General features: G+C 68.1%; 38 protein-coding genes (1 of these 38 running past the window's edge). 20 read left to right on the plus strand and 18 right to left on the minus strand.

Going from position 1 to position 41,574, the window contains the following annotated elements; genetic code table 11:
• Both IPV10_RS02245 and IPV10_RS02250 read left to right on the plus strand, forming a co-directional pair.
• Positions 1–565, plus strand: partial view of an ABC transporter ATP-binding protein gene (locus tag IPV10_RS02245; protein WP_242684527.1) — the 3' portion only. 173 nt of this gene lie to the left of the window's left edge; only the last 565 of its 738 coding nucleotides appear in the window; its start codon lies beyond the left edge, outside the window; the stop codon is at positions 563–565.
• Entirely contained in the window at positions 562–2,496 is a 1,935-nt protein-coding gene (locus IPV10_RS02250) for a DUF6541 family protein (protein WP_207479947.1), read from the plus strand. Before IPV10_RS02245 ends, IPV10_RS02250 begins: the two co-directional genes overlap by 4 nt.
• 18 nt (positions 2,497–2,514) lie before the next feature.
• On the opposite strand, the gene IPV10_RS02255 is transcribed toward IPV10_RS02250, so the two are convergent.
• Positions 2,515–2,880, minus strand: coding sequence for a DUF2304 domain-containing protein (locus IPV10_RS02255; protein ID WP_307861035.1), 366 nt, complete (start codon positions 2,878–2,880; stop codon positions 2,515–2,517).
• Complete coding sequence (locus tag IPV10_RS02260; RefSeq protein ID WP_207479949.1) at positions 2,877–3,575, minus strand: glycosyltransferase family 2 protein; 699 nt, start codon at positions 3,573–3,575, stop codon at positions 2,877–2,879. Before IPV10_RS02260 ends, IPV10_RS02255 begins: the two co-directional genes overlap by 4 nt.
• A 195-nt stretch (positions 3,576–3,770) precedes the next feature.
• Here IPV10_RS02260 and IPV10_RS02265 point away from each other — a divergent pair, with 195 nt between their 5' ends.
• Genes IPV10_RS02265 through IPV10_RS02280 form a run of 4 tightly spaced genes read left to right on the plus strand, consistent with a single transcriptional unit; the run spans position 3,771 to position 8,221 of the window.
• Positions 3,771–4,325: an acyltransferase gene (locus IPV10_RS02265; RefSeq protein WP_207480033.1), complete on the plus strand. Its 555-nt coding sequence runs from the start codon at positions 3,771–3,773 to the stop codon at positions 4,323–4,325.
• Positions 4,322–5,419 (plus strand): DegT/DnrJ/EryC1/StrS aminotransferase family protein, encoded by a 1,098-nt coding sequence (locus IPV10_RS02270; RefSeq protein ID WP_207479951.1) that lies wholly within the window; start codon positions 4,322–4,324, stop codon positions 5,417–5,419. The genes IPV10_RS02265 and IPV10_RS02270 overlap by 4 nt, the downstream gene beginning before the upstream one ends.
• Positions 5,416–6,414: a Gfo/Idh/MocA family protein gene (locus tag IPV10_RS02275; protein ID WP_207480035.1), complete on the plus strand. Its 999-nt coding sequence runs from the start codon at positions 5,416–5,418 to the stop codon at positions 6,412–6,414. The genes IPV10_RS02270 and IPV10_RS02275 overlap by 4 nt, the downstream gene beginning before the upstream one ends.
• Before the next feature lie 28 nt (positions 6,415–6,442).
• Positions 6,443–8,221, plus strand: coding sequence for an ABC transporter ATP-binding protein (locus tag IPV10_RS02280; protein WP_207479953.1), 1,779 nt, complete (start codon positions 6,443–6,445; stop codon positions 8,219–8,221).
• Between the two features lie 24 nt (positions 8,222–8,245).
• On the opposite strand, the gene IPV10_RS02285 is transcribed toward IPV10_RS02280, so the two are convergent.
• A complete protein-coding gene (locus IPV10_RS02285; RefSeq protein WP_207479955.1) occupies positions 8,246–9,220 on the minus strand; it encodes a hypothetical protein in 975 nt (324 codons plus the stop codon).
• A 58-nt stretch (positions 9,221–9,278) separates the two neighbouring features.
• On the opposite strand from IPV10_RS02285, the gene IPV10_RS02290 reads away from it, so the two are divergent.
• Complete coding sequence (locus IPV10_RS02290) at positions 9,279–10,358, plus strand: glycosyltransferase family 4 protein (RefSeq protein WP_207479957.1); 1,080 nt, start codon at positions 9,279–9,281, stop codon at positions 10,356–10,358.
• The gene (locus tag IPV10_RS02295; protein ID WP_207479959.1) at positions 10,355–11,557 is read left to right on the plus strand and encodes a glycosyltransferase family A protein; all 1,203 of its coding nucleotides are present in this window, start codon (positions 10,355–10,357) and stop codon (positions 11,555–11,557) included. Before IPV10_RS02290 ends, IPV10_RS02295 begins: the two co-directional genes overlap by 4 nt.
• Here IPV10_RS02295 and IPV10_RS02300 read toward each other — a convergent pair whose 3' ends face one another.
• Complete coding sequence (locus IPV10_RS02300) at positions 11,558–12,730, minus strand: glycosyltransferase (RefSeq protein WP_207479961.1); 1,173 nt, start codon at positions 12,728–12,730, stop codon at positions 11,558–11,560.
• Positions 12,731–12,792: 62 nt separating this feature from the next.
• Between IPV10_RS02300 and IPV10_RS02305 the strand changes: the two genes are divergently transcribed.
• Positions 12,793–14,088, plus strand: a complete 1,296-nt coding sequence (locus tag IPV10_RS02305; RefSeq protein ID WP_207479963.1) for a nucleotide sugar dehydrogenase — start codon at positions 12,793–12,795, stop codon at positions 14,086–14,088.
• Positions 14,089–14,157: 69 nt separating this feature from the next.
• Here IPV10_RS02305 and IPV10_RS02310 read toward each other — a convergent pair whose 3' ends face one another.
• Genes IPV10_RS02310 through IPV10_RS02320 form a run of 3 tightly spaced genes read right to left on the minus strand, consistent with a single transcriptional unit; the run spans position 14,158 to position 16,737 of the window.
• Positions 14,158–15,321 carry a hypothetical protein gene (locus tag IPV10_RS02310; RefSeq protein WP_207479965.1) on the minus strand — a complete coding sequence of 388 codons (1,164 nt, stop codon included), beginning with the start codon at positions 15,319–15,321 and terminating at the stop codon, positions 14,158–14,160.
• On the minus strand, positions 15,318–16,316 hold the full coding sequence (locus IPV10_RS02315) for a glycosyltransferase family 2 protein (RefSeq protein ID WP_207479967.1): 999 nt from the start codon (positions 16,314–16,316) through the stop codon (positions 15,318–15,320). The genes IPV10_RS02310 and IPV10_RS02315 overlap by 4 nt, the downstream gene beginning before the upstream one ends.
• A complete protein-coding gene (locus tag IPV10_RS02320) occupies positions 16,309–16,737 on the minus strand; it encodes a GtrA family protein (protein ID WP_207479969.1) in 429 nt (142 codons plus the stop codon). The genes IPV10_RS02315 and IPV10_RS02320 overlap by 8 nt, the downstream gene beginning before the upstream one ends.
• 128 nt (positions 16,738–16,865) lie before the next feature.
• Here IPV10_RS02320 and glf point away from each other — a divergent pair, with 128 nt between their 5' ends.
• Genes glf through IPV10_RS02335 form a run of 3 tightly spaced genes read left to right on the plus strand, consistent with a single transcriptional unit; the run spans position 16,866 to position 19,541 of the window.
• The gene (gene glf, locus IPV10_RS02325) at positions 16,866–18,002 is read left to right on the plus strand and encodes a UDP-galactopyranose mutase (RefSeq protein ID WP_207479971.1); all 1,137 of its coding nucleotides are present in this window, start codon (positions 16,866–16,868) and stop codon (positions 18,000–18,002) included.
• A gap of 10 nt (positions 18,003–18,012) precedes the next feature.
• Positions 18,013–18,807, plus strand: coding sequence for an ABC transporter permease (locus tag IPV10_RS02330; protein ID WP_207479973.1), 795 nt, complete (start codon positions 18,013–18,015; stop codon positions 18,805–18,807).
• Positions 18,807–19,541 (plus strand): ABC transporter ATP-binding protein, encoded by a 735-nt coding sequence (locus tag IPV10_RS02335; RefSeq protein ID WP_207479975.1) that lies wholly within the window; start codon positions 18,807–18,809, stop codon positions 19,539–19,541. Before IPV10_RS02330 ends, IPV10_RS02335 begins: the two co-directional genes overlap by 1 nt.
• Before the next feature lie 52 nt (positions 19,542–19,593).
• Here the strand turns inward: IPV10_RS02335 and IPV10_RS02340 are convergent, their stop codons facing one another.
• From IPV10_RS02340 to IPV10_RS02350, 3 genes are read right to left on the minus strand one after another with little or no spacing between them, the layout of a single operon-like run.
• Positions 19,594–20,178 (minus strand): hypothetical protein, encoded by a 585-nt coding sequence (locus tag IPV10_RS02340; RefSeq protein ID WP_242684528.1) that lies wholly within the window; start codon positions 20,176–20,178, stop codon positions 19,594–19,596.
• A gap of 2 nt (positions 20,179–20,180) precedes the next feature.
• Positions 20,181–21,143 carry a glycosyltransferase gene (locus tag IPV10_RS02345; protein WP_207479977.1) on the minus strand — a complete coding sequence of 321 codons (963 nt, stop codon included), beginning with the start codon at positions 21,141–21,143 and terminating at the stop codon, positions 20,181–20,183.
• Positions 21,140–23,050: a glycosyltransferase gene (locus tag IPV10_RS02350; RefSeq protein ID WP_207479979.1), complete on the minus strand. Its 1,911-nt coding sequence runs from the start codon at positions 23,048–23,050 to the stop codon at positions 21,140–21,142. The genes IPV10_RS02345 and IPV10_RS02350 overlap by 4 nt, the downstream gene beginning before the upstream one ends.
• A gap of 150 nt (positions 23,051–23,200) precedes the next feature.
• Here IPV10_RS02350 and galE point away from each other — a divergent pair, with 150 nt between their 5' ends.
• Positions 23,201–24,190, plus strand: coding sequence for a UDP-glucose 4-epimerase GalE (gene galE, locus IPV10_RS02355; protein ID WP_242684529.1), 990 nt, complete (start codon positions 23,201–23,203; stop codon positions 24,188–24,190).
• Positions 24,191–24,194: 4 nt separating this feature from the next.
• Here the strand turns inward: galE and IPV10_RS02360 are convergent, their stop codons facing one another.
• A complete protein-coding gene (locus tag IPV10_RS02360; RefSeq protein WP_207479981.1) occupies positions 24,195–25,490 on the minus strand; it encodes an O-antigen ligase family protein in 1,296 nt (431 codons plus the stop codon).
• Positions 25,487–26,896 (minus strand): O-antigen ligase, encoded by a 1,410-nt coding sequence (locus IPV10_RS02365; RefSeq protein ID WP_207479983.1) that lies wholly within the window; start codon positions 26,894–26,896, stop codon positions 25,487–25,489. The genes IPV10_RS02360 and IPV10_RS02365 overlap by 4 nt, the downstream gene beginning before the upstream one ends.
• An 87-nt stretch (positions 26,897–26,983) precedes the next feature.
• Between IPV10_RS02365 and manA the strand changes: the two genes are divergently transcribed.
• The 4 genes from manA to IPV10_RS02385 all read left to right on the plus strand — a co-directional run bounded on the left by manA (position 26,984) and on the right by IPV10_RS02385 (position 33,107).
• The gene (gene manA / locus IPV10_RS02370) at positions 26,984–28,114 is read left to right on the plus strand and encodes a mannose-6-phosphate isomerase, class I (RefSeq protein WP_207479985.1); all 1,131 of its coding nucleotides are present in this window, start codon (positions 26,984–26,986) and stop codon (positions 28,112–28,114) included.
• A 177-nt stretch (positions 28,115–28,291) separates the two neighbouring features.
• A complete protein-coding gene (locus IPV10_RS17125) occupies positions 28,292–28,609 on the plus strand; it encodes a WhiB family transcriptional regulator (RefSeq protein WP_278249297.1) in 318 nt (105 codons plus the stop codon).
• 137 nt (positions 28,610–28,746) lie between these two features.
• Entirely contained in the window at positions 28,747–31,731 is a 2,985-nt protein-coding gene (locus IPV10_RS02380) for a glycosyltransferase (protein WP_207479987.1), read from the plus strand.
• Entirely contained in the window at positions 31,728–33,107 is a 1,380-nt protein-coding gene (locus IPV10_RS02385) for a DUF5719 family protein (protein ID WP_207479990.1), read from the plus strand. The genes IPV10_RS02380 and IPV10_RS02385 overlap by 4 nt, the downstream gene beginning before the upstream one ends.
• A gap of 18 nt (positions 33,108–33,125) precedes the next feature.
• On the opposite strand, the gene IPV10_RS02390 is transcribed toward IPV10_RS02385, so the two are convergent.
• Positions 33,126–33,551 (minus strand): hypothetical protein, encoded by a 426-nt coding sequence (locus IPV10_RS02390; RefSeq protein WP_242684530.1) that lies wholly within the window; start codon positions 33,549–33,551, stop codon positions 33,126–33,128.
• 89 nt (positions 33,552–33,640) lie between these two features.
• On the opposite strand from IPV10_RS02390, the gene IPV10_RS02395 reads away from it, so the two are divergent.
• Positions 33,641–33,847 carry a DUF3499 family protein gene (locus tag IPV10_RS02395; RefSeq protein WP_207479991.1) on the plus strand — a complete coding sequence of 69 codons (207 nt, stop codon included), beginning with the start codon at positions 33,641–33,643 and terminating at the stop codon, positions 33,845–33,847.
• A gap of 51 nt (positions 33,848–33,898) precedes the next feature.
• Complete coding sequence (gene ahcY, locus IPV10_RS02400; RefSeq protein ID WP_207479993.1) at positions 33,899–35,344, plus strand: adenosylhomocysteinase; 1,446 nt, start codon at positions 33,899–33,901, stop codon at positions 35,342–35,344.
• Positions 35,345–35,356: 12 nt separating this feature from the next.
• Here the strand turns inward: ahcY and IPV10_RS02405 are convergent, their stop codons facing one another.
• Positions 35,357–36,166: an RDD family protein gene (locus IPV10_RS02405; protein ID WP_207479995.1), complete on the minus strand. Its 810-nt coding sequence runs from the start codon at positions 36,164–36,166 to the stop codon at positions 35,357–35,359.
• A 16-nt stretch (positions 36,167–36,182) separates the two neighbouring features.
• Between IPV10_RS02405 and IPV10_RS02410 the strand changes: the two genes are divergently transcribed.
• Complete coding sequence (locus tag IPV10_RS02410; RefSeq protein WP_207480044.1) at positions 36,183–37,175, plus strand: stage II sporulation protein M; 993 nt, start codon at positions 36,183–36,185, stop codon at positions 37,173–37,175.
• Between the two features lie 148 nt (positions 37,176–37,323).
• Here IPV10_RS02410 and IPV10_RS02415 read toward each other — a convergent pair whose 3' ends face one another.
• The 4 genes from IPV10_RS02415 to IPV10_RS02430 form a co-directional block, all read right to left on the minus strand.
• Entirely contained in the window at positions 37,324–38,631 is a 1,308-nt protein-coding gene (locus IPV10_RS02415; RefSeq protein WP_207479997.1) for a DUF58 domain-containing protein, read from the minus strand.
• Positions 38,632–39,555, minus strand: coding sequence for a MoxR family ATPase (locus IPV10_RS02420; protein WP_242684577.1), 924 nt, complete (start codon positions 39,553–39,555; stop codon positions 38,632–38,634).
• Between the two features lie 93 nt (positions 39,556–39,648).
• A complete protein-coding gene (locus IPV10_RS02425) occupies positions 39,649–40,863 on the minus strand; it encodes a DUF4350 domain-containing protein (RefSeq protein ID WP_207480001.1) in 1,215 nt (404 codons plus the stop codon).
• Positions 40,860–41,574 (minus strand): DUF4129 domain-containing protein (locus IPV10_RS02430; protein WP_207480003.1); only part of this gene is annotated, 715 nt, incomplete at its 5' end. The genes IPV10_RS02430 and IPV10_RS02425, both read right to left, overlap by 4 nt.

Here is a 41,574-nt window from a genome sequence, read left to right on the forward strand (position 1 = left end):
TGAATCCGTGGCGATCCTCGGGCTCAACGGCTCAGGGAAGTCGACCCTCCTCAAGCTCATCTCGGGAGTGATGGAGCCCGATGACGGGCGCGTCCTGACCCGCGGCAGGGTCGCCGGTCTCATCGAGGTCGGTGCGGGCTTCCACCCTGAGCTCTCCGGACGGGAAAACGTCTTCCTGAACGCCGCGATCCTCGGCATGCAGCGCAGGGAAATCGAGGAGCGCTACGACGAGATCGTCGCCTTCAGTGAGATCGAGCCCTTCATCGACCAGGAGGTGAAGCATTACTCCTCTGGCATGTTCATGCGGCTCGCCTTCTCGGTCGCGATCCACGTCGAGCTCGACGTGCTCCTCGTCGATGAGATCCTCTCGGTCGGTGACGCTCCGTTCCGTGAGAAGTGCCGGCTCAAGTTCGAAGAGCTCATTGCGCACAAGAAAACCCTGGTCGTGGTCAGCCATGACATGGAAATGGTGCGCGGGCTCTGCACGCGAGGCGTGGTGATCAACAAGGGCGAGCTCGTCTACGACGGCGAGATCGAAGGCGCGATCGCGCTGGTCGACGAATGATCTCGGAGTGGATCGCACACTCCGGCTCACTCGTGATCGCCTTGCTGGTGGTCTTCGGCCCGGGCATGCTGATCGGCGCCGCGATCCGGCTGCGCGGGCTCGCGCTCTGGGCGTTCGCCCCGGTGTCCGGTGTCGCAGTGGCCGGTTCGCTCGCCTTGGTCTATCCACTACTCGGCATCCGCTGGAATGCGGCGACCTTCGGAGCTGGCGTCGCAGTCCTCGCCGTCCTCGCACTCGCGCTCGCGAGTTGGACTTTCCCTGCTGTCTCCCGCCGCACCTGGCGTGGCGCAGCGATGCTGGGGGTCGCGCTGGTCGGCGGTGGGCTTCTCATCGCGTTGCGTCTGGTCTTCTACATCGGCCTGCCCGACGCGATCTCGCAGACCAACGACGCGGTGTTCCACCTGAACGCGCTGCGGTATATCGAGGAGACAGGTTCGGCGTCATCGCTGACACTCACCGGCGTGCTCGGCTCCCGCACCTTCTACCCCGGCGGCTGGCACGCACTGGTCTCCGTGATCGCGAATGCCAACGGGGGTGATGTCCCCCTCGCCGTGAACATGACGTCAGTCGTCATCGCGGCTGTCGTGTGGCCGGCCGGTCTGGCCTGGTTCGCCCGTGCGATATCCGGCGACCCCGCCCTCGCAGCCGTGACCGCTGCCCTCTCCGGAGCGATGCTCCACTTCCCGATGCTCATGCTGGAGTGGGGCGTGCTCTACCCGAACGCGCTGGCGCTGGCATTGCTTCCGGCGTCCCTCGCCGTCGTATGGAACGGTACAGCGGGATCCGGAGAACCCGGCAGATGGAAGGGGATCATCCGGATCTCTGCGTTCGTCTTCCTGATACTCGCCGCACTCGGCATGGCGCAGCCTGTTGTGCTCCTCACTTGGATCCTGCTGATCGGCGTGCGGATCGTCCTCCTCGTCGTCGACGAATCGGCCCAGCCGCGAGGTCGCAGACTCATCGCCATCGTCATCGTAGTCGCCGCCGTGGCTGTCGCCTGGGTCGCGATGGCGAAGGTCGCCGGCGCTGCGCACTGGGAGCCGTACGGAAATTGGATGGAGGCGGTCAAGGAGCTCCTGCTGACCTCCCAGGTGGATCTTCCGCTGTCTCCCGCGATAACGGTCCTCGCCCTTCTCGGTGCGATCGTCGCCTGGCGGCGGGGCGGCTCTTTGCGGCAGATCACGATCGCCTGGGCGGCCCTGGCACTCCTCATGTTCGCGGCGACCTCCGTGGCGAACCCGCTGGTGCGCCGGTGGCTGCTCGGCCCCTGGTACGCCGACCCCTATCGCATCGCTGCGACGCTTCCGCTCGTGATGCTCCCGCTCGCCGCTCTGGGGCTCGTCTGGAGCGTGCGTCGGCTCGTCGCGATCTCGCGTCGCGGCGCCCGGCCCCGCGTCGAGGGCACTCTTGCGACGGCTGTCGCCCTGACTGCCGGGGCGGCGGCACTCGCTCTCTGGCCGGTACTGATGATGCCGTTGGCACCCGATCACGAGGTCGACGTCCAGTCGCGATATACGTCGAACCACGATTCCTATCTGTCCCCCGACGAGCGGCACCTTCTGCGCAGACTCGACGAGCTGGTGGAGCCGGGAGCGCTCATCATCGGCAACCCCTCGACCGGCACGGGCTTCGGATACGCACTGAGCGGGGCGAATGTGTATCCCAGGAACTGGTCGCACCCTCGTGGCGACGCATGGGAGATCCTCGGCGAGCATCTCAGGGACGTGTCGAGGCAACCGCTCGTGTGCGAGGCGCTGGAACAGCTCGGCAGCCCGGAGTACGTGCTGGACTTCGGGCGTGGCGAGATGACGGCGGGACGGTTCGTCCTGCTCGGGATGACAGACTTTGACGCTGCCGACGGGTTCGTGCTCGTTGCCGAGGAGGGCGACGCGAAGCTCTGGCGGATCACAGCTTGCGACGCTGGAAGTTGAGCGCAGGCGTGACCGCGATCAGGCGCGGTTGCTCGTCGAGTCGTCCTCGTGCTGCTCGGCCTCGAGCAATGCCAGCTTTCGAGCGAGCTGTGTCAGCTTCCGCTGCTGAGTGACGTTGCGGCGGTACTGGGTGTAAACGAAGGCCAGGAACATCACGACGAGGGCGTAGAGCAGCAGATCGGTGCCGCGTCCGACGCCGATGAGGTTCGCGAGCCACGTCAACCACTGCGGGAAGAGGATCGAGAGCACGGCCACCACGACGAAGACACCGTAGAGCAGGCGGCGGATCGCGAGGTGGCTGTCGGCTCCTGTTCGGCGCATGAAGACGGCGCCGATCGCGACGATCGCGACGATGAGGACGATCTGGATCCACACGGGGTTCACCGCACGATCAGATCGACGAGGATGTTGACCGAGTTGAGCACGGACTGGCCCTTCGCCTTCGAGTAATCGGTGTAGAGCAGCTCGACAGGATGCTCAACCCATGGCAGCCCTGTGTGACCGAGCTGAAGGACGATCTCCGTGGCGTGCGCCATCCGGTCCTGCTGAAGATGGATACGCGAGGCCGCGTCCCGGCGGATGACCCGGAGTCCGTTGTGAGCATCGGTGAGCTTGATGCTTGTCGTGAGGTTCGTGACCCAGACGGCGGTCTTGAGGATGACTCGCTTCATCCAGCCCGGCTTCGTCCTATCATCCAGGAACCGAGAGCCGAAGACGATCGCTGCTCCCTCGGCGCGCGCCTTGGCGACCATGGACCGCGCGTCCTCCACCCGGTGCTGTCCGTCGGCGTCGAAGGTGACGATGTATTCGCAACTCTCGTGCAGGAGCGCGAATTCGATTCCGGTCTGCAGTGCAGCGCCCTGACCGAGATTCACGGGATGGCGAACGAGCAGTGCTCCGGCGGCGTTGGCCGCCCTCGCGGAGTCGTCGGAAGAACCGTCGTCCACGCACACGACGTGCACGAAGGACCTATGGAGGCCGTCTACGACCGTGCCGACGACCGACGCCTCGTTGTACAGGGGTATGACCACCCAGGCTCGTGGATCCGGCCGCACGGGCGCTGGGGAAGTCGAGGACATGGCTCCTATTCTGTCAGGCGCGGGCGGCACTCCGCGGCAGTCGGCCGGTCGTGCGCCGTGGCGAGTTCCCAGGTCGCGCGTATGAGCGGCATAGAATGAGACTCCCGCTTTCTTCCGTCTCGCAAGGAGTACTCGTCTGTGAGCAACAACGCCAGCGTGCGGATCGTCGATTCCGCGGATGTCTCGCCCGATGCGATGATCGGCTCCGGCAGCTCGATCTGGCACCTGGCCCAGGTCCGCGAAGGCGCACGGCTCGGCGAGAACTGCATCATCGGACGAGGCGCGTACGTCGGCACGGGTGTGGAGATGGGGGACAACTGCAAGGTGCAGAACTATGCTCTCGTCTACGAACCGGCGAAACTGGCGGACGGCGTCTTCATCGGCCCAGCGGTCGTGCTGACCAACGACACCTATCCGCGAGCGATCAATGCTGACGGCACGATCAAGAGCGCCCACGACTGGGAGCCCGTCGGGGTGACCATCGAACGGGGCGCGGCGATCGGCGCGCGATCCACGTGCGTGGCACCCGTCACGATCGGTGCCTGGGCGACGGTCGCCGCCGGCGCCGTCGTCGTCAAGGACGTGCCCCCGTATGCGCTGGTCGCCGGAGTCCCCGCCCGCCGTATCGGCTGGGTCGGCGAGTCGGGCGTGCCGCTAGTCGCGGGTGAAAACGACAACATATGGGTGTGCCCGACGACGGGCGACCGTTACTTCGAGACCGCCGGAACACTGACCAAGGAGACCGTGTGAGCGAGTTCATTCCCCCCGCCAAGCCCATCATCGGCGACGAGGAGCGCGAAGCCGTCGATCGCGTGATGCGCAGCGGGATGATCGCACAGGGGCCGGAGGTCGCGTCGTTCGAGCAGGAGTTCTCAGCGCACTTCGTGCCCGGGCGGCCGTCCGTCGCGGTGAACTCCGGCACCGCCGGGCTCCACCTGGGCCTTCTCGCGGCCGGCGTGGGTGCGGGCGACGAGGTCATCGTTCCCTCCTTCACGTTCGCGGCGACCGGGAATTCGGTCGCACTGACCGGCGGCACCCCGGTGTTCGTCGACATCGAGCCGGAGACGTTCACCCTGGACCCGGAGGCAGTGGCCGCCGCGATCACACCGCGGACCAAGGGGATACTGCCGGTGCACCTGTACGGGCACCCGGCGCGGATGCGCGAGCTGGAAGCTCTCGCGGCCGAACGCGGCATCGCGCTGTACGAGGACGCGGCCCAGGCACACGGCGCCTCGCTGGACGGACGCCCGGTCGGCTCGTTCGGCGAGTTCGCGATGTTCAGCCTGTATCCGACGAAGAACATGACCAGCGGCGAGGGCGGCATGGTCACCACGGCGACCGACGAGATCGCTCGCCGCGTGAAGCTGCTGCGCAATCAGGGCATGGAACGTCAGTACGAGAATGAGGTCATCGGATTCAACGCGCGGATGACCGACATCCACGCCGCGATCGGCCGCGTCCAGCTGACCAAGGTCGACGCATGGACGACGACCCGCCAGCGGAACGCAGCTTTCCTGGACGCCAACCTGCAGGGCGTCGTCGTGCCACCGGTCGCCGAGGGCGCTGTGCACGTCTATCACCAGTACACGATCCGCGTGCCGGAGAACCGCGACGGCTTCGTCGGCGCGCTCAAGGATGAGCACAACGTCGGCGCGGGCGTCTACTACCCGATCCCGAACCATCGCCTGCCGTCGCTGACGCACTTCGCGCCCGGCCTGGACCTGCCCGAGACCGAGCGCGCCGCGCGCGAGGTCGTCTCGCTGCCTGTGCACCCCTCGCTGAGCCAGGATGACCTTGAGCGGATCGTCGCCGCAGTCAATACCGTCGCGAAGGCGGGTGCCTGATGACGCTGCGGGCAGGTCTGCTCGGTGTCGGCATGATGGGTCGCCATCATGCCCGCGTCCTGCGCGAGATCGACGGGGTGGATCTCGTCGCGATCGCCGACCCTGGCGGGGACCCGCACGGTGTCGCCGGAGACCTGGACGTCCTCCCCGACATCGACTCGCTCATCGAATCGGGCATCGACATCGCGGTCGTCGCTGTGCCGACCCGTTTCCATGAAGACGCCGCGCTGAAGTTGGCCGCGGCCGGCGTGCATACGCTCGTCGAGAAGCCGATCGCGCACAGCGTCGAAGCAGGACAGCGGATGGTCGATGCCTTTGCCGCAGCGGGCCTCGTCGGCGCGGTCGGCCACATCGAACGGTTCAATCCCGCGCTCCAGGAGCTGCGGCGGCGGATCGAGGCCGACGAACTGGGGGCCGTCTATCAGGTCGTCACCCGCAGGCAGGGACCGTTCCCTTCCCGCATCGCGGACGTCGGTGTCGCGAAGGACCTCGCGTCCCACGACGTGGACCTCACCGCCTGGGTGGTGCAGTCCGGCTACGAGACCGTGTTCGCGCAAACCGCGTTCAAGAGCGGCCGTGAGCACGAGGACATGATCACGATCACCGGACGCACCGCGTCCGGGGTGATCGTGAACAACATCGTGAACTGGCTGTCCCCGATGAAGGAGCGCCTCACGGTCGTCACGGGTGAGAAAGGCGCGTTCGTCGCCGACACCTCCACCGGCGACCTCACCTTCTATGCCAACGGCACGATCCCGCTCGAATGGGAATCGGTCTCCAGCTTCCGCGGCGTCTCGGAAGGCAACGTCACACGGTATGCATTCGCGAAGCGAGAGCCGCTTCGCGTCGAGCATGAGGCGTTCCGCGACGCCGTTCTCGGCAAGCGGACCGACCTCGTCACGATGGAACAGGGTCAGCGCACGCTCGTCGTCGTCGAAGCCGCCCTCGAATCGGCGCGCGAGGGCATCACCCAGCGGCTAGACGCCACGCTGTGAGTCGACGTTCGCAGGCGGGGACCACAGCATGAAGGCGCTGTGGGTCACGCTGAAGGAGCTCCTCGAGCTGCTGCCCGGTGATGCGCGGAGCTTTCTCATCCGCTACTCGCTGTCTTCTTCGGCGTTGGCGTTGCTCGACATCCTTGCGCTCGGGCTGCTTGCGCTGATGCTGGCACCGCTGGCGTCGAACCAGCAGGTGCGTCTGCCCCTGCTCGGTGAGATTGCTGCCGAGAACGTCGTATGGGTGCTGGTGACGGCGTGCGCGCTGATGGTGATCAAGTCGCTCATCGCGCTCGTTCAACAATGGTACGTGACTCGGCGAATGGCCCATTTCGAACTCGCGATCGGTGATCGGCTGTTCAGCGCCTACATCCGAGCACCCTGGCTCGAGCGTATGAAGCGGAACTCCGCCGAGCTCGTTCGCATGGCGGATGTCGGCATCGCGAACACCACGTCAGGCCTGCTGCTGCCGGTCGCCTCGCTGCCCTCTCAGGTCGTCACATTCTGCTCGGTGCTCTTCGTCCTGTTCGCGGCCCAGCCGCTGATCGCGGTCGCAACGGTGCTCTATCTCGGGGTGGTCGCGGGGCTGCTCTACGGCTGGGTGTCTCGCCGTGCGGTCAAGAACGGAAGGATGAACCGGGACTTCTCATTCCGCACCGCGACACTGATGACCGAGATGGTGCAGGCGCTTAAGGAGATCACGCTTCGAGACAAGGCGGGGGAGGTCGCTGCGCTCGTGAATCAGAACCGCTCCGTCGCTGTGAAGGCTCGAGCCACGATCGGGTTCCTCGGGGCGATCCCGAAGTTCGTGATCGATTCTGCCGTGATCATCGGATTCCTGATCATCGGCGCCGTCGGCTATGCAACGGGCGGTCTCCCCGGCGCGTTCTCGTCCATCGCGCTGTTCGGAATCGCGAGTTTCCGCATGGTGCCCTCGATGCTGCAGTTCCAGGGAGTGATGACCTCCACGGCCTCCACGCTGCCGCACGCACGCGCCGTCATTCGCGACATCAAGGCAGCCGAAGGCTACATCTCCGCAGCCGAGGTGATCGGAGACGGCGAGCTGAACGAGCATCCCGTGGAACTCGTGCTGGACAACGTCGCATTCACGTATCCCGGTGCTGAGACGCCGGCGCTCTCCGGCGTGAGTCTCAAGATTCCGCTCGGCACCCATGTCGCCTTCGTCGGTTCTTCCGGTGCCGGGAAGTCGACGATGGTCGATCTGATACTCGGATTGCTGACTCCGACTGCCGGGGAGATCCGCCTGGACGACACCGATCTCTCAGAGGTGCTCGGCGCATGGCGTCGCCGAGTCGGCTACGTCCCTCAGGACGTGGCATTGTTCGACGGAACGGTCGGCCAGAACGTGGCGCTGAGCTGGAGCGAGGAGTACTCGCGCGAGGACGCCTGGCGTGCGGTCAAGGGCGCACAGCTGGACACGGTCGTACGTGCCCGGCCGGGTGAACTCGACGCGCCGATCGGCGAGCGCGGCCTGGCGCTCTCCGGTGGCCAGCGGCAGCGACTCGGGATCGCACGAGCCCTGTACACGGACCCGGTGGTCCTGGTCATGGACGAGGCCACGTCGGCGCTCGACACCCAGACCGAGGAAGCTGTGACATCCGCCATCAGCCGGCTGCGCGGCTCGGTGACGGTGATCACCGTCGCGCATCGACTCTCGACGATCCGGGAGGCGGACATCGTGTGCTTCTTCGCGAACGGGCGGATCGCTGCACAGGGGACGTTCGACGAGGTCGTGGCGGCAGAGCCGGAGTTCGCCGTTCAGGCACGTCTGGCCGGACTGGCTTGACGCAACTCGCCTCCGGAGGTCGACTCAGCCGCTGATCCGCCGGTAGGTCTCCTCGAGCCGGCTGATCTGCCCGGGGGCGGTGTGTTGCCGGAGCGCCCACTCACGCGAGCCCAACTGATCCGCGGCTGCTTCCGGGTCGGCGAAGTCCGACAGGACCGCCGAGACCACGTCGTCGACATCGCCGTTGCGGATGGGGAGCGGTTCCCCGTCGGGCCCCGGGTAATGCCTGCCCACCGCGGCGAGCGGCGCACCGATCCCCATGGCCTCGAGTTCGGACACGGAGAGTATCCGGGTCGCCTGGCCGACGACCACGGACGCGTTCGCGAGGAACTGCAGGAAGTCCTCATGTGGAGCCTTCGGGATCAACTCCACGCCCAGACGAGCGGCCTCCTCTGCGCCCGGACCCCAGTCGAGGCCCCGGACGGGCACTCCGGCCGCGATCAGCTGCCGGGCCACCTCGAGCATTCCTTCCAGGCCCTTGACCTCTTCCCAACGGGACGAGAACGCGACGTAACCCCCGGGCGTCCACGCGGGGAGGGCGCTCGGATCGAAAACGACGGGCAGATACTCGGCGTCGGGACGCGCCGTGGTGGCGTCCTCGGCGTTGTCGGGGGTCGAATAGTAGACGTGCGCAGCCCCGTCGATGTAGCGCTGGAGGGTCGCGTGACGCGCTGCCTGATGCCAGAGCGTGCGGATGTCCGTTCCGTGCAGATGCAGGACGTACGGGCGATCGGGGATGTAGCGCGGTGCGATGCGGGCGACCGTCGTGGCGTAGTGCACGTGGATCACGTCCGAGCGCGCCGCCGCGAGCCCGATGCGGGCGAGCGTCCGATACGCGGCAGCGCGAGTCGGACGTGATCTGCCGGCACGCAACGGCGGCCAGGTGAGCTGGGGCGGAAGGATGCGCCAGGGCAGTCCCTGGGCTGTCGCGGCCTCGACGAGGTTGGCGCCGACGAAGGCGCAGTCGTTGAGATGCAGTACGCGTGGGGTGGTCGCCATTCCTCCATGTTAGGTCCGCGTCGATGGGCGGGCCGCGACACGGCGCTAAGCTGGATCGGTGCAGATCGCCGTGTTGACCACCTGGTTTCCCACGACGCGCAACCCCGGAGCCGGCTCTTTCATCGCCCGCGACGTCAAGGCCCTGGCTGAAGACCACGATGTGCACGTGATCCATCTCGTCCCTCCCGAGCTCGACGACGGTGCGCGCTCACGCAGGCACGGCGACGTGCGGGTCGCGGCCTTCCCCCTCGACGTGCGCACACCCCGCGGACTCCTGGCGGCGACGCGGCAGGTCCCTGATCTCCTCGGCGACGCCGGGATCGTGCACACCATGGCCGCCCCGGCACTGCTGCCGTTCCTCCTGCGGCGTCCTGATCGCGCGTGGGTCCATACCGAGCATTGGAGCGGGGTTCGCAACCTCAGCGCGTCTCCGAAGGCGCGTCTTGCGCTTCCGCTCAGTCGGCGCGCGTTCGCCGGGCCTGACCGCGTGATCGCGGTCAGCGAGTTCCTGGCCGATGCCGTCCGCCGAGTGAGGAGGGGGCCTGTCGACGTGATCGGCAACATCGTCGACCTGCCGGATGCGGATGCCCGAGCAGGGGAGACGCTGTTCCGCGGCGCGAAGGTGAAGGTGCTCGGCGTGGGCACCGTGAAGGAACCGAAGGGCTGGCGGCTCGCGGTCGACGCCGTGCAGCGACTCACGGACGACGGCCTCGACGCAGAACTGCTCTGGCTCGGCGACGGTCCGGAGTTCGCTGAGCTGGCCGCGTCTGCCGATGGTCGCGTGATCATCGCCCCCGGTCACGTCTCCGCCACTGCCGTAGGCGCGGCGATGTCCGAGGCCGATGTCTTCGTGCTGCCCACGCGCTCGGAGACGTTCTCGCTCGCCACGGTCGAGGCCCTGATGGCGGGACTGCCGGTCGTCGCCACCGGAACGGGAGCGCACTCCGGTTTCATCGCGCCGGGAACCGGCTTCGTCGTGCCGCGCGAGGGCGAGCAGATCGCGCGGGGTGTCCTTGGTGCTCTCCAGTTGGATCGGGCTGGGATCGCGTCGCACGGGCGAGCGCTGGCGGAGCGATTCGGCGAGGGGGAGTTCCGTCGCAGGTATACGCAGATCTATGAAGAGGTGAATCGCGGATGAAGGCACGCCGGGAAGACGAGGAGCCCCGCACTGTCGACATGATCGTCGCCGTGCACGACACGCGGCGCGACATTCGCCGGGCGATCAGATCGATCCTCGCCGACGGAGATCCGTCGGTGAGGGCGTTCGTCGTATGCCACAATCTCACGCGCGCGGACGTGGAACTCGAACTGGCCGATCTCATCGCCGCGCACCCCGGACGAATCCGCATCGAGGAGTGCGCCGACGGAATCCCGAGCCCATCCGGCCCCTTCAACTTCGGCCTGGACGCCTCTGACGCCGATTATGTCGGCATCATGGGCTCGGATGATGAGCTCGATCGGGACGCGATCTCGCAGTGGCGGGAGCGAGCCGAGCGGTTCGGTGCCGACGCAGTGCTGGCGAAGGTCGTCCGTGGCACACAGCGGACTCTGGTGCGCTCCCCGCCGAAGAGGCTGATGCGCACAGGCGTGCTCGACTTCGCCCGTGACCGTCTCTCGTATCGGAGCGCTCCCCTCGGACTCATGCGAAAGGAAGCGATCCAAAGGCTCGAACTCCGTCTCCTGGACGGGGCGCGCAACGGCGGCGACCTCCCGTTCGTCACGCGCCTCTGGCTCAGAGGGCGGGTCGTCGCGGCCGTCGGACTCGCGGCGTACGTCGAGCATGCCGACGCCCCGGTCCGTGTCACGCATCTGGCGAAGCCGGTGCGCGAGGAGCTCGGCGCGGTCGTCGCCACGCTCCGCGACGACGTCGTACAGCGCATGTCCGCGAGCCAGAGGACTGCCCTTGCGACGAAGCTGCTCCGTCGCAACCTCATCGATTCCGTGCGCAAGCGGGACGGCGGCAGGGCGTTCACGGATGACGACTGCGCGGCGATGGCGGAGATGATCGGACTCATCGACGATTTCGCGCCAGATGCCCGCAAGCTGCTCTCGCGCGCACACGGGCGGCTGTTCGACGAGCTGACCCGTCCCCGCCCGGATCTTGCCGCAGTGGCGGCCGCGGATGCCTCATCCGCGCGCTACCGCACGGTGGACGCACTCGCGCCGAACAGCCTCCGCTTCCTCCTGCATCCGCAGGCCCAGCCACGGTTCATGCTCGCGACCGCGTCGATAAAGATCGGAGCCTCGCGCTACTTCCCGTGGCTGCGCGCGGTGCTCCTAGTGCTGACGTCGGCGGTCTTGGCGGCCGCATTGCTCATCGCGCTCCTGCCTCGCTGATCAGCGGCGGGCGTTTCGGATGACGTCCTGGACGAGCCCGGTGACGCGGCTCATCACGACACCCAGCGAATGCTCCCCGCTTGCCCAGGTCGACAGTCGGCGGCGCTCCCCGTCGGATCCCGCTTCCCGCAGAGCGGATATCATCGCCTCCGCGACCTCGTCCTTCGTATACTCCGCAGTCCAGCCGACACCGGGGGTCCGCGCGAATGAGAGCCCCGGCTCGGGGCCGGTGTACACCACGCGGGTTCCGCATCCCACGGACGCGAGCATCTTGGTGGGGAACGCCACGTAGGCATTCGGGAGCACACTCGCAAGCGTGGCCGCGGCGCCTCTGATCCATCCCGCGACCTCACGGCCCGACATCCGCGGCAGGAACTCCACCGCGCCGGGGACCGTCGCGGTGGCGCGCGCTTGCATGGCGTCGCGCTCGGCACCCTGGCCGATGAAGACCAGGCGAGCGTCGGGCATCAAGCTCAGAACACGCGGCATCGCGTCGATGAAGATCATCGCACCGTGAACCTCCGACGCGGTTCCGGGGTACAGCAGGTAAGGAGCGTCCGCTCGGTGCGACGGCCCATCAGGGCGGAAGATCGTCTCGTCGTACCCGTTTCCGACGACTTCGACCAGCGCCTTGGGAGCGATCTCCCGCAACCGCTGCGCCACGCTCTCAGACACGGCGGCGACACCGGCCGCACCGCTGAGCGCGAACTTCTCGAGCGCTCTGACGACATTCGTCACCAGTGCCGGCGATCCGGCGACCGACGCGGCCTCCGACCACACGTCGGCGGCGTAGTACACATACGGGATCCGCCTGAACCAGCAGACGGCGCGCACGACAGCCCCTGTGGTCGGGGGAGGCTCCACGATCACGGCGTGCGGCTTTCGCGATGACAGCAATCGGAACGCGAGAGGGACGTCGAAGCTCATGTACTGCGCGTATCCGCGCACGTACCCGTCTCGATCCCGCAGGACCGGGGCGCGACGGACTGTCGCGCCGGCGACATCGCCGGCGACACGCATTCCTGCCGGAGCGGTGCTGGTGAGAACGTCGACTTCGGCACCGCACTCGAGGAGCGCTCGGGTGAGGGCCGCGAGACGAAAAGACGCGGCGCCCGGCTCAGGAGAAAAGATTCGCGAGACGACGGTCACGCGGCTTCGGCTCAACGAGGTCATCACTCGATTCTGCCGCACCACCGGTGAGCTGCCGCACAGGACGCCCCCCTAGACTAGAACCCATGCGCATCGCCGTCGTGGCCCTCGGAAAGATCGGGCTCCCTCTCGCCGTCCAGTTCGCCGCATCCGGTCATGAGGTGATCGGAGTGGACGTGAATCCCACGGCAGTCGAGACGATCAATGCCGGGCGGGAGCCTTTCCCGGGGGAGGCGCACCTCCAGGCGAAGCTCTCCGAACTCATTCCGTCCGGCCGCCTTCGCGCGACGACCGACTACGCAGAGGCCATTCCCGGCGCTGACGCAGTCGTGCTGGTCGTTCCCGTGTTCGTCGACGATGTGACGTGGGAGCCGGACTTCAAGTACATGGACTCCGCGACCCGCGCGCTGGCCCAACACCTCACTCCCGGCACTCTTGTCTCCTACGAGACCACGCTGCCGGTGGGCACAACTCGGAATCGCTGGAAGCCGATGCTCGAGGAGGGATCCGGGCTCGTCGAAGGCAAGGACTTCCACCTCGCCTATTCGCCCGAGCGGGTTCTCACCGGCCGAGTCTTCGCAGACCTCCGGAAATACCCCAAGCTTGTGGGCGCACTCTCGGATGAGGGTAATCGGCGCGCCCGTGAGTTCTACGAGGCGGTGCTGCAGTTCGACGAGCGCCCCGACCTGCCGCGTCCCAACGGAGTCTGGGACCTGGGCACCACGGAGGCCTCGGAGATGGCCAAACTTGCCGAGACCACGTACCGTGATGTGAACATCGGCCTCGCGAACCAGTTCGGACTGTTCGCGGCCGCGCACGGCATCGACGTGTACAAGGTGATCGAGGCGTGCAACTCGCAGCCGTACAGCCACATCCACCGACCCGGCATCGCGGTCGGCGGACACTGCATCCCGATCTATCCTCGGCTGTACCTGTCTACGGATCCGGACGCCGATATCGTGCGTGTCGCCCGTCAGCTCAACGCCTCGATGCCCGAGCGTCTCGTCGCGCAAGCGGAGGGACTGCTGGGCGATCTCAGCGGTCTGCGGGCGGTCGTCCTCGGCGCGGCGTATCGCGGAGGAGTGAAGGAGACGGCGTTCTCCGGCGTCTTCCCTACGGTGAAGGCGCTCCGCGACCGCGGCGCAGACGTGTTCGTGCACGATCCGCTGTACACGGATGATGAGCTGCGTGCTCTGGGATTCGAGCCCTACGCCATCGGAGGGGAAGCCGATCTGGCGGTCCTGCAGACGGACCACGCCGCTTATCGTGAGCTCTCGCCTGCCGACATCCCCGGCATCAGGCTGCTCGTCGACGGACGTGCAGCGACGGATGCCGCAGTCTGGGCCGGGACTCCGCGCATGGTGGTCGGCGCTGCCGCCTGACTGCTTGAGATATTCACACAGGAAGGGCCGCTCGCCTCGCGCGAGCGGCCCTTCCTGTCAATCCGATGGTCAATCGATGTCGTTCTCGGAGCGTCGATTCGAAACGCTCAGCTGCGCGACCGTGCTGTCGGCCGTCGACTTGACAGCGAGCGCTGCAGCGATCACGAAGAAGATGAGCCCGGGAATCGCGTAGCGGAACTGAGTGGGAGTTCCATTGGTGACGTTGTACAAGGCGGTTCCCAGGATTCCTCCGAGAAGCAGGTGAGCTTCGGGGCGGCGGAAATGAAGGGCTGCGCCAGCGATGGCAAGAAGGATGAGCAGTAGCAGCGGGACATCACTGTGCAGGAATGTATTGACATCCTTGTTGATGATGTGCATTGTCATGCGCGGAACCGCACGGAGCGCATCGACGAGGTTGTCGGCGCCGGCCTTCATATAGAACTGATCCAGTTGCGAGAAGGAGGGGAAGATCAGAGCCTGCAGGATCTGACACCCGAGGCTTGTTATTGCCACGACGATCGCGGGAACAGTCCAATCGTTCCAGCGTCGCTGAATCAGGGAGCCAAGCAAGCACGCAATGACGAACGCGCCTGCGACGATGAAAGTTGCCTGTCGGGTAAAAGCCGCGCCGACGACGGTCAGCGCCAGCAACCCGAGAATCCATGGGCGTCGACGTTCCATCCAGTGCCAGGCGACTACTAGCGTGAGTGCGCTCCACAGCGCCGAAAGTGATTCCGTGAGCATTCCGCCGTTGAACATCATCAAGTAATGACTGCTGTTGATCAGCAGCATGACCGCGGCGGCGACGACATTGCCGTAGCGACGCTGAATGATGAGAGTGAAGACGACGGTCATCACGGCAAAGATCACAAGAACGGTCGCCGCAAGCCCGAACGGACCGAAGAGCTTCACCGGTATCGCCGCGAGCAAGGGAAGGACGACCCGAGGCTGGACGAGGCCCCAGCCGAACAGCTGATCGATCTCCGGGATCTGCTGGCCGTAGTGAGCGCCGAAGGCGGCCGTCAGTTCACGTGCCGACTCCTGGCTCTCGCCTCCGAACCAGAAGGCCATGGCGAGGTAATAGCGAGAGTCCGGATAGAAGAACGGCTGTCGCAGAGTATATGCGGTGTAGCCGATGGCGAAGCTTCCGAACACAATGGCCCAAAGTGCCAGATTGTGTGTGTTGCGCTTCACCCAATGGCCGGCATGGAGGGCCCGGTTGTGTGAAGTCATTCGGTGTCTTTCGAAGGCGGTGTCTTTTCCGGATCGCGAACAGCGAAGCGCTGATAGATGGGCGTACTCGGAGTCGCTTGAATATCGAGCTGGAGTGCGCTGATCAACATCTGCGTTCCGATCATCAACGGCAAGGCGGCGAGCATCACTGTGGCGGCGGTTGCGACGACCGAACCAGCGATCTGGAATACGACCCAGATGCTGACCCCGACACCGATGAGGAGCAGGCAGAGCCCCATGAACAGCAACAGGGCGATCGGGGAGAACGACCAGAGGACGTAGCGATACCAGATTCGAGACCAGTATCCGACTGTCAAGCGATTGAGGAGCTCCGGGATGACCTTCCCAAGCCGGATGCTCGAAACCTCATCACCGTACACCGCCGGAATCGGCACGTCGGTGGCCGGTACCTGAAGGATGTTCAGGTGAATCAGGAGGTCGTTCTCGAAACTGTATCTCTTCGCCACACGGTCGAGCGGCACTCTGCGGAGCACCTCGGTGCGGACCGCCGTATAGCCGTTCTGCGGATCGAACAGATTCCAATACCCGGACGCGAGCTTCGTCAAGAACGAGAGGACGACGTTGCCGAAGACTCGGTATCCAGGCATCCCATGGAACGACTCGGGAGAGTAGAACCGATTGGCCTTCGCGAACCCGAATCCCTCGTCGGTGACCTTGTCGAGCAGTTCCGGGAGATAGTCGGGATCCATCTGCGCGTCGCCCGCCATCACGACGTTCACGTCTGCGCCGAGATCCATGGCGGCTCGGTGCGCCGTGATAATCGCACCTCCGACGCCCTGATTCATCTCGTGCCGGATCAACAGCACGCGCGGATCAGCGATCTCCCGTACGACTTCGCTCGTTGCGTCAGGGCTGCAATCGTCGACGATCACGATGTGGTCGACGAAGTCCGGCATAGTCTCGATGACCTTGGCGATCATCTTCTCTTCCTTGTATGCCGGCACTACAGCGGCGATGACCGCGTTTTTATACATCCGAGCTCCGTGTGTGAGGGCTGGCGAACACCCAGTGACGATAGGCGAAGTAATTCCAGACAGTCGTGGCCACAACCGCTGCGATCTTCCCGAGAATCCATCCCCCGCCGATCTGGTCGACGACCCAGACGATGCCGGTCGTGGCCAGCGTGTTGAAGATCACGAGCGCCGTATACCGCGCGACGCTCGGCGCCACCCTGTTGTCGGAGGCGAATGCGACCACTCGTTGCAGTGTATACGTCACGACGAAGGAGGCCAGGAACGCGACCGGAGTCGCCACTGGCAGCGGCACGCCCAACAGCTCGTGAGTGAACCATAGGAGTGCGATGTCGACCAGGAAGCAGAATCCACCTACGGCGAGATAACGGACGGCGCTGCTGCCCCACACGCGCGAAATCGCGCCCCGAAGTGTATTCGCCATGACTTAAGTCTGCCAGACGACTCCGGCGAGTTTTCACCGATGGGCAAGGCGCCGAGATTGGCGGACGGGCGCTGGAGTCTCGTGGTCATCGCCTCAAGCTCTCAGGAACTCGCCGATACGATGGAGGCATGGATCTCCTCGTCGTAGGGTCGGGTTTCTTCGGCCTCACCATCGCTGAGCGCGCTGCAGAAGCGGGCCGTAAAGTCATCGTCATCGACCGCCGCCACCACATCGGCGGCAACGCCTACAGCGAGGCGGAGCCCGAGACCGGCATCGAGGTGCACCGCTACGGTGCGCACCTGTTCCACACCTCGAACCCGTCGGTCTGGGAGTACGTAAACCGCTTCACGACGTTCACGAGCTACGTGCACCGCGTCTACACGACCCACAAGGGCGTCGTCTTCCCGATGCCGGTGAACCTCGGCACGATCAACCAGTTCTTCCAGTCCGCCTACACGCCCGACCAGGCGCGTGCGCTCGTCAAGGAGCAGGCTGGGGAGTTCGACGCCAAGAGCGCGGCGAACTTCGAGGAGAAGGGCATCGCCCTCGTCGGACGCCCGCTGTTCGAGGCGTTCTTCCGCGACTACACCGCGAAGCAGTGGCAGACCGATCCGCAGAAGCTCTCCGGCGACATCATCAGCCGCCTTCCGGTCCGGTACACCTACGACAACCGCTACTTCAACGACACCTGGGAGGGGCTGCCCACAGACGGCTACACCGCCTGGATCGAGCGGATGGCCGACCACCCGAACATCGAGGTGAAACTGAACGTCGACTACTTCGACGAGTCCCAGCCGCTGAACCGGAAGGCGACCGTCGGACAGGTCCCCGTCGTCTACACCGGCCCGGTCGACCGCTACTTCGACTACGCGGAGGGCGCGCTCAGCTGGCGCACGCTCGACTTCGAGCAGGAAGTGCTGAATGTCGGCGACTTCCAGGGCACCAGCGTCATGAACTACCCCGACATGGATGTGCCGTACACGCGCATCCACGAGTTCAAACACTTCCACCCGGAGCGCGAGGACATCTACAAGTCGGACAAGACCGTGATCATGCGCGAGTTCTCGCGGTTCGCGAAACGTGAGGACGAGCCGTACTACCCGGTCAACACCCCGACCGACCGCGAAGGCCTGCTGGCGTACCGTGAGCTCACGAAGGGGGAGAAGGACGTGCATTTCGGCGGACGTCTCGGCACCTACCAGTACCTCGACATGCACATGGCCATCGGCTCGGCGCTGTCGCTGTGGAACAACACCCTCTCGTAGACTCGACACCGTGAGTCACACTGCTGCCGGTGCGCCCGGGACGCCCCGGCGCTACCTGCATTCGCTGTGGCTCCTGTCCGCCCGCGACCTCAAGGTCCGCTACTCGACCAGCTTCCTCGGCTACCTCTGGTCGGTGCTCGATCCGCTCGTGATGAGTGCCATCTACTGGTTCGTCTTCACGCAGGTGTTCAGTCGTGACGTCGGCGAGGACCCGTACATCGTGTTCCTCATCAGCGCGCTGCTGCCGTGGGTGTGGTTCAACTCCTCCGTGTCGGACTTCACGCGCGCCTTCAAGAAGGACGCACGTCTGGTGCGCTCGACGGCGATCCCGAGGTCCATCTGGGTGAACCGGATCGTGCTCAGCAAGGGCATGGAGTACCTGTTCTCGCTGCCGGTGCTCGTGGCGTTCGCCGTCTTCGCGCCGGGCACGCAGTTCGGGTGGGGGGTCCTCTGGATGCCGGTGGCGATGCTGCTGCAGACGGTGCTGCTCGTCGGGCTCGGCCTGCTGGTCGCTCCGCTGTGCGTCATGTACGTCGACCTCGAGCGGACGACGGCTCTGATCCTCCGGGCACTGTTCTATGCCACCCCGATCATCTACAACGTCACCGACCTCCCAGGCGTGTTCCAGACGCTTGGGGCGTTCAACCCGCTGGCGGGGATCTTCATGCTCTATCGGATGCCGTTCTTCCCTGACCAGTGGAACTCGACGACCGTGCTGATCAGCGTTGTGATGAGCGTCGGCATCCTGGCTCTCGGCATGTGGGTGTTCCGCATGCTCGAACGCCCCGTGCTTAAGGAGCTGTGATGTCGGCGGCGATTGAAGTACAGGGTCTCGGGGTCCGTTTCCGGCGCAACCGTCGCGGCAGGCGGAGTTTCAAGGACCTCTTCGCAGGGGCCTCCCGGCGCTCGCGCCCCGGCGAGTTCTGGGCACTCCGCGACGTCTCGTTCACGGTGCAGCCCGGCGAGTCGATCGGCGTGGTCGGCCGGAACGGGCAGGGGAAGTCGACGCTGCTGCGCCTGGTCGCCGGGGTACTTCTCTCCGATGAGGGCACCGTGACCGTCAACGGCGGCGTGGCCCCGCTCATCGAGATCACCGGCGGCTTCGTCGGCGACCTCACGGTGCGTGAGAACGTCAGGCTCACCGCCGGCCTGCACGGCATGTCACGCGACGAGGTCTCCAGCCGCTACGACGACATCATCGCGTTCGCCGAGCTCGCCGGCTTCGAGGAGACGCCGTACAAGCACCTCTCCAACGGCATGAAGGTGCGCCTCGCCTTCTCAGTGGTGTCGCAGCTCGACGAGCCGATCCTGCTCGTGGACGAGGTCCTCGCAGTCGGCGACAAGGCCTTCCGCGACAAGTGTTACAAGCGCATCGATGAGCTGCTCGCCGAAGGCAGGACTCTGTTCTTCGTCAGCCACAACGAGCGCGATCTTCGGCGCTTCTGCAAGCGTGGCCTGTACCTCGACAAGGGCGCCCTCGTGCTCGACGCGCCGATCGCCGAGGTGCTCGACCGGTACAACGCCGACCACGCCGTCTGAGGGCTGTCACGTTCTCCCGCGCCGCGTGGAATCCCTCCGCCGCGACCGGCGTTCAGAGCCCGACGAGCGCGCGTAGGTTCGCGGCGGACGCGCGGGCGCCCTCCAGCGCGGAGGTGACATCGGTGCCGGCGGATGCTGCGGAATGCAGGGCGGTCAGCTTCTGCGCGTAGTCCGTCACACCGTCACGCCACTGCGTGCCGATCGATGACGGCGCCTGAGTATCGGCGAGACGCTGCGCGTCCTCCTGCAGCGTCTCGATGACCGGGACGCCATCGGGTCCGGGGTTGTTCGCCACGATGTCGAGACCGTACACGGCGTCGTCCAGCCACACGCTGACCCGTGCTCGGAACGCGTCGACGGTCGGATCGGTCGTCGGCGGCGCCGTCACCACAGGGGTGGTGGGGGTCGGCGCCGTGGTGGGGCTCGGCGTGGGCGTGGGACTCGGCGTTGGCGTCGCGGATGCCGACGGTGACGGCGACGGTTCGGGTGCGCCGCCTCGGGGGACCAGGAACAGCAGCAGCACAGCGGCGATGAGGACGATCGCGAGGGCGATCCCGAGGATCAGCCAGACCTTCCCGCGGTGATTCGGCGCTGGTGGGAGGGGCGCCCACCTCAGCTCCGGCTGCTGCTCGCTCATGCTCAGGCCTCCAGAGAGGCCATGGGCTGCCAGGAGCGATCGCGGCCGATTCGGCCGCCCTCCCTGAGCCCTCGGAAGAGGTTGCTCGTACCGCGGACCGTGCGCTCGACGAACACAAGTCGGATGAGCTCCTTTGCGAAGGTCATCGCCGTGCCGAGGCCGAACAGCACCGGGTTGTAGTTCCCGTGCACCCGGTAGTACTTCTTGATGTATGCCCGGTTGCGCATGATGTAGAAGCGGTACGCGTTGCTCGACGCGTTCATGTGGCGGATGCCCATGTCCCACTGCCTGATCTCGCGCGTGCGACGAAGGACGAATTCGTCGACGATGACCGCGGTGGTCCGGCGCGAGGCGAGCCAGCCGTACATCTGGTCGTCCCAGTAGATGAAGAAGCGCGGGTCAGGCAGGCCGATCTGCTGCACGATCGATCGATGGATGAACATGCCCTCGAAGCATCCGCTGTTCATCTCCTTGAACCCGGAGCTGTCGAACCCGGAAGGGGCGAACGGGATCGGGATGCCCATCCGCTCGGCGATCCGGTACTGCCAGTAGAATTCGCTGCCGTCGTAGTCGTAGCGGCGTCCCTGGATGCTCTTGAAGCGAGGAGCCCACTTGCCCATCCTGGCAAGCCCGTCGGGGAGGACCTCGACGTCGTCGTCCATCATCCAGATCCACTCGGATCCGAGTTCGTAGGCGGTTCGCATGCCCTCGCTGAAGCCGCCGGAGCCGCCGGTGTTGGTCTCAAGGCGACGGTAGACGAGCTCGGCGCCCAGACGCGGCCGGAACGATTCGACCACATCGGTGGTGTCGTCGGCGGAAGCATTGTCGATGATCACGACGCGGCCCGGCTTCGGGTTCATCGACGTGATGCTCTCCAGGAGACCGGTGAGCAGGTGCGAACGGTTGAAAGTGACGATGACGATCGTCGCCGACGCCGGGTCGAATGCAGCGGGCGCCGCGGTCATGCCTTCTCCTCGAAGATCTGCTGCCAGGAAGCGGGGGATACGAGCTCGGGCAGGGCCTCTCGATACTGACGCTGAAGCTCGGGCCAGCGTCGGCGCAGTTCGGCGTGCAGGCGCACCGACTCGCGCAGCATCCGCCGGTACTTCGAGCGATCCCGGGTGTAGATGTTCTTGCCCGACCCGTCGGCCGCGCTGACGAGGGCGCTGTCGAACCCCGGAAGACGCCACCACAGCGCGTCGTCCTTGCCGAACTCCACCTCGGGCTGGCGGATGTTGGCGGGGTGGGGTTTGTGCAGCCAGTGCGCAGCGAGGGTGGAAAGCGTGAACCAGCGAAGTCTGAGTCCGCTCGGGCTGTCAAGTTCGTTCTTCGGCAGTCGCTTGTACACCTGACGGCCCCGTCGTGAATGAAGCACGGTCGACGGGTCACGATGGATGAGGGTCTCAGGGAACTCGGACGCGAGCGCTCGAGCTGCAGGCATCGCCGTCTCCAAGTTGGCGCGCAGATGGTCCGGACCGGCGAGGACGTCTCGCAGCGCCCGAGCTCTGAGAGCGACGGGGTAGTACTGCATCATCATCAGGTGCTTGAGATCGACCCGGCGGCTGTGGATGATCAGGCGACCGCCCCGGGGTGCGTCGGAGTGGAGAATCGCTGTGACGATTCGGTTGCGGGCGTGGAAGTACGCCTGCCAGTCGATCGTGTCGTCCTTGTTGACCCACGACACATGCCAGAGGGCGACGCCCGGCATCGACACGGTGGGGTACCCGGCATCGCCTGCTCGGAGACAGAACTCGGCGTCGTCCCACTTGATGAATGCGGGCAGCGACAATCCGACTTTCCGTACCGTCTCGACCGGGATGAGGCACATCCACCAGCCGTTGTAGTCGGCGTCCATCCGCATGTGCAGCATCGGGGATTGCCGGAGGTTGGCGACGCCGAAATCGTGCGGCATCTTCTCCTGGTAGAGGTTGCGCCACATGAACGGTGCTTCGTCGACGACCTCGGCCCAGCCATGCAGTTTGGGGCGGTCGAGAAGGTCGAACATGTGACCGCCCACCAGCACAGGAGTCGTGGCGTACTGACCGAACACGATCGAGCGGCGCAGGGACTCCGGCTCAAGTCGCACGTCATCGTCGAGCAGCTGCACGAAATCGCTTTCGGGACGTCGCAGCGTCTCCAGCATCGCGCGGGCGAAACCGCCGGAACCGCCGAGGTTCGGCTGGCGGATCACCTGGAGGGTGTCGCCCAGGCGCTCGGCGACCTGATCGAACCCGTCCTGATCGGCGACGAGCTGCGTGCCCTGGTCGACCAGGAAGATGCGGTCGACGAACTCGAGGGCATCGGGTGATGCGGCGAGGGCTCGGAGCGTCTCCATGCAGTAGTCGGGCTTGTTGTATGTGGTGATCCCCAGAGACGCTTTGCCGGTGCGGACCGGCTCCTGCTCCGTCGTCCACTCCGCACCTTCGAGTACGGCGTGCTTCTCGTCCGCGACCACATCGAACCAGATCCAGCCGCCGTCGCTGTACTGCGTGAGTGACAGGTCGAATGAAGTGGTCGCCTCACCGGTGACCTCTCGCGTCGCGACCCGCTGCCTGACGCCCGCGCTGTTCGAACGGTAGACCAGGATCGTGGCAGGTCCGCTGGTGTGAACGGTCAGACGGACGTCGCGGACGCTCGTCCAGTGCTGCCAGTACGACGCGGGGAACGCGTTGAAGTACGTGCCCAGTGAGACGCGGCGGCCGGCCACGATGCGGGCGCGATGGCGCCCGAGGATGTTGCCGAGGTGCGCGCGGTTCGAGACTCGGACGGGTTCGTCCTCGATCACCGACCAGGTCTCGGGGTCTGCGTACAACGGCAGAAGGTCGGGGTCGCGATCGAGCGGGAAGACGACGTTCTGAAGGACGTGTGCCACGGGATGGATCTCCGATGTTGTTGCCGCAGACCGCCGCCCTGGGGGAGGCGCGGGACTCGACGAGCAGAGATCAGCCTACCCTCCACCGGCTTCGGATCACTGGGAGCGCGGCCCCGAGCGGCCCAGATCACGGTGGTTAGACTGATCGCGATGAAGGTATTGATAACCGGCGGCGCCGGCTACATCGGATCGACGGTGGGTACGGCGTGCATCGAGGCCGGGCATGACGTCGTCGTACTCGACGACCTCTCCACCGGGCTGCGTTCCTTCGGCGAGGGCCGGCAGCTGTACGTCGGGGACATCGCAGACGGCCTCCTGCTCGACCGTCTGCTGGACGAGCACCCGGACATCGCTGCTGTGGTCCACTGCGCCGCGCGCATAGTCGTTCCGGATTCGGTCGCGGACCCGCTGGGGTATTACGACGCCAACGTCGGCAAGTCCATCATCCTGCTCAAGCGGCTCCGTAAGGCCGGTATCGGACGCGTCGTGTTCAGCTCGTCCGCTTCCGTCTACGCGGGTGAGAGCGGCGACGGAGTCGACGAGAGTGCTGCACTCGCGCCCGCGAGCCCCTACGCCACCACTAAGGCGATGGTCGAGCAGATCCTCGAGGATGCTGCTGCCGCGGGCGACTTCCGCGCGATCGCTCTGCGCTACTTCAACCCGATCGGAGCCGACCCTCATCTTCGGAGCGGTCTGCAGAACCCGACCCCCTCCCATGCGCTGGGCAGGATCATGACCGCGCACGCCCGAGGGGAGACGTTCGCGATCACCGGCACCGACTGGCAGACCCGAGACGGGTCTGGCCTACGGGATTACATCCACGTCTGGGACCTCGCGCTCGCCCATGTCGCGGCTGTGGAGAAGTTCGACGATGTCGTCTCCGCCGACGACCCGTACCGCGTGATCAACCTCGGGACCGGCGACGGAGTCACCGTGCGGGAGCTCATCGCGGCATTCGAAAGGGTCACCGGCAGTACCCTCCAGGTCGCCGAGACCGGCCGTCGTCCCGGTGACCAAGCCGGCGCATTCGCGATCGCCGGCCTTGCCGAGCGACTGCTCGGCTGGCGCGCGGAGCGCTCGCTGGACGACGGCGTCCGGGACGCTCTGGCCTGGGCCGATAAGCTCGCGGGATCCGCCTGAGCCTTCATTCACCCCGCAGCGTCGGGATCACTCCGGTGTTCGCGGCGTCGATGCTCTCGCGCCATGACCGCGACTGGCCGGCGCGCAGCGCGCACAGCACGAGCATGAACCATCCGGCACCGACGAGCGTGAAGCTCTCGAACATCGAGTAGACAGCGAGCGTGACGAGCATCAGCGGCGTCCAGGCGTAGACCACGGAACGCCGGGCGCTCGCGACCAGCCATGAGCGCACGGTCGCTATGCCGCCGAGCAGCAGGAACAGCACGAGCCCCGCCGTGCCGAGCTGGAGAAGCACGTCGAAGTACGAGTTCAGGGCGCTCTGATGGTGATCGTCGAGCTGGAAGTTGATGTACGTGAAGGGGTACTCGCCGCGGGCCCACGGGCCGAACCAGCCCCACCCCGTGATGGGCTTGATGGCGACGAAGTCGAGGATCGTGTTCCACAGCGTCGCCCTGATCGAGAAGTCGGAGCCCGCGTCCATCAGCGCGATGATCGGGTGCCTCAGTGCGAACGCCGCCGCCAGCGCGAGTGCCACCAGCGCCCCGAGGACCCACTGCACGACGTTCCTGCGCTCGAGCGGCGCATGCCGCACGATCGCGAGAGCCACGGCAACCACGCCGACGGCGACAGCGAGCACGAGCACCGTCGGGGATGCGGAGAGGAACGCGAGCAGCGTCGCGAGCGCGATCGAGGGCACGGCGATGGGGGCTGTCACTGACTGGGAGCGCCACTCGACCACGAACGTGATCAGCGCGATCACCACGATGAAGCCGAGCATGTTGCGACTGCCGAACATGCCCTGCACCGGTCCGCCGAGCGCGAGGTTGCCCTGCACGCCGAGGAACGCGAACGGCACGTCGAGCAGGATGCCCGACATGATCTCCAGGCCGAGCGACACGGCGAGCAGCACGCGCAGCGTGTCGCCGAGAGCGCGCACGGTCTGCAGCGTGTCGCGGATGTGACCGATCGTGATCGCCAGGAACGCGAAGCCGAGAAGCGTCAGCCACCCGAAGACGGTGTCCGACCTGTCCGTGGTCCACGCGAGGCTCACGGCCGCCCAGACCAGGAAGGCGAGCAGCGATGACGGAGCGAGGCGCAGCAGCGAGAGCTCCTCGCGTCGCACCCACAGGATCGTGGCGCCGAGCAGGCAGAGCAGGCCGACGATCGAGGCGAGCGTGATCTGCGACGTCATCCGTTCGATGGTGAACGAGCCGAACACGGCGGCGAGTGCCGCCAGGGTGAAGGCTCGAGCCATCTCGGCCGAGCCGAGCAGTCGGCTGAGGCGACGGGCCAGGGTCACGGGACCCGCCGTCTTCTCTCGCCGCGCTCGATCACGCGCTCGCCCACTCCGACGATCGGAGTGGCCTTGATCTTGAAGGACAGCAGGATCAGGAGCATCCAGCCCCACAGCATGATGGGCGTGGACTCGGTGAGGCCTTGGACCAGGAGTACGACCGTGAAGAGGCTGGGCAGAAGCGTGAGCGGGGAGTAGGTGCGGTCGGCGGTCAGATCCCAGCGTGGCCGGTCGACGGCGAAGAACCACGAACGCCAGAGCAGACTGAGATACGCGATCGCGACGAGGACGAGCCCGACAGCCCCCAGCTGCATGAGCACGTCGAGCCACATGTTGTGCGCGTGGAAAACAGTGATGCCGTGATCGGTGATCCAGTGATCGAATGCCGGGTCGCTCGGCACCCAGGGGCTCGAGAAGCCGTTCCCGGCGATCGGATGCTCGGCGACCCGTTCGAGCACCTTCGTCCAGATCCTGTCCGAGCGGCCGGTGAGATCGGATTCGCGGCCGAGAAGGGCGAGCAGGGGCTTCTGCAGCAGCCAGGCCGCGGCTCCGGCGAGCACCGACCCTCCGATGAACACGACGTACAGGCGGGTCCGCGCGGCCGGGGTCTGCGCCCGGCGCATCAGCAGAGCGACGATCAGCACGACCGCGGCCGCTGCCGCGCAGGCGAACGCCGTCGCCGAGGCCGCACGGAACAGGAAGTAGGCGGCGAGCAGCATCCACATCGCCAGCGTCGTGCGCCAGCGGGCTCTGGCGCTGTACAGGATGCCGAAGGTGATGAGCGCGAACACGCTGATGATGGCGAGCAGGTTCGCGTTGCCGACGATGCCCTGGATGCGGCCGCCGTCGAAGAGGTTGTCGCGCACCCAGTACCACTGCGGGTCGATCTCGCCGTCCGGAAGGGTCACGAAGTTCGGCAGCAGCGGGGCGTGCAGCACCAGCGAGACCCACAGCTCGAGCGCGAGGGAGAGGCCCAGGATCCATTTGAACGCGGATGACAGTGCGCGCACGATCTCGTGCCAGGTGAGGACGTGGGCGATGAACAGGGCGTTCACGGTCACCGTCGCGAGAAGCACCCAGGTGATCGCGGTCGGGACGCGCCACTGCGACCAGGCGAGGGAGAGCAGCGCGAGTAGCGCGTACGCCGTCGCGGTCCACGGCAGCCGGCGCCACGGGAACGCCTGCGGCCGGTTCGTCGCGATCATCGGGATCCCGATGGCGAGCGTGGCAAGGAGGAACACGACGAGCACGATCCCCGCGCCGATCGCGCCGAGCAGGTTGTACACGGCCGAGTGAGCGAAAGTCACGATCAGCACGAGGATGATGTACGCGCGCAGCAGAAGATGTCCCGTCGACTCGCGCTCGGGCGCGGTGGGCGGGGCCTTCACCGGGTGCTTCGTGTACTGCGCCATCGCGTTCAGGCTACCGCGCCGCAACGGCCTGCGCCTGAGCACCTCACCGGTCACGCGGAGGTCCGCGCGCTGTCCTACGCTGGGCACATGCTGCTCGGTCTCTCCAACGTGCCCCGCGACTACGCATGGGGGTCTCGCACGCTTCTCGCCGGCCTCGAGGGCCGTGAGCCCACAGGCGCCCCCGAAGCGGAGGTGTGGTTCGGCGATCACCCGGGTGACCCCGCGGATGTCGACGGCGGCGGCACGCTCGACGCGGTCACCGGCGGCACCCTTCCGTATCTGCTCAAGCTGCTCGCGGCCGGTGCGCCCCTGTCGATCCAGGTGCACCCGACAATCGAGCAGGCGAGGGCAGGATGGGCGCGCGAAGCCGGCCTCGACGCCGACGATCCCGGTCGCAACTATCGCGACGACAACCACAAGCCCGAGCTGATCGTGGCGCTCAGCGAGACCTTCGAGTCGCTGAGCGGACTGCGGCCGGTCGCGGACACGCTCGACCTTCTGGCCGGCCTGGGCGACGGAGCCGGAGCCGGAGTGTCTGCGCTGCGCGCACGCCTCGGCGGCGCCGGCGACGTGCTCGGCGACACGATCGGCTGGCTGCTCTCGGGCGGGGCTCAGGCCGAGGTCGACCAGGTGATCGCGGCCGTCCGCACCGCACAGCACGGGGAAGGACCATGGAACACGACGCTGCGTGCGATCGCCGGAGTCGCCGATGTGTATCCGGGCGACCCGGGCGTCGTGGTCGCCCTCCTGATGAACCACGTCGTGCTGCGCCGCGGAGAGGGCATCTTCCTCCGCGCCGGCCTCCTGCACGCCTATCTGGACGGACTCGGCGTCGAGATCATGGCCGCGAGCGACAACGTGCTGCGCGGTGGCCTCACGCCCAAGCGGATCGACGTCCCCGAGCTTCTCTCGATCCTCGACACCGAGCCTGGTGCGGTGCCGGTGCTGCGGCCGGACGCGGATGGCCCCGTCACGGCGTACGACGTGCCCGTTGCGGACTTCTCCCTGCGCCGGGTGACGCTCACGGGCGCCGCGGTCACCGTGCCGGTGGCAGGCCCCACCATCCTGCTGGCCACGGCCGGGACGATCGTCGTGAGCGGAGCGGATGCCGAGACGCGCGAGGTTCCGGTGGGCACCGCCGTGTTCGCCGCGGCCGACGAGGGGACGCTGACGATGTCGGGCGAGGGGGAGGCCTTCCTCGCAGCCCCCGGCGACTGAGCCCGGACGACGGCGACCCGGGGAGCCTGCGATCGGCGCGACACGCCGATGGATCGTCATGAACTTTCAATCCGGGCTTGAGGGTTTACGATCCGCGACTTGACCGATGCGAATGACACGGGTGTAATTAGTTGAGCACGGCCCGCCGGGGGGCGGAACAAAGGGTTGGAGATCGACATGACGGGATACCGTTCGGACGTACCGGAGAACTGGTTCGTCGATCCGATCAACCTCGGTGTTCCCGGGGTGCGCAAGGTCGAGTCCGAAGACGACGCGGCCCTCGGGTGGCAGAGCGAGGCGCTGTGCGCGCAGACCGACCCGGAGGCGTTCTTCCCCGAGAAGGGCGGATCCACTCGCGATGCGAAGCGCATCTGCACCTCGTGCGACGTCCGCGGCGAATGCCTCGAGTACGCGCTCAACAACGATGAGCGCTTCGGCATCTGGGGCGGGCTCTCCGAGCGGGAGCGCCGCAAGCTCAAGCGCCGCGCGAGCTGACACGCGGCTGACCGCGGCATCCGCTTCGCGCAGACCGCTGACCGACTGCTTCGCGGCATCCGCTGACCGACTGCTTCGCGGCCACGCCGCACTCGCTGCCTCTGCGCTCGCAGTCGCGCGCTTAGGCTGACGACGTCATGCCAGCCCGAGTCCACGCAATCATCGTCGCGCGCCCCGGATCCTCCGCCCGTGCGCAGCTTCTCCGAACGCTGGACGCGCTGCGCTCCCAGACCACGCAGCCAGCGGCCGTCACCCTGGTGATGTGCGGCGACGCGGCCTCCGCTCGAGAGAGCGAGAGCGTCGCGAGCACCGTCGAGGGGATCATCGAGGCGCGCCACGGAACGTCATTCGCCGAGGCGGTCGAACTGGCGCGCCCTCGGGTCGCGCAGGGAAGCGCGGTGTGGCTGCTCGCACACGACACGGCGCCGCACGTGCGTGCTCTCGAGCGGCTGGTCGGCACGCTGGAACGCTCACCGTCGGCGGCGATCGCCGCGCCGAAGCTCGTGCAGACCGACAACGACCGTGAGATCGTCTCGCTCGGCGTCACGATGACGGCGCTGGGACGATCGGTCGAACTCGCCGCAGGAGAGCTCGACCAGGGCCAGCACGACGGCCGCGACGACGCCCTCGGCTCGGACATCCGCGGTGTCCTCATCCGCGGGGAGATCCGCGATTCGCTGCGACCAGACCCCGCTCTCGCCGGTGCCGACGAGGGACTCGACCTCGGCGTCAGGGCTCGGCTCGGCGGAGGCCGCGTGGTGCTGACTCCGGCCGCACGCATCTCCGTCACGCCGGACGGCCCTGCGGCGCTTCCGACCGGACGCACCAGACGTGCATACGCGACGCGCGTCGCGCAACTGCACCGCCGGCTGGTTTACGCGCCGGCGATCGCGGTGCCGCTGCACTGGCTCACGCTGCTCCCGCTGGCCCTCTGGCGCTCGATCACGCATCTCATCGGCAAGCGCCCCGAAGCCGTGGCTCCGGAGTGGGGAGCAGCCCTCACCGCCATGCTCCGGCTCGGAGCGATCGCGCGCTCCCGGCGCAGCATCCGCTCGTTCCGGACGACCGGCTGGGCGAGCGTCGCGCCCCTGCGCGTGACCGGTTCCCAGCTGCGGCGCCGCCTCGACGACGGACACGGCAGCGAGGGCGGCGCGGTCAGCGAACTGCGCTTCTTCTCGGGCGGCGGCGCGTGGGCCGTCCTCGCCGCGGCCGTCGTGAGCGTCGCCTCGTTCACGGCACTGCTCGCCTGGCCGGTGCTGGGCGGGGGAGCGCTGCTCCCGCTGCGCACCACCGTCGCCGCGCTGTGGCGCGACGCCGCCTGGGGACTGCGGGGGATCGGCGTCGACGTCATCGGCCCCGCCGACCCGTTCGCCGGAGCGCTCGCCGTCCTCGGCTCGCTCTGGCCGGGTGCTCCCTCGTTCTCGCTGGTGCTGCTCTGGATCCTCGCGCTGCCGCTCGCGGTGCTCGGCGGATGGTTCGCCGCCACGCGTGTCACCGACCGTTCAGGTCTGCGGATCTTCGCCGGCGTGATCTGGGCTCTCGCGCCGACGTTCCTCACCGCGCTGACGGAGGGCCGCCCGGCCGCGGTGCTCGTGCACCTCCTGCTGCCATGGCTGTTCCACGCCGCAGTGGTGGCGCATCGCTCCTGGGGTGCGTCCGGCGCGGCATCCGTTCTCTTCGCCGCCGTCGCGGCCTGCTCGCCCTCGCTGCTGCCTGCTCTCCTCGTGCTGTGGGTGATCGCCCTCGGGATCACCCTCGGTGGCTCCCGCATCCGCGGAGCAGTGCGACTGCTGTGGGTTCCCATTCCGGCACTCGCGCTGTTCGCACCGCTCATCGGGTGGCAGCTGCGTCACGGAAGCCTGATCGCCGTGCTCGCCGACCCCGGATTCATCCGTCCCGGGCTGCAGGCCACTGCCGACGCCACGGGCAGGCTCGCGCTCGCCACGGGGTTCCCCACCGGGGACCTCGCGGGCTGGATGCCGTTCGCCGGCGAGTCGATCGGAGCATGGGCGCCCGCACTGCTCGTGCCCCTGGCGCTGCTCGCGCTCGCCGCCGCCGTCGCGCCGCGCTGGCGGGCGGGCATCACCCTCCTGGTCGTCGCCATGAGCGGTCTCGCCACCGCCTTCCTCGCGGTGGGCGTCATGGTGTCGTTCTCCGAGGGGACGCCCGTCGCCATCTGGCCGGGGGCAGGGCTCAGCCTCGCCTGGATCGGCGTGACGGGCGCTGCGCTGGTGACGCTCGACACGGCGCTCACCCTGCCTCGGCTGCGCCTGCTGAGCGCCACGGTCGCCGCCGTCGCGGTGGCGGTCTGCGCCGTGCCAGCGCTGGCGGCCTTCCACACCGGGCGCACGGTCCTCACGGACGGACCGGTCTCCACCCTCCCGGCGTACGTCGCCGCGCAGGCCGGCGAGGATCGCCCCATCGGAACGCTGGTGCTGACTCCGCAGAACGACGGCGGCCTCGCGGCCGAGGTCGCCTGGGGGGCGAGCGAGACGCTCAGCGCACAGTCGACCATCCTCTCGACCGCCACCGAGGTGCGGGGCACCGACATCACCACCCTCTCCGTCGACCTGCTCTCGGCGAGAGACTTCGACGCAGCCTCGGCACTCGCCGAGAACGGCATCAGCTACGTCCTGCTGGCCCAGGTCGCGGGCGACGAGGCCGATCGCGCCAGGGCCCTGCGCACCTCCGCCGTCACGGCGCTCGATCAGCGTGCCGGATTCGTGCAGGCAGGTGCCACCGACCGCGGGGTGCTCTGGCGGCTGGAGGCGGATGCCGAGAACCGGGCGGCGCTCACAGCGGGGCAGCAGGCGACCGCACGTCTGACCATCACCCTGCAGCTCGTGCTCCTGGCCGCGGCGCTCCTGCTGTCGGTCCCCACGCGTGCATCGCGCCGCGCCGCGCGCGCGCGATCCCGGATCGTCGGGCGCGCCCCGGAGGAGCCCATCGTCCTCCCTCGGCACGCAGAGGATGTCGAGCACCCGGAGGACCTCCATCCTGCGGTAGACCCCGAACCTCTGGAGGACCCGCAGCCTGCGGAGGATCTGCACGGACCGGAGGATCTGCCGGAACCGGACCCCGATCAGAAGCCGGCACCGGCTCACGAGGAGGAGGCACGATGAGCGGGAACCGCGCTGTCCGCGTGGCGGCGACGAGTGCGCGCGTGCTCACCGGCGCGGTCGTGGCCGCCGCATGCGCTGTCGGAGTCGTCCTCGCGATCACGGCACCCTGGCCCACCGTCACGCACGACCCGGCCCAGGTCGAGGTGACCCCGCTGCCCGGCGACACCGTGCTCGTCTGCAACGGCGACTTCCGCGCGATCGGCCGCGACCCGTCGGAACCGCTGCAGATGGTCTCCGCGGCATCCCCTCGGTTCACCGTCGAGGGCTCGGCGGGGGAGCCGGAGATCGCCGCGCTGTCGACGGGTGACCTCGTCGATGCGGGCGAGGTCCGCAGGCTCACCGGGGTCGTCGACGGCCGCACCGCACCGCTCCTCGCGGCGACAGAGTCCGTCACGCTCTCGGAGGACGATCTGTCGGGCTTCGCCGCGGCGCCCTGCCGTGAGGCGCGCATCGAGTCCTGGCTGGTCGGCGGCAGCGTCGAGACCGGCTCTGAAGACCTCATCGTCCTCACGAATCCGGGTGCCGTCCCCTCCTCAGTGACGCTCACCGTGTACGGCTCGGTGCCGGGGTCGCGCACCGTCATCGTCCCGGCCGGCGCTCAGGTCGCGCTGCCGCTGACCTCGATCGCGACCGGCGCCGAGGTGCCGGTGGTGAACGTCACCGCCACCGGATCGCCGGTGCGCGCCGTGCTGCAGTCGTCGCTGACGCGAACCCTGGACCCGGTCGGGATCGACCTTCAGGATGCGGTCGCGGCTCCCCAGCGGCATCCGGTCATCCCCGGCGTGGAGATCTTCGAGAGCGATGCGGACGACTCGTCCGGCGCGGTGATCCGCCTGCTCTCCCCGCCGACGGACACCAAGGCGGTCGTCACCGTTCGGGCGCTCGGGGAGACCTCTATCGCCCGCGAGTTCACCGTCGATCTCACCGCGGGCACGCCGACCGAGATGTCGCTCGCAGAGATGCCTGCCGGCTCGTACAGCGTGCAGGTCGAGGCGGACGACCCCGTCCTGGCGGCCGTCCGGCAGCAGGACGGCGGAGGCCCCGAGTCGGACTTCGCCTGGGCGATGCCGGCACCGGAGTTCCGCGGCGCCGCGCTCGTCGCCGTGCCGGCAGGGCCCGCTTCCCGGCTGCTCCTCGTGAACGACGAGGAGACGGACTCCGTCGTCTCGGTGGCGGCCGTCGACGGCGAAGCCGAGGAGATCACGGTACCTGCCGGGTCATCGATCGCGGTCGACGTCGAGGCGCGGACCACCTACTCGATCGAGACCTCGGATCCGATTCGCGCGGCGGTCTCCCAGTACGCCCCAGGGGCGATGGCGGTGTGGCCCGTATGGCCCGCAGCCGGACCCGAGAAGAGCATCACGGTCTATCCGTAGGCAGCCCCGGCGTCGCGCTCAGTGATCGTGGCCGAGATCCCACGGCTCGCGGCCGACGTACTCCGCGGCGGCGCGGAACACCGCGCTCTCGATCGCCATCCGCCGGTGAGTGCCGTCGTCGTGCCCTGGCGGCAGCATCCGCTCGATCGGCAGGCGGAACAGCACGATCCGCCGGTTCTGACGATCCAGATACCAGCGCGGCACCTCTTCGGTGGCTTCGGATGCCGGCATCGCGCCGATCTCGAACCGTACCTCCTGCAACTCGGGCCAGGTGCCGCGGAGGAACTCCACGGCCGTGCCGACGGTCAGGTCGAACCGGTCGATGCGGCCCTCCAGCGGCGCGAGGGGCGGACGCACGACCTCGCTCCGGCCGAGGCGCCCGTGGCGTCCGTGACGCGCGCCGCGGCGCGGCTGGTCTGCGCTGGTGGCACGTCGACGAGGCATGTCGAAAGTCTAGGCGGTGCGGGTGCGGGTGCGGGCCTGCGCGGCGCGGCATCCGTCCTCGTCCGCCGCGCGGTCGTAGCCTGACGGAGATGGACGGAAGACTCTGCTCGAAGGTGGGCTGCGCGCGCGAAGCCGTGGCGACGCTCACCTACGACTACGGCGATCAGATGGCAGCGCTCGGCCCACTGGGGCTCGCGCATCACCCGCACGCGCACGACCTGTGCGCGCCGCACGCTGACCGGCTCTCGGTGCCGGCCGGGTGGCTCGTCGTGCGGCATGAGGCCCTTCGGGCCTGAGCATCCCGACATCTGCGCAGGCCGGCCCGGCGCAGATGGAAGAATGGGGGGATGCCTGAGCTCGAGTTCCGCGTCGCCGACCTGTCCCTCGCCGAATCCGGTCGTCACCAGCTGCGCCTCGCCGAGAACGAGATGCCGGGGCTCATGGCCCTTCGCGAGGAGTTCGGCGCCGCGCAGCCGCTGAAGGGCGCGCGGATCGCGGGCTCGCTGCACATGACCGTGCAGACGGCGGTTCTCATCGAGACGCTCACCGCCCTCGGCGCCGAGGTGCGCTGGGCCAGCTGCAACATCTTCTCCACGCAGGACGAGGCGGCCGCCGCGGTCGTGATCGGCCCGCACGGCACGGTGGATGCTCCGTCTGGAGTGCCGGTGTTCGCCTGGAAGGGCGAGTCGCTCGAGGAGTACTGGGACTGCACCGAGCGCATCTTCGACTGGTCGTCGGCCGGGGCGGACGGTCCGAACCTCATCCTCGACGACGGCGGAGACGCCACGCTCCTGGTGCACAAGGGCGTCGAGTTCGAGAAGGCGGGCGCGGTGCCGGATGCCGCGGCATCCGACGCGCACGAGTACACCGTCATCCTCGATGTGCTGCGCCGCTCGCTCGCTGCGTCCCCCGACCGGTGGACGAAGCTCGCGGCCGCTCTCATCGGCGTCACCGAGGAGACCACCACCGGCGTGCACCGGCTCTACGAGCTCGCGGCATCCGGCGACCTCCTTTTCCCCGCGATCAATGTCAACGACTCGGTCACCAAGAGCAAGTTCGACAACAAGTACGGCATCCGCCACTCGCTGCCGGACGGCCTGAACCGCGCGACCGACGTCCTCATGGGCGGCAAGGTCGCCTTCGTGTGCGGCTACGGCGACGTCGGCAAGGGCGCAGCCGAAGCCCTCAGGGGTCAGGGCGCGCGTGTCATCGTCAGCGAGGTCGACCCGATCTGCGCACTGCAGGCCGCGATGGACGGCTTCCAGGTCGCGCGGCTCGTCGATGTGGCGGGCGACGTCGACATCGTCGTCACCGGCACCGGGAACCGCGACGTGGTCACGACCGCGCATCTGCTCGCCCTCAAGCACCTCGCGATCGTCGCGAACGTGGGGCACTTCGACAACGAGATCGACATGGCGGGCCTGGAGTCGCTGGACGGCGCCGAGAAGGTGGAGATCAAGCCGCAGGTCCACGAGTGGCGCCTCCCGAACGGGCGCAGCGTCCTGGTGCTGAGCGAAGGCCGGCTGATGAATCTCGGCAACGCGACCGGCCACCCGTCGTTCGTGATGAGCGCGTCCTTCACGAACCAGGTGCTCGCGCAGCTCGAGCTCTTCACGAACATCGAGGCGTACCCGACCGGCGTCTACACGCTGCCGAAGGCGCTGGACGAGAAGGTCGCCCGCCTGCACCTGGACGCGCTCGGCGTGCGGCTCACCGAGCTCACGGACGATCAGGCGTCGTACATCGGCGTGCCGGTCGACGGCCCGTACAAGCTCGAGCACTACCGGTACTGACGCGGCGGCGGCTCAGACGCCGACCCGGCGTCCGGTGAGCCGCTCCGTCCTGGCATCGGCGTTCTGCAGCGCTCTGCGCTCGCGCTCCCGGCGCAGCACGGTCATGCCGACGAGCACCATCTCCGGCGGAGCCGGCGGGATCGGAGACACGAACGGCGAGGCGTCGGCGAGCAGCTCCTGCGCGACCCTGGCCCGCGCCGCCGGCACCATTCGCGGCGCGCTCTGCAGGAACTGGGAGATGCGCCGGGCGAGCCGGTCAGGCAGCCGTGCGACGTCGGCGATCTGCGCCCAGCCGGCGAGGGCGGGCGGCAGCACCGGCGCACTGGGGATGAGCTTCGGCGTGCGCACCCGCTGGCTGTAGGTGCCGGCGACCATGTCGCCCAGGCGCTGCGAGCGGGCGTTGAACGCGCCGGCGAGCACGGCGATCCCGCCGAACGTCATGTAGATCTCGAGGACGCCGATGAGCCCGCGGATGAATGCGTGCCGGAACCCGGCGGCCCCGCCGTCGACGCGGACGATGCGTCCGCCGATCGCGAGCTTGCCGAGGCTGCGCCCCTTGAGGACGACCTCCATCGTGATCGGCAGCACCACGAAGCTCACCACGATCGAGGTCACGATCGCGATGCGGTCGGTGGCCTCATCGAGGATGCCGGCATCGCCGAGCCAGATCCGCACGAAGATCCAGAGGATGAAGACCGCATAGCCCAGCAGCATGTCGATGATCGCCCCGACGGCGCGGAGCAGGAAGCCGACCGGCTGCACGTCGATCGCGACGGCTTCGCCGGAGAGGACCTCGTCGGACATATCGAGCGGGGCGGACATGAGTACAGTAAATCAGGTGGATGCCGATGCGCTGACTGATGCACGCCGGGCCGAGTGGGAGCGGCTCGAGGAACTCAGCCGCGCCCGCCTGGACGGCACCGGCGTCGATGAGCTCATCGTGCGGTACCGTGCGGCCTCCGCGGATCTCGCCGACCTGAAGACGTCGGTGGGGGAGTCGCCCCAGGGGGCGTATCTGTCCACCATCCTGGTCAGGGCGCGCCTGCGCCTGACCGGAGCATCCGACAACATCCTCACCCAGACGGCGCGCTTCTTCTCCCGGCAGCTGCCGGCGGCGCTCTACCGGCTGCGCTGGACCACGCTGATCATCGCGATCGCGTTCATCGCGATCGCCGTCGGGACCGCCGCCTGGATCTCGTCCGACCCCGCGCTGATCGCGACGCTCGGCCCGCCCGATCTGCTCGAGCAGTACGCCGACGAGAGCTTCACGGGGTACTACACGGAGAACCCTGCGGCCGTGTTCATGGGCATGGTGTGGACGAACAACGCGTGGATCGCGCTGCAGTGCGTCCTGTTCGGGATCACCGGGCTGTGGCCGGTCAACGTGCTGGTGCAGAACGCGATGGGCCTCGGCGTCGCAGGGGCTGTGATGGCCGCGCACGGACGCGCCGACGTCATGATCCTCTACATCCTTCCGCACGGCATGCTCGAGATGACGAGCATCTTCGTCGCGGGTGCCGGCGGGCTGCACCTGTTCTGGTCGTGGGTGTCGCCGGGGCACCGCTCCCGTGCCGAATCGCTCGCGATCGAGGGCAGGGCGCTCGCGACGGTGGCGATCGGACTCGTGTTCGCGCTGTTCCTCGCGGGTCTCGTCGAGGGCTTCGTCACGGGCTGGGCTCTGCCGTGGCCGGTCAAGATCGGCATCGGAGGAGCGGCGCTGGCCGTCTTCCTGATCTACATGCTCGTTGTGGGCGGCCGTGCCCACCGGCGGGGAGAGACCGGTGATCTCGTGGAGTACGAGGCCGGCACTCCGAGGCTCGTCGCCGGCTGACCCGCCCTCCTGCCCTCCCTCAACTCACCCGCCGAGACCCCACCCTGCCGTCGTCACGCCACCCTGCCGTCGTCACCAGCGGGGGGTCTCGGCGAGAGCAGGGGGTCTCGGCGAGAGCAGGGGGTCTCGGGGAAAGGAATGTGAGGGCTCAGAGGCGGCCGGCGGCCTTGAGCTCGAGGTAGCGGTCGGCGATCCGAGGCGGGAGGGACTCCGGGTCGGCTGCGATCGCCTCGCCGCCCGCGCGCCGGATCGCGTCCGCCACGCTCTCGGCGTCGCGCATGGTGCGCTCGGCGGCGGCGGCGAGATAGACATCCTCGCGAGAGCCGCGCTGCCGAGCCAGCGCCGCGATGCCGTCGTCCGTCACCGATCCGACGAGGATCGACGTGGCCCTCGACGCGTCGGGGAAGGCGCCGAGGAAGCCGCGTGCGGACTCCGCCGCGTCCTGCGCCGTGAGCACGACGATCAGCGAAGGGCGTGTGGTGAGCGTGCGCACGGCCGCGAACGCGCCGTGCCAGTCGGTGTCGACGAGGCGCGCGTGCACCGGCGCCATCGCGTCGGTCAGCGCCGACAGCAGCGCCGCGCCCTCGACCCCGGTCACCCTCGCCCGCACCACGCGGTCGTACATCAGCAGGTGCACGTGGTCGCCCGCCCTGGCGGCCAGGGCGGCCAGCAGCAGTGACGCCTCGAGCGCGGCGTCGACCCTGGTTCCGTCGCCGACGCGCGCGGCGGCCGTGCGCCCCGTGTCGATGATGATCACGACGTGCCGGTCGCGCTCGGGTCGCCAGGTGCGCAGCATCGTGGTCCCGGCACGGGCGGTGGCCCGCCAGTCGATCGAGCGGACGTCGTCGCCGCGGACGTACTCCCGGAGCGAGTCGAACTCGGTGCCCTGCCCGCGCACCTGGATGCTGGTGTTCCCGTCGAGCTCCCGCAGTCGCGCCAGGCGCGAGGGGAGGTGCTTGCGGGAGGAGAACGCGGGGAGGACCCTGATCGCCCCGCGGACGGTGTGCCGGGCCTGACGGCCGGCGAGACCGAGCGGGCCGCGAGAGCGGATCATCACGAACTCGCTGACGAGCTCCCCTCGTCGCCGGGGGAGCAGCGGGATCGCGACCCGGCGCCGCTCACCGGGCGGCACGCTCAGCCGCTGCCGTTCCTCGCCGGCTCCCGCCGTCGGCTGCCAGGCGTCGCGGATCAGGGCGTGCAGCGTGCGCGGGCCCTGGTTGTGCAGCGCCACGCTCACCGGCACCGGCTCGCCCAGCCGCGCCCGCGCCGGCACCTTCCTGGTGACGCCCACAGCCCGCGGGCTCGGCGCCAGCAGGACGTCGACCGCTGCCAGCAGGATGCAGAGTCCCATCCACATGCCGAGTGCGGCATACGGCGGAAAGCCCGCGAGCCCTGTGAGGACGAGCGGGACGACGCCGAGCGCGACGACGAGCGGGAGACGGCCGGTGACGAACACCTAGATCGGCACCCTGGTCTGCTGGACGACCGAGGTCAGCACCGCATCCGCGGACACGCCTTCCATCTGGGCGTCGGGGCGCAGCTGCAGCCGGTGCCGCCACACGGGCACGAGCATGGTCTGCACGTGGTCAGGTGTCACGGCGGACGAGGCGTTCAGCCAGGCCCACGCCTTGGCGGCGGCGAGCAGCCCGGTGGAGGCGCGGGGGCTCGCGCCGAGCTCGACCGAGGGGGACTGGCGCGTCGCGCGCGCGAGGTCCACGACGTATCCGAGCACGTCGTCGGTGACCTCGACACGTCCGGCCGCCTCCTGCGCCGCGCGGATCTCGTCCGCGCTGACGGCCGCCTCCACGCCGGTCAGCTCACGCGGCGAGAACCCGGCGGCGTGCCTGCGGAGCACCGAGACCTCGGCGTCGCGTTCCGGCATCCCGACCACGAGTTTCATCAGGAACCGGTCGAGCTGCGCCTCGGGCAGCGAGTAAGTGCCCTCGTGCTCGATCGGGTTCTGGGTCGCTGCCACCAGGAACGGATCGGGCAGCGGGCGGCTGACGCCGTCGGCCGAGACCTGACGCTCCTCCATCGCCTCGAGGAGAGCGGCCTGGGTCTTCGGCGGCGTGCGGTTGATCTCGTCCGCGAGCAGGATGTTCGTGAACACGGGGCCCGCGCGGAAGTCGAACTCGCCGGAGCGGGCGTCGTACACCAGTGACCCGGTGACATCGCCTGGCATCAGATCCGGCGTGAACTGCACGCGCTTCGTGTCGAGGCCCAGCGCCCGCGCGAAGGAGCGCACGACGAGGGTCTTCGCGACGCCGGGGACGCCCTCGAGCAGCACGTGGCCGCGAGCGAGCAGGCTCACGAGCAGGCCGGTGACGGTCCCCGCCTGTCCGACCACGGCCTTGTCGACCTCCGTACGCACTCGGTGCATGGCCTGACGCAGGTCGGCGTCGTTGAAGTTCTCAGCGGTCACGAGTGGTCCTCGGCTTCCGTTCGGATGGGATGGACGGGGGAGCGGATGGCGTCATTCGGGTCTCCCCATGTCGCGGGTCGATTCGTCGATGGCGGACTCGAGCTCGCTCAGCCGGCGGGCGAGGGTGATCAGACCCTGGTCGTCGCCGGGGAGGGGGCCGCCCAGCAGCGACTGGAGGGAACCTCGGGGGATGCGAAGCCGATCGGCCGCGGCATCCGCGATCTCCTCCGGGCCCGCGTGCACGGCAAGGCCGAGTCGCCGGGCGAGCCTGCGCCTGCTCCCGTCGCGCAGGGCATCGGCGGCGTGCGCGGCATCCGCGGCCTTCGCGGTCAGCCGGGCGCGCCCGTGCATGGTCTCGGACGCGCGCACGGTGACCGGCAGCGTCTCGGCCACCAGCGGCCCGAAGCGGCGCCCGCGCCACAGCGCCGCGGCGGCACCGGCGAGCATCAGGAGCAGGATGGCCGGCGTCACCCAGCCGGGCGTCAGCGAGCCGAGAGTATCCGGCATCTCGCCCTCGATGTCCGAGTCGCCGTAGGTCGGCACGTACCAGACCACCTCGTCGGTCTGGCCGAGCAGGGCGAGTCCGAGCGCCGCGTTGCCGTTCTCCGTGAGGTAGGCGTTGCTGAAGAGCCGGTCGCCCTCGACCACGGAGCGGCGGATGCCGTCACCCTCGTCGACGAGCACGGCCGCAGTGCCGTCGCCGCCGAAGCACCCTTCGACGCCGTCGCCCGGTGTGAAGAGCCGGTCAGGGCGAATCGTGCCGACATCGGCGAACTCGGGGATCTCGCACCCCGCGTCCACGGCCGCCGAGCTGCCCGCTGCGGAGTCGCCGATCTCCAGGAGGTTCAGCAGATGCGTGCTCGAGGAGAGGAACACGACGCGCTGCGCCGGCTCGATCAGCTCCGTGAGCCCTTCGTCGGTGAGCGTGTACGGGTTGGCCATCACGAGCGTCGTGTCGTCGCCGATCGCCGCGCGGGCCTCGGCGCGCGAGCGGAACACGGAGACCTCGACGCCACGATCGCGGAGGATCTCGGCCATCGCCATCGCACCGGAATCGCCTGTCCCCTCCGGGTCCAGCGCGCCGTGCGCACCCGGCGCCCGGGCGGTCACCTGGATGACGACGAACACTCCCGCCAGCACGAGGGCCACAAGGAAGCCCCAGCCGGCGAGGGACCGCAGGAGCGGTCCGCGCGGGGTGCGCACTGCGGTGGATGCTGCGGCGGATGCCGGGGGCGTCTCCGCTGTCGCGTCGTCGATCACGGTCATCCGGTCACCGCCTCGGGGTGCGGTGCGGCGATCTCGGGGCGCAGCGCGGCGAGACGATCATCGGTCGCCGCGAGCTCCGCATAGCGCTCTGAGGTCGACGGGTGACGGAGGTACCTGACGTCATCGAACGACACCGCGGCGGAGCGGACGTGTGCGCTCTCCGCGGGGAAGACGGCGGCGACCTCCCGCGCGATCGACTGCGCGGTCGCGCCTGGCGCCGGATCGATGAGATCCCGCTCCAGCAGGCCGCGTGCCAGGGCGCGGAAGCGCTGGATCGTCGCGGCATCCCAGTCGCCGGCGCGTGCGCTGCGCTCGGCATCGGCCCTCAGCTGCGCGGCGGTGCGATCGTCCTCGGCGCCGAGGAGCCCGCCCTGCGGACGGCGGACGACCTTCGCCCCCCGCGGACGACCCCAGATGATGAGAGCCGCGATGAGCGCGGCGACGATCACGATGCTCACGACGATGAGCGCGCTCGGGCCGATGTTCCCGCCGTTCTCGGGACTGAACAGGTCTGCGATGAAGCGGCCGATCTCACGCGCGAGGAGGTCGAACCAGGTCGGCTTCGCCTCGGCGTAGCGCGGATTCGAGAGCTCCTCCTCCGCCCAGCGTCTGGCTTCGTCTCCGTCGGGGACGAAGACGTCGAGCGGCCGGATCATGCGGACCCTTGGCCGCCGGGTCCTGGCGCCGTCCAGGTCGTGTCCGCCGGTGGCA

It is taken from the genome of Microbacterium sp. SD291, from assembly GCF_017355365.1.
Lineage (GTDB): Bacteria > Actinomycetota > Actinomycetes > Actinomycetales > Microbacteriaceae > Microbacterium.

Excerpts from the sequence above, each read along its gene's own strand:
- IPV10_RS02250 (WP_207479947.1), top strand. The coding sequence starts at position 562 with ATGATCTCGGAGTGGATCGCACACTCCGGCTCACTCGTGATCGCCTTG.
- IPV10_RS02260 (WP_207479949.1), bottom strand. The coding sequence starts at position 3,575 with ATGTCCTCGACTTCCCCAGCGCCCGTGCGGCCGGATCCACGAGCCTGG.
- IPV10_RS02265 (WP_207480033.1), top strand. The coding sequence starts at position 3,771 with ATGATCGGCTCCGGCAGCTCGATCTGGCACCTGGCCCAGGTCCGCGAA.
- IPV10_RS02280 (WP_207479953.1), top strand. The coding sequence starts at position 6,443 with ATGAAGGCGCTGTGGGTCACGCTGAAGGAGCTCCTCGAGCTGCTGCCC.
- IPV10_RS02285 (WP_207479955.1), bottom strand. The coding sequence starts at position 9,220 with ATGGCGACCACCCCACGCGTACTGCATCTCAACGACTGCGCCTTCGTC.
- IPV10_RS02295 (WP_207479959.1), top strand. The coding sequence starts at position 10,355 with ATGAAGGCACGCCGGGAAGACGAGGAGCCCCGCACTGTCGACATGATC.
- IPV10_RS02300 (WP_207479961.1), bottom strand. The coding sequence starts at position 12,730 with ATGACCTCGTTGAGCCGAAGCCGCGTGACCGTCGTCTCGCGAATCTTT.
- IPV10_RS02305 (WP_207479963.1), top strand. The coding sequence starts at position 12,793 with ATGCGCATCGCCGTCGTGGCCCTCGGAAAGATCGGGCTCCCTCTCGCC.
- IPV10_RS02310 (WP_207479965.1), bottom strand. The coding sequence starts at position 15,321 with ATGACTTCACACAACCGGGCCCTCCATGCCGGCCATTGGGTGAAGCGC.
- IPV10_RS02315 (WP_207479967.1), bottom strand. The coding sequence starts at position 16,316 with ATGTATAAAAACGCGGTCATCGCCGCTGTAGTGCCGGCATACAAGGAA.
- IPV10_RS02320 (WP_207479969.1), bottom strand. The coding sequence starts at position 16,737 with ATGGCGAATACACTTCGGGGCGCGATTTCGCGCGTGTGGGGCAGCAGC.
- glf (WP_207479971.1), top strand. The coding sequence starts at position 16,866 with ATGGATCTCCTCGTCGTAGGGTCGGGTTTCTTCGGCCTCACCATCGCT.
- IPV10_RS02335 (WP_207479975.1), top strand. The coding sequence starts at position 18,807 with ATGTCGGCGGCGATTGAAGTACAGGGTCTCGGGGTCCGTTTCCGGCGC.
- IPV10_RS02340 (WP_242684528.1), bottom strand. The coding sequence starts at position 20,178 with ATGAGCGAGCAGCAGCCGGAGCTGAGGTGGGCGCCCCTCCCACCAGCG.
- IPV10_RS02345 (WP_207479977.1), bottom strand. The coding sequence starts at position 21,143 with ATGACCGCGGCGCCCGCTGCATTCGACCCGGCGTCGGCGACGATCGTC.
- galE (WP_242684529.1), top strand. The coding sequence starts at position 23,201 with ATGAAGGTATTGATAACCGGCGGCGCCGGCTACATCGGATCGACGGTG.
- IPV10_RS02365 (WP_207479983.1), bottom strand. The coding sequence starts at position 26,896 with ATGGCGCAGTACACGAAGCACCCGGTGAAGGCCCCGCCCACCGCGCCC.
- manA (WP_207479985.1), top strand. The coding sequence starts at position 26,984 with ATGCTGCTCGGTCTCTCCAACGTGCCCCGCGACTACGCATGGGGGTCT.
- IPV10_RS17125 (WP_278249297.1), top strand. The coding sequence starts at position 28,292 with ATGACGGGATACCGTTCGGACGTACCGGAGAACTGGTTCGTCGATCCG.
- IPV10_RS02380 (WP_207479987.1), top strand. The coding sequence starts at position 28,747 with ATGCCAGCCCGAGTCCACGCAATCATCGTCGCGCGCCCCGGATCCTCC.
- IPV10_RS02385 (WP_207479990.1), top strand. The coding sequence starts at position 31,728 with ATGAGCGGGAACCGCGCTGTCCGCGTGGCGGCGACGAGTGCGCGCGTG.
- IPV10_RS02390 (WP_242684530.1), bottom strand. The coding sequence starts at position 33,551 with ATGCCTCGTCGACGTGCCACCAGCGCAGACCAGCCGCGCCGCGGCGCG.
- IPV10_RS02395 (WP_207479991.1), top strand. The coding sequence starts at position 33,641 with ATGGACGGAAGACTCTGCTCGAAGGTGGGCTGCGCGCGCGAAGCCGTG.
- ahcY (WP_207479993.1), top strand. The coding sequence starts at position 33,899 with ATGCCTGAGCTCGAGTTCCGCGTCGCCGACCTGTCCCTCGCCGAATCC.
- IPV10_RS02405 (WP_207479995.1), bottom strand. The coding sequence starts at position 36,166 with ATGTCCGCCCCGCTCGATATGTCCGACGAGGTCCTCTCCGGCGAAGCC.
- IPV10_RS02420 (WP_242684577.1), bottom strand. The coding sequence starts at position 39,555 with ATGCACCGAGTGCGTACGGAGGTCGACAAGGCCGTGGTCGGACAGGCG.
- IPV10_RS02425 (WP_207480001.1), bottom strand. The coding sequence starts at position 40,863 with ATGACCGTGATCGACGACGCGACAGCGGAGACGCCCCCGGCATCCGCC.